This window comes from Buchnera aphidicola (Mindarus abietinus) (assembly GCF_964059085.1).
GTDB lineage: Bacteria > Pseudomonadota > Gammaproteobacteria > Enterobacterales > Enterobacteriaceae > Buchnera_A > Buchnera_A aphidicola_C.
This window is the reverse complement of the sequence record NZ_OZ060398.1, coordinates 1-57,671: the sequence shown is the minus strand read 5'-3', so window position 1 is coordinate 57,671 and position 57,671 is coordinate 1. Positions and strand designations below refer to the sequence as shown.

Sequence of the window (57,671 nt, the reverse complement as noted above, 5' to 3'; positions counted from 1 at the left end):
ATTCATGATCATTTACCAGATGATATTGTTGATTCAGATCAGATTCAAGATATCATTCAAATGATTAACGATATGGGAATACAAGTGGTGGAAAAAGCCCCAGATGCTGATGAACTTATGTTAAATGAAACACAAACAGATACTGATGAAGATGCTGTAGAAGCTGCGGCTCAAGTCTTATCTAACGTTGAATCAGAATTAGGTCGTACGACTGATCCTGTTCGCATGTATATGCGTGAAATGGGAACTGTTGAATTACTTACAAGAGAAGGTGAAATAGATATAGCTAAAAGAATCGAAGAAGGAATTAATCAGGTACAATCTTCTGTAGCCGAATATCCCGAAGCAATTACCTATTTATTAAAACAATATGAACGCGTAGAAAACAAAAAAATGAGATTGTCTGATTTAATTATAGGATTTGTAGATCCAAATATAGAAGAATATATTTCTTCTATTACTAATAGCACAGAAGAAGAATTAAAACAGCAAGAAAATAACCTAGATAAAGAAAATACAAATGAAGAAGATAACACTATAGATCCAGAAATAGCTCGAGAAAAATTTTTTGCTTTACGTAATCAATACTTAATAACTCATTATTCTATAAAATCAAAAAAAAGAAATCATAAAGATACTATTTCAGAAATAAATAATTTATCTGAAATATTTAAACAATTTAGATTAGCTCCAAAACAATTTGATTATTTAGTTAATAATATGAGAAATATGATGAATAAAGTACGTACTCAAGAACGTTTAATCATGAAATTATGTATTGAAAAATGTAAAATGCCTAAAAAAAAATTTATTAATCTTTTTGTCGGTCAAGAAACAAATATAAAATGGTTATACCAAGCAAAGAAAATGAAACAGCCGTGGTCAGAAAAACTATACAAAATAAAAGATAAAATTTTGTCTATATCAAATGTATTATTAAAAGTTGAAAAAGAAACAGGTTTAACTATAGAACAAGTAAAAGATATTAATAGAAGAATGTCCATTGGAGAAGCAAAAGCTAAGCGTGCTAAAAAAGAAATGGTAGAAGCTAATTTAAGATTAGTAATTTCAATTGCTAAAAAATATACTAATCGAGGATTACAATTCTTAGATTTAATCCAAGAAGGAAATATTGGATTAATGAAAGCAGTTGATAAATTTGAATATCGAAGAGGATATAAATTTTCAACATATGCAACATGGTGGATAAGACAAGCTATTACTCGTTCTATTGCGGACCAAGCTAGAACTATTAGAATTCCTGTTCATATGATAGAAACAATTAATAAACTTAATAGAATTTCTAGAAATATGTTGCAAGAAATGGGAAGAGAACCCACTCCTGAAGAATTATCAGAAAAAATGCTCATTCCAGAAGATAAAATAAGAAAAGTACTAAAAATAGCCAAGGAACCAATTTCCATGGAAACTCCTATAGGAGATGATGATGATTCCCATTTAGGAGATTTTATTGAAGATACTACATTAGAACTTCCCTTAGAATCTGCTACCTCTGAAAGTCTTCGTTCTGTTACACACGATATTTTAGCAGGACTTACTCCTAGAGAAGCAAAAGTATTAAGAATGCGATTTGGAATTGATATGAATACTGATCATACTTTAGAAGAAGTAGGGAAACAATTTGATGTTACAAGAGAAAGAATTCGACAAATAGAAGCTAAAGCTTTACGAAAATTAAGACATCCTAGTCGATCTGAAGTACTTAAAAGTTTTTTAGATGATTAATACTAATTAAAGTTAGTAAATAATTTAAATTAATTTAATTTAAATAAATTGTTTAAAAAAAAATAGTGTATTTATTAGACTTAGTTATCTAATTTTAAAGCAATTAATTTTAAAAAAAGTTTAATAAATACGCTGAAAAATTAACTGAATAGTTTATTTTATATGTCTAAACTATTTTTCCGGGAATGCCAACAACCGTAGTATTTGCAGGTATAGAAGATAAAACCACAGCATTAGCGCCTATTTTTGTATTAGATCCTATTTTTATATTTCCTAAAATTTTAGCTCCTGCTCCTATCATCACCCCACTTTGAACTTTCGGATGCCGATCTCCTTTTGCTGATCCTATACTTCCTAAAGTTACTGAATGTAAAATCTGAACATTATTTCCAACTCTAGCTGTTTCTCCTATCACAATTCCAGTAGCATGATCTAAAATAACACCAGCACCAATTTTTGCAGCAGGATGTATATCGACTGAAAAAACCGTAGAAACTTGATTTTGAATATAAGTTGCTAATAATTTTTGAGAAGAATTCCAGAAAAAATGAGATATTCTATATAATTGTAAAGCGTGAAATCCTTTAAAATATAGAAGAGGAATAGATAAAGAATCTACTACTGGATCAGTCAAATATGTCTCTTGAAGATCTCTAATGGCATTTTCTAAAATTGAAAAATCAGAATTGTAAACAGTATTAATAATATTTAAAATTTTTTTATTTGAAAAAAAAGAATTATTTATTTTATTAGATAAAATAGTTGATAATGCCATTTGAAATGAATTATGTTTTAATAAATAAAAATAATAAAAATCATGTAAGATAGGTTCTTTTTTAATAGCTTTAACTCCTTCATATTTTATTTTTTCCCAAATTTTATTTACTTCTTTACACAAAATATTTTTTCTCCGTAATCGAGTATATGTACAAAATTATTTTTTTTTAATATATAAAAATCTACTTATGATTCTATTAAATAAATATTTAAATTATATAATTTAAATATTTATTTTTTTATTAAAAAATATTTTTAAAAATACATTAAAAGATTATTTTAAAAATATTACTTATTTAATATTTTTTTTTCTAAAGCTATTTTTTTAGATACCTGCGAAAAAGATACCCCACCTAAAGAATTTCTTTTTTTCAATGAAGAATCTAAATTTATATTTTTATAAATATCTTGTTCAATTAACTTGCTATATTTTTTAAATTCTGTTAATTCAATTTGTTCTAAAGATAAATTTAATTTACTAGCGTACAAAATTATCTTACCTGTAAGATGATGAGCATCTCTAAAAGGAATTCCTTTTTTAACAAGATAATCAGCTAATTCAGTAGCATTAGTATAACCTTTTTTAGCTGATTTTTTACAATTTTTAAGATTCAAAGTAATATTTTTTAAAATTAAAACAGAAATTTTTAAACAATTAATCCATATGTCCATCGCTTCAAATAAACTTTTTTTATCTTCTTGCATATCTTTATTATAAGATAATGGTAAACCTTTTAATAATATCATATTACTAAGTAAATTTCCGCAAACTTTTCCACATTTAGCTCTAATTAATTCCAAAGCATCCGGATTTTTCTTTTGTGGCATTAAAGAAGAACCTGAAGTTATAGAATCGGAAAGTTCTATAAAATTAACTTCCCCGGAATTAAAAAAAATCAAATCTTCAGAAAATCTAGAAAGATGAATCATACTAATTGAAGCAACAGATAATAATTCTATGACATAATCTCTATCTGAAACACTATCTAAAGCATTTTTAGTAGCTGTTCTAAATCCTAATTGATCAGATAATTCCTCTCTATTTATGTTCCATGCTGTTCCTGCTAAAGCTCCTGAACCTAAGGGACATTCATCTAATCGATATAAAGCATCTTTTAGTCTTGATTCATCTCGTTTAAACATTTCTAAATATGCAAGACACCAATAAGCGAATGTTATAGGTTGAGCACTTTGTAAATGTGTATAACCTGGCATAATAGATCGTTGATTTTTTTCAGCTAAATCAACTAAATTTTTTTTAAAATCGTATATATTATTTAAGATTTTTTGGACTTTATATTTACACCATAATTTTAAATCCGTAGTAACTTGATCATTTCTACTTCTTCCTGTATGTAATTTCTTTCCTAATAAACCTAACGAAGAAATTAATTTTTTTTCAATCCAACTATGAATATCTTCTTCTTGACTTTCTAATATAATTTTTGAATTTATTTCCACTTCTTTTAAAATAGTATTTAATACTATTTCAATTTTTTTTTGTTCTTCTACTGTTAAAACATCGATTTTTTTTAAGGCTTTAGACCACTGAATTGACAAAAAAATATCTTGTTTAACTAATTTATAATCAACATCTAGTGATCTATTAAATGTTTTAAAAAACCCATTCGGTTCTTCAGTAAATCTTCCACCCCAAAGAGACATAATATTACCTTGTTCAATAAAAAAATTAAAAGTTTTTTAAAATATTCTATTTTTTAGTTAAACCATTTTAATCTAAAGATTTTTTATTTAAAAAAGTCTTATTTGTTGCTTTTATTTTTGAAGATAAGGAAAATAAATTTATAAATCCTTTTGCATCTGACTGATCGTATACTTCTTCTTTTCCAAATGTTGCATATTCTTGAGAATACAAGGAATTAATTGACCTTTTTTGTATTACTCTTGCTGTTCCTTTATATAACTCCAATACTACTTCTCCTGTTATATCTTTTGATAAAATATTTCCTGCTGCTTCTAAAGATTCTCTAATTGGAGTGAACCATCGACCCTCATATACCACAGAAGCCATTTCTAAAGAAAGTTTTTGCTTCCATTTAAAAGCATTGCTATCTAATACTAACTCTTCAATTGCCCTAACAGCTTGCATCATTAAAGTACCGCCTGGAGTTTCATAACAACCTCTCGATTTTATTCCCACTAATCGATTCTCAACCATATCTACTCGACCAATACCATGGCGAACTGCTATTTTATTTAATAAATTTAAACATTCCAATGGCGTTAAATTAAGATGATTAACTGATATTATGTTTCCTTCTTTTATTTTAACAAAAACTTTTTCAGGAATTTCTGGAGCTAATTTAGGACTAGTAGTCCAAATCCAACAATCTTCTTTAACCGCATTCCATGGACATTCTAAATCACCGCCTTCTGTAGAAATATGCCATATATTTTCATCCCGACTATAAATTTTCTTAATAGTTGCAGTAATAGGAATATTTCTTTCTTTTAAGTATACTAATAACTCTTCTCGAGATCTAAATTTCCATTCTCTCCAAGGAGCTATTACCTTTAAATAAGGAGCTAAAGCTGCATAAGCCATTTCAAATCTTACTTGATCATTACCCTTTCCTGTTGCTCCATGACACACAGCAAATGCTTTTAACTTAATTGCTAAATCAATTTGAGCTTTAGCTATAATAGGACGTGCCATAGCTGTTCCTAATAAATAATTCCATTCATACAAAGCTCCTATTCTTACTATTGGATAAATATACTGCTCTACGAATTCTTTTTTTAAGTCACATACATAACAATGAGTTGCTCCTGAAAGTATTGCTTTTTTTTCTATACCTATCAAATCCTTTGAAGATTGTCCTACATCTGCTACAAAAGCTATTACTTCATATCCATAATTTTCTATTATCCATGGAATAATCGCTGAAGTATCTACCCCACCCGAATATGCTAAAACAACTTTTTTAACTTTTTTTGTTTTCATAATTTTAATACCTTAATTATTAACATGGTAATACTTGAGTACCTATTGATTTTCCTTGAAACAATAACTGTAATTCCTCTTCATTTTGCCAACTTGCAATATCTACTACTTTATTTAAAGTTTTTGCCGCTTCTAAAGCAGCGTTAACTTTAACGATCATTCCATTAGTAATAATTCCTCTATTAATCAATTTATTAGCTAAACTAGCATTGATTTTAGAAATTGGTTTTCCTTTACCATCTAAAATCGAACTAACATCAGAAAGTAATATTAAATCCGCATCTAAAACTAAAGATATTGCTGTAGCAGCAATGTCAGAATTAATATTCATTAAAACTCCTTCTTCAGTAATACCTACGGAACTGATAACGGGAGTAATTCCTTGAGATAACATAAGTTTTAAAAAATTAGAAGATCGAGGTTTAGCTGTACCAACGTATCCGAGAGAAGAATTTAATTGAGTTACAGATGTGCTATTTCCATCTGTTAAACATAAACCTACAGCATCAATATTATACTTTTTAGCCCAAGCTAATAACATTTTATTAACTGTACCACTCAATACACCAACTATGATTTTAATATGTTCAATCGGGGTAATTCTTAATCCTTTTTTCTTTTTTATTGGAAGAGATAGTCTTCTCATTAAATTATCTATACTTCCCCCTCCTCCATGTACGATTATTATTTTTCTATCGTATAAATTTCGATATGATACAAAAATTTTAAATAAACGTTTCATAGCAGCATCGCTATCTAAAAGCAATCCGCCTAACTTTATTACTAAAGGATTTTTACTCATTTTTAATAACTCAACATTTTATTTAAAAATAAAAAAAGATTTTAAAAACCCCTAAAAAAATTAAATATTTTAAAAAATATTTAATCTTTAATATTGTTAATATTAGTGATTTTTTAATTTATTAAAGATAGAAGAAATAATTACAGCTATAAGTCATAATTTTTATATTTAGTCGATTTAAATTTTTCTAAAAAATGGATTAAATTAATTTTTAAATTTTCAATTAAAATAAATCGATTAAAATAAGACTCTAGTATTATAATAAATAAGTTTTTCTATATTATTTTTTTTAGAAAAAATATTGTTAATATCAATTAATTTTTTTTTAAATAGTAATATTTTTACTAAAAATTTTTTTTTAAATACTAAAATAATCAGTATTAGAGAGTATTTAAATAAAAATTTACATAGTATTTAATTATCTTTTTACTAAAAACTAATAAAAAATTATTCTTTTAATTAGCAATTAAATAGATTCTTAAATATCTTGTATTTATTTTAATTTATACCGGATTAAAAACCAGTATTAATTTTTTTAAATGATATTTGATTTACTATACAACAAATTAAATAAACGATTTCTAATCGATTTAAAGTATAAAAATGAAAATGTCTTACTCCTTCTTTAAATAATGTATAAACCATTTCTAACATTATATTTGAACCTATAATTTTACAAATGTCTATATCATTTTTAAAATTTTCAAAAGTATTTTGTATTCCTTTAGGAATAGATACTTTTCCTAATTTAGCGAAACGAAGCAATTGATCAAAATTATATATGGGTAATATTCCTGGAACTATATCTTTTTTAATTCCTATAGAAAAACATTTATCTCGAAAATGTAAATAATGATCTATTTTAAAAAAAAATTGAGTAATAGCTCTATTAGCTCCAGCATCTAACTTATTTTTCAAATTTAAAATATCCGAATGAGCACTTTTAGCTTTTGGATGAACTTCAGGATAAGCAGCTACTGAAATATCAAAATTTGCTACTTCTTTTAACAAACATACTAGATCGAAAGCTTCCATTTTAGATTTACTACTGCCTTCTAATTCGTCCCCTCTTAATGCTACAATTTGAGAAATACCATTTTCCCAATATTTTTGAGCAATTTTTTTTAATTCAACTTTGGTAAAATCAGAACACGTAAGATGAGGTGCAGAATTAATATTAGTAACTTTTTTTATTTTTTTTACTAAAGAATATGTTAAATTTTCATTTCCACTGTTTGCACCATGTGTAACTGAAAAAAAAATCGGATTAAATAATTTTAATTTTTGAATAGTATTCCATAATTTTTTTTCTGAAAAATTATCTTTAGAAGGAAATAATTCGAATGAAATTCGAATATCTTCACCTATTTTAGAAAATTTTTCAAAAAAGAAATCTTTTTTATACAAATTTGAAGTATTCATGATAGTTTCTCAAAAAATTTTACTTATACGTATACAAAATATTGTACACTTAATTATTAAAAATTTATATTTTATTAAATAAATATTCTCTTTTTATTTTTTACAAAAAAAATTTTATATAAAAAATTAAAAGAATAAACAAAAATATATCCAAAAAAAAAGTAGCTTTATTACTTATATTTATAAATTAATATTTTTTTTAAAAAAATTATTAAAATTAAAAAAAAGTTGTTTTATAAAAATTTTTCTTATAATTATTTTTTAAAAATAAAAAATATATCTTTTATTTTTTTGTCAAAAAAATTATTAATAAATTTAATTTTTTTATTGCATAAGAACAGTTCTATACGTATTATAGTAAGTATTAGCCGGCTTAGCTCAGAAGGTAGAGCGACTGACTTGTAATCAGTAGGTCACCAGTTCGATTCCGGTAGCCGGCATTAACTATTATATTAGGTGGGATTCCCGAGTGGTTAAAGGGAGCAGACTGTAAATCTGCCGTCATCGACTTCGAAGGTTCGAATCCTTCTCCCACCAAAAAAAATATATTAAATAGTATTTATTTTTTTAAATTATATAAATATTAAACTTTTAAAGGCGGACATGGTATAAAGGTTATTACCTCAGCCTTCCAAGCTGAAGATTCGGGTTCGATTCCCGATGTCCGCTCCAAAAAAAGCTGGTATGGCTCAGTTGGTAGAGCGCACCCTTGGTAAGGGTGAGGTCCCCAGTTCAATCCTGGGTATCAGCAAAAGCAAAACTATTTTAAAAAAAATATATAAATTCAAAAAAAATATTTCTGATTTTCATTTCTTATATGTCCTAAAAAAAATACTGTTAGAAAACATACCTTTTGAATTATAATTAAACCTTATAGAAAAAATATTTTTTTATAAAATATTTAAAAAAAAATAAATAAAAGAATTTTAAATTCTATCAAAAATAAAAAATTACATTCAAATTAATTTTTTATAAATTTAATTTAAATTAAATTATTTTAATATTTTAAAAAACTTTTTTGAGATGTTTTATGAAACATACTAACTGTTCTAAAAAAAAAATTGTTACGGAATATGTAAAATGCTTTACAATATTAATCTCATTATTTCTACTAATTTTAAATAATTTTTTTCTAAAAAAAACATATATATTTAAATATATAACAAACTTTTTTCTTTTATTAATAATAACAATTATATTGGTTCAATTTACAAGAAAAGGAAAAAAATTACTTTCTTTAATAAAAGAAGCTTTTATAGAAATAAAAAAAGTTGTTTATCCAACAAAAAGAGAAACTCTCTATACCACTATTGTTATAATACTAGTAACTTTTTTGACATCAATTATAGTATGGGGGTTAGATAATATCTTATTTTATATTATTTCAATAATTACAAAAATGAGAATATAAAATGGATAAAAAGAAAAATAAAAAATGGTATGTGTTACAAACATTTTCAGGATTAGAATCCAAAGTCGTAAATTCCATTAAGGAACATATTGAATTAAAAAAAATGAATAATTTATTTGATGAAATTATGGTTCCTTCAGAAGAAGTTGTTGAAATAAAAAAAGGGAAAAGAAAAAAAAGTGAATATAAATTTTTCCCTGGATATATACTTATACATATGCAAATGACCAGTTTAAGCTGGCATTTAATAAAAAATGTTCCTAAAGTTATGGGATTTGTAGGAGGTACTTCTGAAAAACCTTCTCCTATTAGTGATAAAGAAGTAAAAATTATAATTGATAAAGTTAAGAAAGTTGAAAACAAACCAAGACCTAAAACTATTTTTGATCCTGGAGAAATAGTTAGAGTTAAAAATGGGCCATTTTCAGATTTTAATGGAGTTGTAGAAACAGTAGATTATGAAAAAAATAGATTAAAAGTATCGGTATCAATTTTTGGAAGAGCAACACCAGTAGAGCTAGATTTTTCACAAGTTGAAAAAAATTAATCTCAATAGATTATTATAGTTATGCTTAATAAAATATTGATATTTTATTAACTAGAGAAAATTAAAAATGGCAAAAAAAATACAATCATACATAAAATTACAAGTATCTGCAGGAATGGCAACACCAAGTCCTCCCATTGGACCTGCATTAGGTCAAAAAGGAGTAAATATTATGGAGTTTTGTAAATTATTTAATGAGAAAACTGCTAATATAGAAAAAGGAATGCCAATACCTGTAATTGTAACAGTATATTCAGATCGATCTTTTACTTTCATTACTAAAACACCACCCGCTTCTGTCTTATTAAAAAAATTTTCTGGAATTAAATCAGGGTCAGGAAAAGCAAAAACTGAAACAGTAGGAAATATTAGTAGACTACAAATAAAAGAAATTGCGAAGATTAAAGAAATCGATATGACTGGTTCTAATATTGATAAGATAAGTAAATCAATTGAAGGTACAGCAAAATCAATGGGTCTAGTAATTACGGAGTAAGTAATACATGTTTATTAGCAAAAGAATGAAAAAAATTAAGGAAAAAATTAATAAAAAAGATATTCTTAAAGCAGATCTAGCTATTAAAAAATTAAAAAAATTATCAACAGTTAAATTTTTAGAAACTATAGATGTAGCTGTTAATTTAAATATAAATCCTAAAAAATCAGATCAAAATGTGCGAGGATCTACTATTTTACCAAATGGTATTGGAAAGTTAATTAAAGTAGCTGTATTCGCTCAAGGAGTTCATATTGAACAAGCAAAGTTAGCCGGAGCAGATTTTTTTGGTTTAGACGATTTAATTGAAAGAATAAAACTAGAAGGGGTAAACTTTGATATTGCAATTGCTTCCCCTGAAAGTATGGATAAATTAACTTCGATAGGATCGATTTTAGGCCCTAAAGGACTAATGCCTAATCCGAAATCAGGTACTATTACCGAAGATATATTTAATGCAGTAAAAAATGCTAAAAAAGGTCAAATACGATTTCGAAATGATAAAAATGGAATTATACATACCGCTATTGGAAAAGTAAATTTTTCTACAAATAATATAAAAGAAAATTTATTTAAATTTTTAGAATCATTAAAAAAATTAAAACCAAAGCAATCTAAAGGAACATTTTTTAAAAAAATCACTTTATCGAGTTCTATGGGCGGAAGTATAATGATAGATCTATCTAGCTTAAAAACTATAATTGATTAATATTAATTATTCTAATTAATACAATTAAATAACATTTTTATAATTTTTACATATAAAAAATATATAATTTTAATTAAATTAAAATGATTATTTTTAATAATTAAAATTATTTTTTATATTTTTATATAAACAAAATAAATTTTTTTTATTTATTATAAATTATACTAAAAACATAAGTATTAAAGTATAACATATTCGTTATCTTTTTAATTTAAAAAAACTCTAAATTAAATTATTTTTTGTATTAAAAATCTAGGAGTATAAAATAAATGGGATTAAACCTTCAGAAAAAAAAAACAATTGTTGCGAATATGCATAAAACTGCAAATTTAGCATTATCAGCAATAATTGCAGATTCTAGGGGAATAATTGCAAATAAAATTAATTATCTTAGAAAAAAATCAAGAAAAAATGGAATTATTTTTAATGTAGTTCGAAATAATTTATTAAAATTAGCATTTAAAGGAACCCAATTTGAATGTTTAAAAAAAAAATTATCAGGACCTATATTAATTGCTTTTTCTATGGAACATCCAGGAAGTGCTGCTAGAATTTTTAAAAAATTTTCAATGGAAAATAAAAATTTTCAAATTATTGGAGCTGCTTTAAAATCTAAATCATTATCTTCTTCAAAAATTGATCAACTCGCAGCTATGCCAACATACAAAGAAAGTATAATTTATATAATTAAAATTATGCAAGAAATAACTCTAGGTAAACTTCTTAGAACTTTGATCGCTATAAAAGACAAGTAATTTCTTTTAAAATTAATTACTTTGTAAATAAATTCAGCTAATTTTGAATATTATATAAACAGTGTCTAAATTTATTTCAGGAAAAAAACTTTCATGCCTATTACAAAAGAACAAATTATAGAAGCTATCGCTGATATGTCAGTTACTAATGTAATTGATCTTATTTCTGATATGGAAAAAAAATTTAATGTCTCTGCCGCTTCTCAAAATAACTCTGGAAATAATCAAAATACATCTAATACGGAAGAAAAAACAGAATTTAATGTTTTTTTAAAATCTATAGGAAAAAATAAAATTGCAGTTATTAAGGCTGCGCGTAGTGCTACTGGATTAGGTTTAAAAGAAGCAAAAGATCTTGTAGAATCTGCTCCTGTTGTAATTAAAGAAAATCTTAACAAAAATGATTCTTTATCTTTAAAAAAAGTTTTAGAAGATGCTGGTGCTGAAATTGAAATCAAATAAATATAAATCTTATTTTATAGTATATAAGAATACTTTTAATAAAAATTAAATCAATATTGTTAGCTGGTGAGATAATAATCACCAGCTTTTTAAAATATATTGATATTATTTATATAAAAATTCTTTCTTATAAAAATGTTATTCACCATATATATAAAATATAACAAGAAAAAAACAATAACTTTTCTCAATAAGAAAAAGCTTGACCTTTAGTTAGTTGAGGAACTCCATGGTTTACTCTTATACCGAAAAAAAAAGAATTCGAAAAGATTTTGGAAAACGTCCAAAAGTGTTAGAAATACCTTATCTTCTTTCTATACAAATAAACTCTTTTAAGAAATTTATTAAAAAAGATAAAAAGGGAATTTATGGACTAGAAGCAGCATTTCGGTCAGTTTTTCCAATCAAAGGTTATAATGGAAATGCTGAACTTCAATACGTGGGATATCGTTTAGGAAAAATTGTTTTTGATGTAAAAGAATGTCATATTCGAGGTACAACATATTCCGCTCCTCTACGAGTTAAATTACGATTAATAATCTATGAAAAAGATACTTTTAAATCGATTATAAAAGATATAAAAGAACAAGAAGTATATATGGGAGAAATTCCTTTAATGACAGATAATGGAACATTTATTATTAATGGAACAGAAAGAGTTATAGTTTCTCAACTGCATCGAAGCCCTGGAGTATTTTTCGATAGTGATAAAGGAAAAACTCATTCTTCTGGAAAAGTATTATATAACGCAAGAATTATTCCTTATAGAGGTTCTTGGTTAGATTTTGAATTTGATCCTAAAGATCATTTATTTGTTCGAATCGATAGAAGAAGAAAATTACCCGTAACAATTATATTAAAAGCTTTAAACTATACTTCTGAAGATATATTAAATATTTTTTTTAAAACTAATATATATCTTATCAAAGATAAAAAAATTGAAATGCAATTAATACCTGAAAGATTAAGAGGAGAAACAGCTTCATTTAATATAACCTGCAATAATAATATATTATATGTAGAAAAAGGAAGAAGAGTAACTGCTAATCATATAAAAAGATTAATTGATAATAAAGTTGAAAGTTTACAAGTTCCTGCTGAATATATCATAGGAAAAATTTTATCAAAAAATTATTTCAATGTTTCCACTGGTGAAATTATAGCTTTAGCTAACACAGAACTTACTTTTGAGATATTTGAAAAAATAAAACTTGCAGGTTTTAAAAAAATTGAAACATTATTTACTAATGATTTAGATCATGGTCCTTACATTTCGGAAACTTTAAAAATTGACTCTACAGTTGATAAAAATAGTGCTTTAATAGAAATTTATAGAATGATGCGTCCAGGAGAACCTCCTACAAAAGAAGCAGCAGAAACTTTATTTTCAAACTTATTTTTTTCGGAAGATAGATATGACTTATCTTCTGTTGGAAGAATGAAATTTAATTGCTCCTTATATAGAAAAGAGATATTTGGACCTAATACATTAAAAAAATCAGATATTGTAGATGTTATTAAAAAATTAATTAACATCCGAAATGGAAGAGGAGAAGTGGATGATATAGATCATTTGGGAAATAGAAGAATTCGATCTATTGGAGAAATGGCAGAAAATCAATTTAGAATAGGATTAGTTAGAGTAGAAAGAGCAGTAAAAGATAGATTGTCGCTTGGAGATTTAGAAACTTTGATGCCGCAAGATATTATCAATGCTAAACCAATTTCGGCTGCTGTAAAAGAATTCTTTGGATCAAGTCAATTATCTCAATTTATGGACCAAAACAATCCTTTATCAGAAATTACACACAAAAGAAGAATTTCTGCACTCGGAGTAGGAGGTTTAACTAGAGAAAGAGCTGGATTTGAAGTTAGAGATGTTCATCCTACTCATTATGGAAGAGTTTGTCCTATAGAAACTCCTGAAGGCCCTAATATCGGTTTAATTAACTCTTTATCTGTATATGCTCATGCTAATGAATACGGATTTTTAGAAACACCTTATCGGAAAGTTAAAAACTCTACTGTAACTAATAAAATTCAATATCTATCGGCTATTGAAGAAGGAGATTTTATTATTGCGCAGGCTAATACAAATTTAGATAAAAACGGAAATTTTTTAGAAGAATTAGTTACATGTAGAAATAAAGGAGAATCCGGTTTATTTCATAGAAATAAAGTAGACTATATGGACGTTTCTACTCAACAAATTGTTTCTGTTGGAGCATCTCTTATTCCTTTTTTAGAACACGATGATGCTAATAGAGCTCTCATGGGAGCTAACATGCAAAGACAAGCTATTCCAACATTAAAATCAGATAAACCTTTAGTAGGAACTGGGATGGAAAGAGCTGTTGCTGTAGATTCTGGAGTTACTATCGTTGCAAAAAGAGGTGGGTTAGTCGAATATGTAGATGCATCTAGAATAGTTATCAAAGTAAATGAATCGGAAACAGTCTCAGATGAAGCTGGTATAGATATATATAATCTAACTAAATACACTCGATCAAACCAAAACACTTGTATTAATCAAATACCATGTGTTCAGCCTAATGAAATTGTGAAAAAAAAAGATGTGTTAGCTGATGGTCCATCTACAGATCTTGGAGAATTAGCGTTAGGCCAAAATATGCGAGTAGCTTTTATGCCTTGGAACGGATATAATTTCGAAGACTCCATTTTAATATCAGAAAAAGTAGTTCAAGAAGATCGATTTACTACTATTCATATTCAAGAACTTTCTTGTATATCTAGAGATACTAAATTAGGAATAGAAGAAATTACTTCAGATATACCTAATGTTGGAGAATCTGCATTATCTAAATTAGACGAATCTGGAATAGTATATATTGGAGCAGAAGTAACAGATGGAGATATTTTAGTTGGAAAAGTTACACCTAAAGGGGAAACTCAACTTACACCAGAAGAAAAACTATTACGCGCTATTTTTGGAGAAAAAGCATCTGATGTAAAAGACTCTTCTTTAAGAGTTCCCAATGGAATTTCAGGAACAATTATAGATGTTCAAATTTTTACTAGAGATGGAATTAAAAAAGATAAAAGAACATTAGAAATTGAAGAAATGCATTTAAAAAATGTTAAAAAAGACTTAACTGAAGAATTTAAAATTTTTGAATTTGGATTATTTAATAGAATTAAAAATTTATTAATATCCTCTGGATTTTCAAAAGAAAGTATTAATAAATTATCCCATGAAGAATTATTAAATTTTTCTATAAAGGAAAAAAAAGAACAACTAACAAAATTATTTGATCAATATTATGAATTAAAAAGAAAATTTGAAAAAAAAATAGAAGAAAAAAGAAAAAAAATAACTCAAGGAGATGATTTAGCTCCAGGAATTTTAAAAATAGTAAAAGTATATTTAGCTGTTAAAAGACAGATACAACCTGGGGATAAAATGGCAGGAAGGCATGGAAATAAAGGTGTGATTTCAAAAATTAATCCTATAGAAGATATGCCTTATGATAAAAATGGAATTCCAGTGGATATTGTTTTAAATCCATTAGGAGTGCCTTCTAGAATGAATATAGGTCAAATTTTAGAAACCCACTTAGGAATGGCCGCTAAGGGAATAGGTGAAAAAATTAATTCTTTACTAAAAAAGAAAAAAAAAGTAGAAAAGATAAAAATTTTTTTACAAAAAGTATTTGATTTAGGAGATAATGTTAGACAAAAAGTAAATTTAGACTTATTTACAGATGAAGAAATATTTTCTTTAGCAAAAAATTTAAAAGAAGGTATGCCAATTGCTACTCCAGTATTTGATGGAGCTACTGAAACTGAAATAAAAGCATTACTATTATTAGCTGATTTACCTGCTTCAGGCCAAATTAATTTATTTGATGGAAGAACAGGAGAAAAATTTGAAAGACCGGTAACAGTCGGATATATGTATATGCTTAAATTAAATCATTTAGTTGATGATAAAATGCATGCGCGATCTACAGGATCTTATAGTTTAATTACACAACAACCATTAGGTGGAAAGGCTCAATTTGGTGGGCAACGTTTTGGAGAAATGGAAGTATGGGCGCTAGAAGCTTATGGAGCTTCTTATACTTTACAGGAAATGTTAACCGTAAAATCTGATGATGTTAATGGAAGAACTAAAATGTATAAGAATATAGTTGATGGCAATCATCAAATGGAACCTGGAATGCCGGAATCTTTTAATGTACTGTTAAAAGAGATTAGATCATTAGGAATTAATATAGAATTAGAAGAAAAATAAAATATATTAATTGCTAACACTGCAACTCTTTACCTCAACGGGAATCAATCCGTGAAAGATTTATTAAAATTTTTAAAATCACAAACTAAAACAGAAGAATTTGATGCAATAAAAATTGCTTTAGCAGCACCTGATATGATTCGTTCTTGGTCTTTTGGAGAAGTAAAAAAACCAGAAACAATAAATTATAGAACCTTTAAACCAGAAAGAGATGGTTTATTTTGTGCTAGAATATTTGGTCCTGTTAAAGATTACGAATGTCTATGTGGAAAATATAAACGATTAAAACACAGAGGTGTTATTTGTGAAAAATGTGGAGTAGAAGTTACTCAAAGTAAAGTTCGCAGAGATAGAATGGGACATATTGAATTGTCTTCTCCAACAGCTCACATTTGGTTTTTAAAATCTCTTCCTTCTAGAATTGGTCTTTTATTAGATATGCCACTAAGAGATATAGAAAGAGTTTTATACTTTGAGTCTTATGTTGTAATTGATAGTGGAATGACTAATCTCGAAAAAAAACAAATTTTAACAGAAGAGCAATATCTAGATGCTATAGAAGAATTTGGAGATGAGTTTAATGCAAAAATGGGAGCTGAAGCTATACAAGAACTTTTAATTCATATGAATTTAAAGGAAGAATGCGAAAATTTAAGACAGGAACTGCAAGATACAAATTCGGAAACCAAAAGAAAAAAAATTACAAAAAGAATTAAGTTAATAGAATCATTCATTCTATCTAACAATAAACCAGAATGGATGATTTTAACTGTTCTTCCTGTACTACCTCCTGATCTCCGCCCACTCGTTCCTTTAGATGGTGGAAGATTTGCTACTTCTGACTTAAATGATTTGTATCGTCGTGTAATTAATAGAAATAATCGATTAAAACGTCTATTAGAACTATCAGCTCCCGATATAATTGTTAGAAACGAAAAAAGAATGTTACAGGAAGCTGTAGATGCTCTATTAGATAACGGAAGAAGAGGTAGAGCTATAACGGGATCAAATAAAAGACCTCTTAAATCATTAGCTGATATGATTAAAGGGAAACAAGGTAGATTTAGACAAAACTTGCTGGGAAAAAGAGTTGATTATTCCGGAAGATCAGTTATTACTGTTGGTCCATATCTTCGTTTACATCAATGTGGCTTGCCTAAAAAAATGGCTTTAGAATTATTCAAACCATTTATTTATGGAAAATTAGAAGTCAGAGGTTTAGCAACTACAATAAAATCAGCAAAAAAAATGGTTGAACGAGAAGAGCCTATTGTATGGGATATTCTAGATGAAGTTATTAAAGAACATCCTGTTTTATTAAATCGAGCACCCACTTTACATAGATTAGGAATTCAAGCATTTGAGCCAATTTTAATTGAAGGAAAAGCTATACAACTACATCCTTTAGTCTGTGCCGCATATAATGCTGATTTTGATGGAGATCAGATGGCAGTACACGTTCCTTTAACATTGGAAGCTCAATTAGAAGCAAAAGCATTAATGATGTCCACCAACAATATTCTTTCTCCAGCAAATGGGGATCCAATTATAGTTCCTTCTCAAGATGTAGTACTAGGATTGTATTATATGACTAGAAAAACTATTAATGGAAAGGGGGAGGGAATGTTATTAAGTAACCCCAAAGAAGCAGAAAGAATCTATTATTTAGGTTTAGTTAACTTACATGCATCTGTTAAAGTAAGAATTACAGAATATAAAAAAATTGAAAATAATCAATTTATCAAAAGTAAAAAAATTATAAATACAACTATTGGAAGATCTATTTTATGGATGATAGTTCCAAAAGGTCTTTCTTTTAGTATTGTTAATAAAACATTAGGGAAAAAAAGTATTTCTGAAATGTTAAATACTTGTTATAGAATTTTAGGTATAAAAGATACTGTTAATTTTGCTGATCAAATTATGTATACTGGTTTTTCTTATGCTGCTAGATCTGGAGCATCAGTTGGAATTGATGATATGGTGATACCTGATGAAAAAATAGAAATTATTACAGAAGCAGAAAAAGAAGTTGTAGAAATACAGGATCAATTCCAATCCGGATTAGTAACTTTAGGAGAAAGATATAATAAAGTAATAGATATATGGGCTGCTGCTAATGAACGTGTTTCTAAAGCAATGATGAAAAATTTATCTACAGAATTTACAATAGATAAAAAAGGGAAAAGAAAAATACAAAAATCTTTTAATAGCATATTTATGATGGCAGATTCAGGAGCAAGAGGATCAGCAGCTCAAATTAGACAATTAGCAGGAATGAGAGGACTAATGGCAAAACCAGACGGTTCAATTATTGAAACACCAATCACTGCTAATTTCCGTGAAGGATTAAATGTATTACAATATTTTATTTCTACACATGGAGCAAGAAAGGGATTAGCAGATACTGCTTTAAAAACGGCTAATTCTGGATATTTAACTCGCCGTCTAGTTGACGTAGCTCAAGATTTAGTTGTAACACAAAACGATTGTAATACAAATAAAGGAATTATCATGACTCCTGTTATAGAAGGAGGAGATGTTAAAGAACCTTTAAGAGAACGAGTTCTAGGCAGAGTTACCGCTGAAAATGTTTTAAAACCTAATTCCATAAGTATCCTGATTCCTAGAAATACGTTATTAAACGAACAATGGTGTAATATTTTAGAAGAAAATTCTATAGACAACGTCAAGGTTAGATCAGTAGTACATTGCAATACGAGTTTTGGAGTCTGTGCAAATTGCTATGGAAGAGACCTTGCTAGGGGAAATTTAGTAAATAAAGGAGAAGCTATTGGCGTTATTGCTGCTCAGTCTATTGGAGAACCAGGTACTCAATTAACTATGCGAACCTTTCATATTGGAGGAGCTGCTTCAAGAGTTGCGGCTGAGTCCAATATTCAAGTAAAAAATGAAGGAACTATTAGACTAAATAATGCAAAATCTATTATGAATTCTAAAGGACAAATTATTATTTTATCTAGAAATGTTGAATTAAACATGATTGATTCTTTTGGACGAACAAAAGAAAGTTATAAAGTTCCCTATGGGACGATCCTTACTAAAGGAAATGGAAAAAAAGTTAAATCCGGAGAAACTGTTGCTATATGGGATCCTCATACGATTCCGGTAATTAGTGAAGTAAAAGGATTTGTTCAATTTATTGACATGATAGAAGGACAAAGTATTATTAGACAAACCGATGAATTAACCGGTCTTTCTTCTATAGTTGTATTAGATATCTCTGAAAGAATTGCTTTAGGTAAAGATTTAAGACCATCTTTAAAAATTATAGATTCATATGGAAAAGATATACTTATTCCAGGTACTGATGTTCCAGCACAATATTTTTTACCTGGAAAAGCTATTGTACAATTAGAAAATTTAACTGAAATTAGTTCTGGAGATACCTTAGCTAGAATACCTCAGGAATCTGGGGGTACAAAAGATATTACAGGAGGATTACCTAGAGTTGCTGATCTTTTTGAAGCTAGAAAACCGAAAGAACTGGCTATTCTAGCAGAAATCAGTGGATTAGTTTCTTTTGGAAAAGAAACCAAAGGAAAAAGAAGATTAATTATTAATCCTATGAACGATGAAAATTTATATGAAGAAATGATTCCCAAATGGCGTCAATTAAATGTTTTCGAAGGAGAAAGGGTGGAGAAAGGAGATGTAATATCAGATGGTCCAGAATCTCCTCATGATATTCTTAGATTAAGAGGGGTACAATCAGTTACTCGATATATTGTTAATGAAGTTCAAGATGTTTATCGTCTTCAAGGAGTGAAAATAAATGACAAACATATTGAAGTAATAATAAGACAAATGTTAAGAAAAGCCACTATTCTTAATTCTGGAAATTCGGATTTTTTAATAGGAGAACAAGTAGAATATTCAAGAATAAAAATAGCCAACGAAAAACTGATTAAAAAAGGAAAAAAACCTGCTTCTTTTTTAAGAGATTTATTAGGAATCACTAAAGCATCTTTAGCAACAGAATCATTTATTTCTGCAGCATCTTTTCAAGAAACTACTAGAGTACTAACTGAAGCAGCAGTAGCAGGAAAGAGAGATGAGTTAAGAGGGTTAAAAGAGAATGTTATTGTTGGCAGATTAATTCCAGCTGGAACTGGATATGCTTATCACCAAAATAGAAGTAATAGAAAAGAATCTTTAGAAAAAACAGATGTATCTAATCAATCAAAAATTACTGTTGAAGAAGCATCTGCAAATTTATCAGAACTTTTAAATTCTGAACTAACAGTAAATTAATATAATTCGGTTAATTTTTTATAAAATATTCAAGAATATCTTAAAAAAATAGATATTCTTGAATAAAAAAATTTTTTAAACTTAAATATTACATTTTTTCCCTAAATAGTAATCCCAATCTTTCCAGATGGGTTGTAATCCCAATTTTTTTATCATTTTTTCTATTTCTTTTGGAGTTCTAATATCTTTAACTTCAAATTGTTTTAATTTTTTTATTTTTTTATTATTTGATACTTTTGAATACCCCCCCGGATATGTTTTAGAATAAGCACTTATAGAATTAATTGCAATGGGAATAACATTATCTCTAAATATAGAATCTTCCCGTGTAGATAAAGAAAATTCTACATCTGGAAAAAATAACCTAAAAACACAAATCAATTGAAATAATTCTTGATCATTAATAAAATTTTTTGATAAAATTCCACCCATACAAGGCTGTATACGAGGAAAAGAAACTGAAAAATTGCTTCTCCAATATTTTTTTTTAAGAAATAAAAGATGCATTGCCATAAAATAGCAGTCTGCTCTCCAACTATCTGATAAACCTAATAACACTCCTATTCCTATATTATTTATCTTAGCGTCACCCACTCTTTCAAGGGCGTTTAACCTAAAAAAAAAATCTCTTTTTTTTCCTTTTAAATGGTGTTGTAAATATGATTTATAATTATATGTTTCTTGATATACAAGAACTCCATCCACACCTATTGTTTTTAATTCTTTATAGTTTTTAACAGAAAATGGTTGAAATTCTATAGTCAGAGTGCTAAATTTTTTTCTTACTATAGGTAAATTTTTTCTAAAATAATCCATTCCAACTTTCTTTTCATGTTCTCCACTAACTAATAATATTTTATCAAATCCTAATTCTTTAATTGATTTGCATTCTTCTAATATTTCTTTAGTAGTTAAAGTTTTTCTTTTAATATTATTTAAAACAGAAAAACCGCAATAAGAGCAAGCATTAGAACATAAATTTGAAATATATAAAGGTATATATAAAGAAACAATATTACCAAATCTTTGGCGTGTTAATTTTTTTGCTCTTTGTGCTATTTCTTCAATATAATAATTAGCAGAAGGAGATAATAATGACATTATAGTTTCTGAATTCACTTTCTCAGAAGATAATGCTTTTTTTATGTCTGAATTATTTTTAGATTGAATACTTTTAACAATTTTTTCCCAATTATAAGTTTTCCATTCTTGAGTAAAGTTGTTTTTCATAATTTTTTATCTCTTGTTCATCAAAAAAGATGTCAAGGGGCTGGTGGCTTCACCATACTTCTTTTTTATAGGTAATTTAGCTTTTCTAGCTAAATAACCGGCTTTTACTGAAAGACAAAAAGATTTAGCCATAGTAACAGGATTATTAGATACAGCAATTGCTGTATTAACTAAAACAGCATCTGCTCCAATTTCTATAGCTTTACTAGCATCACTAGGAGCACCAATTCCTGCATCAACTATTACAGGAACATTAGATTGTTCAATAATAATTTTTAACATATCGATAGTTTGTAATCCTTTATTACTTCCAATTGGAGCACCAATAGGCATAACTGCTGCACAACCTACTTCCTCTAATCTTTTACATAAAACCAAATCCGCACTACAATATGGCAACACTACAAAATTTTTTTTTACTAATAATTCTGCAGCTTTTAATGTTTCTATAGGATCAGGCATTAAATAATTAGTATCAGGATGAATTTCTAACTTAATCCAATTTGTATTTAGTGCTTCTCTAGCTAACATTGCTGCAAAAACAGCTTCTTCAGAACTTTTTGCTCCAGAAGTATTAGGTAAAAATTTTACATTTAATTTTTTAAGAGGATTTAAAAAATTTTCTTGTTTTTTATTAAGATCAATTCTTGCAATAGCTAATGTTATTATTTCTGTTTCAGATTTTTTAACTGATTCTAACATTATAGCTGAACTTGAAAATTTTCCCGTTCCCAATAATAGTCTCGAACGAAATTTTTCATTTGATATTTTTAACATTCTACTAACCCCCTGCAATAATATGAAAAAGAATAATTTTATCATTATTTTTTAAAGTATACTTTTTCCAATTTTTTTTAGGAATAATATTATTATTTACAGATATAGCGGAATTTTTTAAATATATTGGAAATTGTTCAATTAATTCTGAAAGAATTAATGAAGACGTAATTATCAGTTCTTTTTCATTTACTGTAATTTTCATTTTTTCCTCTGCATATTGAACAAAAAATATCTTTTTTTAAATTTATTTGATTAATAGATAAATCCAAACCATTAAATAATTGAATTTTTCCATTTATTGAAGATTTTTTATTTAAAATTAATTTTAAAGTCTCCAAAACTTGGAACAATCCTATTATTCCAGTTATAGGAGAAAATATTCCTAATGATTCACAATTATTATTTTCTTTAATATTTTCTGGCCATAAACATGAATAGCATCCAAATTTCCAAGGAGGTTTAATAACTATTAATTGTCCTTTAAATCCTATTGCTGAAGCAATTAATAAAGGTTTGTTTCCTTTTACACAAAATTTATTAATTATTCTTCTTGTTTTTAAATTATCAGTACAATCTAAAACTATATCCACCTTCTTAATAAAAGAATAAATATTTTTTTCATTAAGATATTTTGATATAGCTGTAACTTTACAATTAGGATTCATTTTTATTAAGCGTTTTTTAGCTAACTTAGATTTTAATTTTCCTAATTGATCCGAATCATATATAATTTGTCTCTGCAAGTCACTTAACTCTAAAATATCTCCATCAGAAATAAATAAAGTATTTATTCCTGAAGATAATAAATACATAGCAACAATAGATCCTAATCCTCCTAATCCTATAATTAAAACTTTACTTCTTTGGATTTTTTCTTGTCCTTCAATTCCTACTTCTTTTAACAATAAGTGTCGGCTATAACGCAAAAGGTCATTATCATTTAACATATTATTTCCAATATTTTCTAATTATTTTTAAAAATTTTAAAATACTAAATTTCCAATTTTCAGATTTTGTTATAGCACTAATTAAAGAAACACCATCTATATTAAAGTTCAAAACTAATGGCAAACGCTTTAATGTAATACCTCCAATTACAACTATAGGAATAGAATCTTTTTTTTGAACGTATTTTTTAATTATTTTCAATCCTTGAGGCATACTTTTCATTTTTTTGCTTCCAGTAGGAAAGATATGCCCAATTGCTATATAAGAAGGTCGAAGTACAATAGCTTGGTTAAATTCATTTTCATTTCTTGTGGAAATTCCAAACTTTATTTTAGAATATAAAATTAATTTAAGATCAGATTTTTTTAAATCTTCTTGACCTAAATGAATCCCATAAGCTCCATGTTTTATTGCTAATTTCCAATAATCATTAATGTATAAATTAAAGTTATTTTTTTTAGAAAATTTTATTGCTGTTATTATTATTTTTTCTACTTCAATATCAGTTTTTTTTTTAATTCTAAGTTGAATATTTTTAATATTAAATTTAGATAGTTTTTTAATCCAACTAATACTATCTACAATAGGATATAAACCTATTTTTCTTGTAATGATTGGAAAATTTTTCAAAATTTTATTCCAAAAGTTAAAAAAATATTTTTTTGTTTTATTAAAAATAAGCAATTAATTACTATCATTTTTTTTTATATTATTAGGATTGGATGAAATAGAATTTTTTCTAATTTCTTGACTAATTTTCATAGAACAAAATTTAGGCCCACACATAGAACAAAAATGCGCTGTTTTTCCTGATTTATTGGGTATACTTTCATCATGTAAGAGTCTAGCTGTATTAGGGTCGATAGACAAATTAAACTGATCTTCCCATCTAAATTCAAAACGTGCTTTAGATAAAGCATTATCTCTGATCTGAGCACCTGGATGTCCTTTTGCTAAATCAGCCGCATGCGCTGCTATTTTATAAGCAATCAAACCTGCTTTTACATCTTCTTTATTAGGTAATCCTAAATGTTCTTTAGGGGTTACATAACATAACATGGCACAACCAAACCAACCTATTAATGCTGCTCCAATCCCTGAAGTAATATGATCATATCCAGGAGCAATATCTGTTACTAATGGTCCTAATGTATAAAATGGAGCATCTTGACAGTATTTAATTTGTTTTAACATATTTTCTTTAATCATTTGCATAGGTACATGACCAGGTCCTTCTATCATTACTTGTACATTTCTTTTCCAAGCTATTTTAGTTAAATTTCCTAATTCTTTTAATTCAGAAAATTGTGCCTTATCATTTGCATCATAAATTGATCCTGGTCTTAATCCATCTCCTAAAGAAATTGAAACATCGTATTCAGAACATATTTTGCATATTTCATCAAAATGAGTAAATAAAAAATTTTCTTTTTGATGAAATAAACACCATTTAGCGATAATTGATCCTCCTCTAGAAACAATTCCTGTTAATCTATTAGATGTCATAGAAATATGATTTAATAATAATCCAGCATGAATTGTAAAGTAATCTACACCTTGTTTAGCTTGATCAATAATAGTTTCTTTAAATATATTCCATGTTAAATGCTCTGGTACTCCATTAACCCGTTCTAATGCTTCATATATTGGTACTGTTCCTATTGGAACAGGACTATTTCTTAATATATATTCTCTAATTTCTTTAATATATCTTCCTGTTGATAAATCCATAACGGTATCGGCCCCCCAAACTGTTGCCCAAACTAATTTTTCAATTTCTTCTTCTATAGAAGAGGAAATTGAAGAATTTCCGATATTAGCATTTATCTTCACTAAAAAATCTCTACCTATAATCATAGGTTCAGATTCAGGATGGTTAATATTAGCCGGAATTATTGCACGACCCAAAGCTATTTGATTACGAACAAATTCAGGTGTAATTTTTATATATTGTTGATTTTTAAAATTATTTCCAGAATGTTGTTGATTCATGCGTTTATCAATCATTTCCTGTTGATTTAAATTTTCTCTAATAGCAACAAATTCCATTTCTGAAGTGATAATTCCTTTTTTAGCATAATACATCTGAGTTAAACCAAATTTAGGTTTTACTTTTCTAAAAGTATTAGAGTTTAAAGTAGAAGAAATTTTTGTTTTTTCATTTAAACAATTACTTGTAATTTTTTTAGTATATGAAATACTATCATTTCTAAAATTAATCCATTCTTCTCTTGTTTTTTTTATTCCCTGATATATATCAATTTTTTTTGTATTATCGCCATAAGGACCAGACGTATCATAAGTTAAGATAAAATCTTTTTTTTGTTTTGATTTATCAAATTTAACTGAACTCTGATCATTAGAGTTAATAGTTAAATTAATTTTCTTCATAGGAACAGATAATTTTTTTTTATTATCAGAAATATAAACACGTTCAGAATTTGGAAAATTAATACTCTTAATCGTATTAACAAATTTTTTTGCTTCTTTTCTAGCAAGATATCGTTTTTTATTTTTAATAATGTTCATTTTTTTCTCTATTTTTTTTTAATAAAAATAATAATGCTTATATATTTTTTTACAAAATTTAATTTTTTAAAAACTTTTAAAGTCAATATAATTATACTATGATGAATTTTTGATTTTTATTTAAAATAACAAAATATTAATTTAATAAAAAAAATTCTGCTAAATTATAATAATTAATTATACAATATATTATATATTTTTACATTCTTTAAAAACATTAATAATTTGTTTCTATAAAGAAACAGATAAAGAAAAAATTTAACTTTTTAATAATTTTAATCATATTAAAAGGGTTACCTACTATCTATTATTTTTAATATAAAAATATTAGTGTAGGAATACTTTCTTTAAATTTTTTTAAATATTTCCAAATTGACTTAAAAATATATGTTTTTACATACCTCACGTTTATCTATATTTAATTAAAAATTTATTCTTTTAAAATATATAAGTATTTAAAAAGAAATATTAATATTTTTTAAATTTTTAAATAAAGTATTTAATTAAGGAAAAAAAATGAATAAAGCTCAACTAATCGATATTATTTCTGAAATTACTAATTTACCTAAAACTACTACTAAAAATTTTTTAGAAGCCACTTTATCAACTATTACAAATTCTCTTAAAAAAGGAGAAACAGTACAACTAGTTGGATTTGGAACATTTAAAGTTAATTACAGATCGGAAAGAATAGGCAGAAATCCTCAAACAGGAAAAGAAATCAAAATTTCTGCTACAAAAATACCAAGTTTTGTATCAGGTAAAAGTTTAAAAGAAGCCGTTAAATAATACTTAAAAAATTTTAAAATAAATGAGGGCATTTAGCCCTCTTATTTACATGAAAATATAAAATTATACTAAATTGAAATTTTCTGAAAATATTAAAAAGAATAAAATACTATGAAATTAAAAAATATTAAAACTGCTTTAATTAGTGTATTTGATAAATCAGGAATTGTTGAGTTTGCTAAAAAATTAATACAAAAAAACGTTAAACTATTTTCCACTGAAGGAACAGCAAATTTATTAAGAAAAAATAAAATTTCTGTTACAAATATTTCTCGTTATATTAATTTTCCAGAAATTATGGATGGTCGATTAAAAACATTACATTATCAAATTTATGCTGGTATTTTATATAGAAAAGGAATAGATGATTCTATTATTAATAAATACTCTATTATTCCTATTGATCTAGTAATAGCTAATTTTTATCCTTTTAATGAAAAAAAAAAGATAAAAAATGAAAAGATACAAGAAGTTTTAAAATATATAGACATAGGAGGACCAACCATAGTTCGTGCTGCTGCTAAAAATTATGAACGTGTTTCAATTCTTGTTGATTATAAAGATTATTCATTATTCGACGAGCATCTTGAAAAAAATACATTATCTATAAATGAAAGAATGCGATTAGCTATGAAAGCTTTTAAATATACTGCTATTTATGAAGTAGGAATATCTAATTTTTTTGAAAAAAAAGTTAATAACTTAAAAATAAAAAAAGAAAATTTTCCAGAAATATTAAATTTACAATTTTCTAAAAAAAATAATCTTTCTTATGGAGAAAATCAACATCAAAAGGGATCTTTTTATGTAGAAAAAGAAATTTCTTCTGGATCTATTGGAAATGTCAAAAAAATTCAAGGAAAAGAATTATCATTTAATAATATCTACGATGCTGATATAGCTTTAGAATGTGTAAAAGAATTTACTAAACCTACTTGTGTAATAATTAAACATGGAAATCCTTGTGCTGTAGCTAGTGGAAAAAGTTTACATCAAGCTTATATACTTGCTTATGAAAGCGATCCATCTTCTGCATTTGGAGGAATTATTGCTTTTAATAAGATTTTGGATTCTTCTACAGCTGTAGAAATATTAAATAAACAATTTGTTGAAGTTATTATTTTTCCAGATATTACTAAAAAATCATTAAAAATTTTTCAAAAAAAACCAAATATCCGATTACTTTCTGTTGGTAATTTTATAAATAAAAAAAATTCTTTAGATTTTAGGTCTGTAACGAATGGGCTTTTAATTCAAGAAAAAGATCAGTTATTAATTGATATGAATAAATGGAAAATTCCAACGAAAAGAGTTCCAAATGAAAAAGAAAAAAAAGACGCTATTTTTGCTTGGAAAATAGTTAAATTTATTAAATCAAATGGAATCGTTTATGTAAAAAATCAAGTTACTATTGGAATAGGAGCAGGACAAACAAGTCGTTTATGTTCTGTTAAAATAGCTAATATGAAATTATTAAATCAAAATAAAAAAAACTATAAAAATATAATTATGGCATCCGATGCATTTTTACCATTTTCAGATTCAGTTAAAGAAGCAAATAAATTTAATATAAAAACTATTATACAACCAGGCGGTTCTATTAGGGACGAAGAAGTCTTAAAAGAAGCTAATAAATATAAAATAGCTATGATTTTTACTAATTCTCGTCATTTCAAACATTAAAAAATAAAAATAATTATTTTTTTATCATTGTAAAAAACAAGAACTTGGATTGAAACAAGAAAAGCTTTAAAGAATATGGTGATTGCTGCTAAAAATATGCGATTACATGCATCGTAATCCTGTATAGAAAAATGGTCAAAAAGAAGGCGCTTTTTTACAAAAAAAGCGCCTTCTTTTTGACCATTTTTCTATACAGGATTACGATGCATGTAATCGCATATTTTTAGCAGCAATCACCATATTCTTTAAAGCTTTTCTTGTTTCAATCCAAGTTCTTGTTTTTAAACCACAATCAGGATTAACCCATAAATTTTGTTTTGAAATATAAGTTAATGCTTTTTTTAATAACTTCTCTATATCTTGAATTTTTGGTACATTAGGAGAGTGAATATCATATACTCCCGGACCAATCCCATTAGGATATTTAAAGTTTTTGAAAAATTCTAACAATTGCATATCGGAACGAGATGTTTCAATCGTGATAACATCAGCATCTAAACGTACAATAGCATTCATTATATCTTCAAATTCACAATAACACATATGAGTATGTATTTGAGTAGTACTCTTTACATTAACACATGTTAATTTAAAAGCATTCACTGCCCAAGAAAGATAATTTTCCCAATCTTTTTTTCTTAACGGTAAACCTTCTCTTAATGCTGGTTCATCTATTTGAATAATTTTAATACCTGCTGATTCTAAATCTGATACTTCATCTTGTAACGATAATGAAATCTGTTTAGCTATTATTTCCTTTGAAACATCTTCTCTAAGAAAAGACCAACATAAAATTGTTATTGGACCAGTTAGCATTCCTTTAACTAATTTGTTAGTTAAAGACTGAGCATATTTAGACCATTTAACAGTAATAGCTTTTGTTCGATAAATATCTCCTATAATTACAGGAGGTTTAACACAACGAGATCCATAACTTTGAACCCAACCATAATCAGTAAAAACAAAACCGTTTAAATTTTCTCCAAAATATTCCACCATATCATTACGTTCAACTTCTCCATGAACTAACACATCAATATCCAATAATTCTTGTTCTGAAATTACTTTTTTTATATTATCTTGAATATGTTTATTATAATTTTCAATAGAAACTACACCACTTTTAAAATCTCTTCTTACCTTTCTAATAGACTCAGTTTGAGGAAAAGACCCTATAGTAGTAGTAGGAAAAATTGGCAATTTCAATGCTTCTTTTTGTTTAGAGAAACGTATTGAATAAGGATGTTTTCTATCTAAATTTTGACAATTAAGTTTTTCTAATCTATCTTGAACATTTTTATTATGAACAAATTCTGAAACATTTCGTGTATGTAATAAATTACTCCATTCTTCAATACCTGTTATATCCTTATTATTTAAAGATTTAGAAAACATAGATAATTCAAAACATTTTTGTAAAGCAAAAGAAAACCAATTCTTTATTTCTTGATTTAAATTTTTTTCAAGATTTAAATCAATAGGAGAATGTAATAATGAACATGAAGATCCGACCCAAATATTTTTTCTTTTACTTAATATTGGCATAAGTTTATTAAACCAATAAACTAAATCTGTTTTCCAAATGTTACGTCCATTAACCATCCCTAAAGATAATAACCAATCTTTAGGTAATTTTGAGTTTAAAGCTAATAAATCATAATTTCCAGATAGTAAATCTATGTGTAATCCAGCAACAGGTAACTGCACTATTAAATCTAAATTAAGATTAATATCTTCAAAATAAGTTGTTAACAATAAATTTTTATAATCATCCCCTAAAAAACGGTAAGCAAATTTAAAACCTTCTTTCCATTTATTAGAAAGTTCTAATCCTAAAATTGGTTCATCTATTTGAACCCAAGAAATACCTCTATTAGATAACTCTGTCAAAACATGTTTATAAATAGGTAATATTTTATGTAATAAATCTATTCGATTAAAATAATCACCTTTAATTTTTCCTAACCACAAATATGTTAAAGGTCCTAATAAAATCGGTTTAATTTTATAGCCTAATGATAAAGCTTCATCAACTTCTTCTAATAATTGACTCCAAGAATAAGAAAATTCTTGATTTTTATAAAATTCAGGAACTATATAATGATAGTTAGTATTAAACCATTTTGTCATCTCAGAAGCAGGAACAGATTTTCCTTTTGGAGCTGAACCTCTAGCAATACGAAACATCGTATCTATATCTACAGAAGAATCAGAATTTTTATGTCGAATTGGTATATTTCCTAAAAACATACTTGTTGTTAGTACTTGATCATACCAAGAAAAATCTCCTACTGGTAAAAAATCAATTCCATATTTTTTTTGTTGTTTCCAATTTTCTTTCCGCAATTTTTTACCTACAGAAAACAACTCTTTTTTTGTTATCTTGCCAGACCAATACTCTTCCTGAGCTTTTTTTAACTCTCTTTTTGATCCAATTCTTGGAAAACCAAGTATATGATTAAATACTGTCATAAAGTAAACCTTATTAAAAATTTTAAAAAAAAATTACTTCTATAAATTTTTATTTATAAATTAATACATTTAAAATAAAATATTTATATACATATTAGTTTAAAATTGGTTATTTGAAATTTTATTAGATATTAAAAAAATTAACTAAAAAACGAGCTACTCCATCATCAAAATTATTTTTAATACATTTTAAATGAGGTAAAGATTTTTTTAAATCTTCATCCGAATTATTCATTATATAAGCTTTTCCGGAAATATCTAACATTTCTTGATCATTCAAAGAATTCCCAAAAGAAATACATTTTTTCAAATGAAATCTTAAGTAATTTGATAAAAATTTTAGAGCAAAACCTTTAGATATTTTATTAGGCATAATTTCTAAACAAAGAGGAGAAGAATAAGTTGTATTTACTTTATCTTTAAAATTATTACGAATCTCTTTTTCTAAAATTTTTATTTTTTTTTTATTCATAGAAGTAAAATATATCTTACTTACATTAGAAGAAAAAATGTTTCTATTTTTAACATCTAAAGAAATAGGTATGTTATTTATATCAATTTGATTTGTTTTAACAAGAACTCCATTGATATACCACTTATTATTTTTATATATATGCGTATAAATTTCTTTATCAAAAATTCTTATTTTTTGTAATTTTATACAAATATCTGATAAAAAATTACAACTAAAAATTAAGTTACCTAAAGAATTGTAAATTTTTGAGCCATTAGAAGTAATAGAAAAAAAATTAATTCCTAATTCTTTTTGAAACTTTAACACATCTCTATAGTGTCTTCCAGTAGCTATTACAAAACGTATACCTCTATTACTTAACTTTTTTATAACTAATTTAGTAAAATTAGATAACTGAAAATTATCATCTAGTAAAGTGCCATCTAAATCTGAAACGACTATATATTCCATAAAATAAAATCTCAAAAAAAATCAAAAATAAATAATTTTTACAAAAATTTTAAATAAAAAATTCAACCAAAATTTTATGATTCGATCGCAATCCTTAATTTTTTCATTGCATTTTTTTCTAATTGCCTAACACGTTCTGCAGAAATTCCATAATTATTTGCTATTTCTTGTAAAGTAATCTTATTATTTTCATTTAACCATCTAAGATTAATAATATGTCTACTTCTTGCGTCTAACTTTAATAAAGCATTAGTTAACTTATTTGTAGCATGTTTTTCCCAATTCGCTTCTTCTAAAAGATTAGCAAAATTAGAAGATTGATCTTTTAAATAAGTTTTAATATTAAAAAACTTTCCTTCTCCAAAAGAATCATCTTCAGATGACAAATTAAATGTCACATCCTGTGCCGACATTCTTGATTCCATCTCCTTTACATCTGAAATGCTTACTCCAAGCTCTTTAGCAACTACTTCTATTTCTTGATTATTAAACCATCCTAATCGTTGTTTACTTTTTCTAAGATTAAAAAACAACTTTCTTTGAGATTTAGTAGTAGCTACTTTTACAATTCTCCAGTTTCTTAAAACATATTCATGTATTTCAGATTTAATCCAATGAACAGCAAATGAAACTAAACGTACATTTAAATTTGGATTAAATCTACGAACAGATTTCATTAACCCTATATTGCCTTCTTGAATTAAATCCGCTTGTAACAAACCATAACCCGAATAATTTCTTGATATATGAATAACAAATCTTAAATGTGACAGAATTAACGTTCTAGCTGCTTCTAGATCTCCATGATAATATAATTTTTCAGAAAGAAATTTTTCTTCTTTACTTGACAACATAGGCCAAGAATTCACTTTTCTAATGTAAGCATCTAAATTTCCTAAAGGGGAAATAGATAGAATTTGAACCTTATTTATCATGTAAATCCAGATATAATTTTTATATTATATAAAGTTAAATTATCTAAGATAATAACATCTTACTGTAATTGCTTAAAAAAATCAAAGACTAAAATTTTTTCAATATCTTTTAAAAACTAAAAAATTTCTTTAACAAATTCTTGACTTTTAAAATAAGATAAATCTGTTATTTTTTCTCCTATACCTATATACTGAACTGGAATTTTGAAAGTACTAGCCAAGTTAAAGATAATTCCTCCTTTAGAAGTTCCATCTAGCTTTGTTAGAATAATGCTATTTAGGCCTAAATATTTATTAAAAGATTCTACCTGCTTCATGCTATTTTGACCAATAGAAGCATCAAGTACTAATATTGTTTGATTAAAAATAATATTTTCTATTTTTTTTATTACCCTTTTAATTTTTTTTAACTCTTCCATTAATGGAATTTTATTGTGCAATCTTCCTGCAGTATCGATAATTAAAATATCTATTTTATTTTTCTTTGCTAAATGAATAGCATTAAATGCTATTGAAGCTGGATCAGTTCCAATTTTTTCAGAAATTACAGGAATGGAATACTTTTTTCCTATTACTTGCAATTGTTCTATCCCTGCTGCTCTAAAAGTATCTCCTGCTACTATATTAACTGATTTTCCTATACTTTTATAAAAATATGCTAACTTTCCAACAGTAGTTGTTTTCCCTACACCATTAACTCCAACTAATAACATAACAAAAAGTTTTTTTACATTTATATTGATTGGTTTCTCTACTTCCCTTAGAATATTTAACATATTTTCTTTTAATAAACTATACAAATATTCATTTTTACTTCTTCCAAAAAAATTTACCTTTTTTTTTATCTCATCAATAATTTTATTAGTAGTTTTAATACCTACATCGGCTAATAATAATTGTTCTTCTAATTCTTCAAAATAAAAAGTATCTTTTTCTCCAAAAAAAATACTTTTTATTCCTTCTTTAAATTTTATTTTTGTTTTTATTAAACAAGTTTTAAATAACTTTAAAATAGATTGATCTGATTTTTTTTTATTTTTGATAATTAAATCATTTTGATTCTTAGTTTCTAAGAAATGATGATTTTTTTTCTTTTCTATCTTTAGATCTTTTAGGATATTTACACTCTTATTATCTATTTTTTTCTTAAACCAAGAAAAAAACCTATTTTCTTTTTTATTCGACATAAGTTAACCAATTAAAAAACTTAAAAATATTTTCTTTATATTTTTTATTATAAACAAATCTTTTTATTTATAAAATATAAATATTATCATATATTGATAGTTATAATTATATAAAACCCACAAATTATATATTCTATGAAAAAAAAAAATTATACACAAAAAAAAATTAGAATCATTGGAGGATTTTTAAAAAAAAAACTTTTACAGGTAAAAGGGAGTTTCAATAATAGACCTACTACTAATAAAAAAAGAGAAACATTATTTGAATGGTTACAAATAAAAATTAAAGATTCAAACTGCCTAGATTGTTTTGCTGGAACAGGAGCATTAGGAATAGAAGCAGTATCTAGAGGAGCAAATAAAGTTTTATTATTAGAAAACAATAAAATAGTTGTTTCTTATATTTATAAGAATATACTGAACGTACCAAATATATCGGTAATTAAAACCGATACTTTAAAATGGTTAAAAAAGAAAGGGAATTCTTACGATATAATTTTTTTAGATCCTCCTTTCCAACAAAATTTGTTGCAAAAAACAATTTTTTTATTAGAAGAAAATAACTGGACTAAATCCGATACCATTATTTACATAGAAAAATCAAAAAAATATAATTTTATAAATATTCCAAAAAGTTGGATGTTAATAAAAAGTACAAAAAGTAAAAATAATGAATATTTTCTTTATATGAAAAAATAAAAGTATTTTTTTTAAGTAAAATTGAATTTTTATTAAATAAATTTATTAATTTTTTGCAAAAAATGGTAAAATACACTCACTAAAAAATCATCTATAAAAATATCTAATATTAAAAAAAATTAGTATTTTACTCATTAACTAATTTTAAAGAAATATTACATTAAATTTCTAAATATTTTTTTCAAACAAATTGTTGAGATTTTTTATGAAAAATTATACTAATATTTTTAAAAGAATTAAAAAATTAATTCCAAATCATATCCAACCAAAATTTAAAAATGAAATAGATTTACTTAATTGGAATCAAGCACAAGGAAAAATAGATTCTGAATCAATAATTAGAAAAAATAAAGCTATGAAAATGCAAAAAATACTTGGAAGATCAGGGATAAAAGAACTATATATAAATTGTTCCTTTGAAAATTATAAAATTGAACATGAAGGACATTTAAAAGTTGTGAAAGCAACTCGAAAGTACGCTGAAGAGTTCCATTCCAGTATAGCTAGTTTTATTTTCTCGGGTAGGCCTGGTACAGGAAAAAACCATCTTGCTTCAGCAATTGGAAATTATTTAATTTTAAACGGAAACAGTGTTCTTATCGTAACGGTAGCAGATTTAATGTCAAACATAAAAAGTACATTTAATGGAAATACTAAGATGACAGAAGAACGTTTACTAAACGAACTTAGTAGTGTAGATTTACTCATGATTGATGAAATAGGAATGCAAACAGAATCTAGATATGAAAAAGTAATTATTAATCAAATTGTAGATAGAAGATCTTCTTCTAAAAAATCTACTGGTATGTTATCTAATTTAGATCATAGAGGAATGAAATCTCTATTAGGAGAAAGAGTTATTGATCGAATGAAATTAGGTAAAAGTTTATGGTTAACGTTTGAGTGGAATAGTTATAGAAAACATGTAAAAGGTAATGAATACTAATATTTACATTTTATAAAAATTATCGAATTCTTGCTACATACTCTCCTGATCTAGTATCAACTTTAATAATCTCTCCACTTTTGATAAAAAGAGGAACTTTAATAATAGCTCCAGTAATTAATTTAGCTTGTTTTGTGGCTGTACTTACACTATCCCCTTTTAAACCAGGATGTGTTTCTATTACTTTTAATTCTACAAAGTTACTTAAAGTTATTGAAATAACTTCTTTATTCCATAAAGTTGCCGTGCAAATTGCCCGTTCAACTAACCATCTTGTAGAATTTCCTATTATTTTTTTTGTTGTAAAAATTTCTTCAAATGTTTTATTATTCATAAAGAACCAAAACTTTCTATTGTTATATAAATAAGAAACAGTTACTTCGATAATATCCGCGCTTTTTAATGTATCGGTGGCCTTAAAAGTTTTGTCTATTAATTTTCCTGTTAATAATCTTCTTAATTTTACTCTAACAAAAGATTGTCCTTTCCCGGGTTTGACAAATTGGCTGCTTTCTATAATATATGGCTCTTTATCAAAAATAATTTTTAATCCTGACCGGAAGTAATTGCTATTATATGTAGTCATATTTTCCTTTTTTTAGATAATTAAAATTATGAAGAATACAACAAAAATTATTTAGTAATAAATTTTCTTACAATCATTTCTTATTTTAAAAAAAATTTAATTTATTAAAACTAATTATTTTAGATTTATTTTTCAAAAAAATAAAATATTGAATTTATTTTTTTTCATATATAGCTGCAAAATTTAATAAAAAAAAAATTTAAAAAGTTTTTTCTCCAATAAAAAATCTTTTGATAAATAAAAAATAAAGATATAAATTAGTTATTAATAAAAATTAAGTAATCAAAAATATTAAAAAAAAAATAAAATTTATACTAAATTACTAAGGGGAAAGAATTTTAAAGTTTATAAATAAATTATATTTAATTTTAAAATTAATAAAAACAAAAATTTTATTTAAAATATATAGAAACTATAATTTAGAAATAAATTAAAAAAAATTTGAGAAAAATACATAACTATTTAAAAAAAAATAGAATTTTTCTTATTAAATTAAATAATTTTAATATGCAGCATAAACAGTAACAAGAACAATTTATTTCAACCTAAATAATAAGCTATTTAACTTTAATATTATTAAAAATATTTAAATTCCTATTTATAAAACAACTTCTTATTTTTATAAAAATAAATTAATAAAATAATATTTTATAAAAAAGTAATAAATAAAATATTTTATTTTTTTACCTCTAAAACTAATTTTAAAAAAAAGTAATAAATGGAATTAAATTTCAATTAATTTAATTAAATAAGAATTAAGTTCTCCCTAAATATTAAATATTTAGGGAAAACAGAATTAATTTTTAAAAAAATTACATCATTCCACCCATTCCGCCCATTCCGCCTGCTGGTGAACCACCACCTATATCAGATTTTTCTTCTTTTGGTAAATCAGTTACCATACATTCGGTGGTAATCATTAAACCCGCTACCGAAGAAGCATATTGTAATGCAGAACGAGTAACTTTTGTTGGATCTAATATTCCAAACTGAATCATGTCTCCATATTCATCTGTCGCTGCGTTATATCCGTAATTTCCTTTTCCATCTTTAACATTGTTAGTAACAACAGATGGTTCTTCTCCTGAATTAGAAACTATTTGACGCAATGGCGCTTCCATAGCCCTTAATGCCACTCTAATTCCTACATTTTGATCTTCATTTTGACCTAGCATACCGGAGATTTTTTCTGCTACTCTTACTAAAGCTACTCCGCCACCTGCTACTACACCTTCTTCTACAGCCGCGCGAGTCGCATGTAAAGCATCTTCTACACGTGCTTTTTTCTCTTTCATTTCAACTTCTGTTGCTGCTCCTACTTTTAATACGGCAACACCACCAGAGAGTTTAGCTAATCTTTCATTTAATTTTTCTTTATCATAATCAGAAGTAGCTTCAAAAATTTCTTGTCTAATTTGCTGAATTCTATTTTTAATTGATTCTTTATTTCCAATACCACCGATAATTGTAGTAGTATCTTTACTTATAACTACTCTTTTTGCTTGTCCTAAATCTTCTAAACTTGACTTTTCTAAATCCATTGCTAATTCTTCAGAAATAACAGTTCCGCCTGTTAAGATAGCAATATCTTGTAACATTGATTTTCTTCTGTCTCCAAATCCTGGAGCTTTTACCGCTGCTATTTTAACAATTCCTCTCATGGAATTCACTACTAGCGTAGCTAATGCCTCTCCTTCTAAATCCTCAGAAATAATTAGCATTGGTTTTCCCGATTTAGCAACTGCTTCTAATAAAGGTAATAATTCTCTAATATTAGATATTTTTTTATCAGCCATTAAAATATAAGGATTATCTAATTCAACAATTCCTGTTTCAGATTTATTAATAAAATAAGGAGATAAGTATCCTCGATCAAATTGCATTCCTTTTACAACTTCTAGTTCATCTTGTAATCCTGTTCCTTCTTCTACAGTAATTACCCCATCATTACCTACTTTTTCCATTGCATCTGAAATTAATGAACCAACTTTCTCATCAGCATTAGCGGAAATTGTTCCTACTTGAGTAATTGCTTTAGCGTCAGCACAAGGAACTGACATTTTCTTTAATTCATCTACAGCACTAATTACTGCTTTATCTATTCCTCTTTTTAAATCCATAGGGTTCATTCCAGCAGCAACCGCTTTTAAACCTTCATTAACTATTGCCTGAGCCAATAAAGTTGCTGTTGTTGTCCCATCTCCTGCAGCATCGTTAGCTTTAGATGCTACTTCTTTTACCATTTGGGCACCCATATTTTCAAACTTATCTTCTAACTCAATTTCTCTAGCTACAGAAACACCGTCTTTAGTAATACTTGGTGCTCCAAAAGATTTATCTAGTACTACATTTCGACCTTTTGGTCCTAAAGTAACTTTAACTGCATCTGCTAATACATTAACTCCACGAAGCATTTTTACTCTAGCTTCATTACCAAATTTTACATCTTTAGCTGCCATTAGAAATTTCCCTTAAGTAAGTGTTTTATCAGTGAATATGTTGGTTAGTTTTACTCTTCAACAACTGCTAAAATATCACTCTCTGTTAAAATTAATAATTCTGTATTATCAATTTTTTCAGTTTTTGCTCCATATCCTTCATTAAAAATTACTACATCTCCTACCTTTACATCTAAAGGCTTTACTTTTCCATTTTCTAATACTCTTCCATTACCTACCGCCGTAATTGTTCCTCTAGTAGATTTCCCTGCTGCAGAACCAGTTAAAACAATTCCACCTGCTGACTTTAACTCGACTTCATTTCTTTTTACTATAACACGATCATGTAATGGACGAATTTTCATTTTTTTAAACTTCTCCTTTTAAAAATCCAAAAAAAATTAACTTTTTTATAAAAAGTTAAATTTTTTAACAAGTTTCCTATAACTGATATAGGGATGAATCAAGAAATTTTCAAGGGGGGATTCATTTTTATTTAAAAATATTTTTTTAAATAAAGATAAATACCCATTTATAATATTTATAAAATATTTGACATAACTATCTAAATAATGTTTAAATACTTTATAGCCCGAATAGCTCAGTCGGTAGAGCAGGGGACTGAAAATCCCCGTGTCGGTGGTTCAATTCCGCCTTCGGGCATATTAAAAATATGATTTTTTATACAAAATTTAAAAATAATAAAGATTGATGTCTTAAAAAAATTACTTACAGTATTTTAAAAAAATTATTTTCCAATACAAAAATTAGAAAATATTTTCTTTAATACATCATCAGAAGTTATATTTCCAGTGATTTTGTTTAATGTGTTTTGAACTATTTTTAAATCTTCTGCTAATAACTCAATATTTTTTTTCTTATTCCAATTTTTAATTCCCTTAGTAAATTGTTTATTAGCAAGCTTGATAGCACATAAATGACGAAAACGTGCTAAAAATTTATCTTCTATATTTCCATTAAAAATAATGTTTTCTTTTAAAACTTTCCAAATTAAGTCAATTCCAACATCTTTTTTAACTGATATTTTTATTACTAAATGTTTTTTAGAACTAAATAATTGTTGATTCTTTTTAATTAGATCAATTTTATTCAAAATAATTATAATATTTTTTAAATCATCTGATAAAGAAAAAATAAAATTTTTAAAAATTTTTTTTTGAGTTTGCATGCTCAAACTTGCGTCCATAACAAAAAATATATATTCTGATATTTTAATTTCTTCCCATGCTCTTTGAATCCCAATTTTTTCAATTTTATCTTTAGAATTATGCAATCCAGCTGTATCGATAATTTTAACATTTACTCCGTTTATTAATAAATTTTCATCAATTATATCTCTTGTGGTTCCTGAAATATTAGTTACTATGGATCGATCTTTAAGAACTAAAGTATTAAATAAACTAGATTTTCCAGCATTAGGATGCCCAACAATAACTACGCGAACCGCTTCTTTATCAGTATTATTTTCTATTGAAAATTTATTAAATTTTAAAAAATTTAAAGATATATTATTCAGCTGGTCTTCAATTGTAGAACTTAAAGTTATGTTTTCTTCTTCAGAAAAATTAATTTCAGCTTCTATATGAACACATAATTTTAATATTAAATTAATTAAATCTTGGATATAACTCGAAAAAACACCTTTTAATGAATGTAAAGACGCTTGAATAGCATATCGAGAGTTTGCATTAATTATATCTGCTATTGCTTCCGCTTGAATTAGATCAATTTTTCCATTTAAAAATGCTCTTTTTGAAAACTCACCTGGTTCTGCTATCCTTATTCCTTCTATTGAAACGATTCTTTCAATAATAGAATTTAAAATTATCTGATTACCATGACAATGTAATTCTAGTACATCTTCCCCTGTAAAAGAATTAGGACATGAAAACCATACTGCGATACCGTGATCTAAAACAATGTTTTTTTTATCAAAAAAATTTACGTAATGAGCATATCTTGGTTTTATTTTTTTTTTTAATACTTTTAAAATAACATTTTTTGTTTTATATCCTGAAACACGGATAATTCCAACAGCTGATTTTCCTTTTGGAGTAATTTGTGAAACAATTGTATCCGTTTTTAACATATAAAATATTCTCTTAAACCAGATTTAAATGAAATTTATTAAAAATAATACTTATTTTTTTTAATAAAATTCTCCTACTTATTTTTTTAAGGAACTATTTAAAATTAATTTTTGTTGAATCATTGTAATTAAATTATTAGAAATATAGTAAAGAACTAACCCTGAAGGAAACCATAAAAAAAAGAATACAAATATAAAGGGCATAAAATACATTGCTTTTTTTTGCATGGGATCTGAAATATCATTCAAAGATGTTTTTTGGGTTAAAAACATTGATAGCCCCATTAATATAGGTAAAATATAATAAGGATCGTATGAAGAAAGATCCCGAATCCATAATAAAAAAGGAGCATGTCTTAATTCTATAGAAGAAGTTAACATATAATATAAACCTAAAAAAATTGGCATTTGTAACAATACTGGTAAACATCCTCCTAAGGGATTAATTTTTTCTTTTTGATATAACATCATAATTTCTTGACTTAATTTTCTTTTATCATTACTAAATTTTTCTTTAATAAGATCAATTTTAGGTTGTATCTTTCTCATTTTAATCATAGATTTATATTGAACTCTAGTTAGAGGATACATTAATAGTTTAATAATTAATGTAATTAACATAATAGAAATCCCCCAATTTCCAACTAAACGATACAAATATCGTAATAATTGAAATAATGGATGAGAAATAAACCAAAACCAACCATAATCTATAGTTAGATCTAAGTTAGGAGCTAATAACCTCATTTTATCTTGAATTTCAGGACCAATCCATAAAATAGAACTAATTTTTTTATGAGAATTCGGATTAATATAAATTTTTTTAGATATATAAGCTATATTAACTAAATTTTTTTTTGACTTAAAAGTATAGATATAATCTATGATATTTTTTTCTTTTGGTATCCAAGCAGTGCTGAAATATTGCTGTACCATAGCTATCCAACCAGTATTAGTTTTTACCGAAAGTTGTTTATTACTTATAATATCTTCAAATTTATATTTCTTAAAATTATTTTGAAGAGAAGAATAAGCTGTTCCTCTAAAAGTATGAAGCATTAAATTCTGCTTATATTTATTTTTTTCAGTTTCTAAAACGTTTGCATTTTGTTGCAATTCATTAAGTAACTGTATTTCAATTTTTTTTTTGCTTAAATTTAAGATATCGTAATCGATATTAACATCATACTTTCCTTTTTTAAAAATAAATATCTTTCTATACAAAATATTTTTTTTTGAAAGAAACCAAATTGGAACTCTTAATTCTGTCTTATCTTTTTTTAATTTAAATAATTTTTGATCTGCTTGATATATAGGTCGTTTATTAGAGTTGAAATTATCTAATCCATCTTTTCCTATTAATCCACTTTTAGCATGGTATAAAAATGATGGTGAGGTATGTAATAGTCCAAAAGATTCTTTTGAATTTAAATCTTTTTTATAATTATTTAAATTAGCTTCAACTATATCCCCTCCTCTCATATTTATTTTTAAAGATAAAACATCTGTATTAACTGAAATATTATTAAAATCTTCATCTTTATAATTACTAAAATTAGATGTATTTACTTCCTCTTTACTTATTTCTGGTTGAATTAAAGTTTCTTTTTTATATTCTTTCCAAAGAAAAAATGAAACTATAATAAATAGAAGAATAAAAAAATTACGTTGTAGATCCATGATGTTTTTTTACTTCCTTATTATAAATTGGAATACTATCAAAACCACCAGTATGCAAAGGATGACATTTACAAATTCTTTTTATAATTAAAAAAATAGCTCTAAATAATCCAAACCGATATATCGAAAGTTTAGCATATTCAGAACATGTTGGATGAAATCGACATGATGGATAAGTTAAATAACTAATAGAATATTGATATATATACAATATATATATCAAAATTCGAGAGATTATTGATAATGACGATACCATAAATTCCTTAAAATATTATTCAATAAACTATTTTTTAAAAACATAACTTCTCTTTTTATTACAACAACAAAATCCATTTTAACTAATTTATATTGCGATAAACGAAAAGTTTCTCTAATTAATCTTTTAATTCTAATTCTTTCATGAGATAGTTTTATTTGTTTCCGTGCTATACTGATTCCTAATCTAGGAGTTACTAAAAAATTTAAAGAACTAAATATTATTACTTTTGAATTCTCAACTTTATAAAAAGGTTTACGAAAAACTTTCTCAAATTCATAGGAATTTAATAATCTCATTTTTTTATCAAATAAATGTTTAATCACTTTTTTTATGATTTAGAAGATATGGTTAAACGAACTCTTAGTTTAGAACGTCTACGTGATAAAATATGACGACCATTCTTTGTACTCATTCTAAAGCGAAAACCATGAGCTCGATTTCGTTTAAGAACAGAAGGTTGGAAAGTTCTTTTCATGATTAATCCTTATTTTTTTTAAAGTTATAAATACAAGTATATATACTATATACTGATTAAAAAATTTCATAGTAAAGAATAATAATTCTAAAATATAGAGTCAATTATCTTTTTATGAATTTTGTATTAATTAATTTTAGCAAACAAAATATTTTTTTAACATAAAAAAATAATTTACTTATAAAAAAATACATATTTTATTTTTAATAAAATAAATATAAAAAATAATCTTTATAAAAAAAAATTATTTGCTAAATCTTTTAAACAACTATTTTATAATTTTAAAAAATATTTTAATATTATCTTATATGAGAGAAGTTTATTTTATGTGTCTTTTACTCTGGAAAAAATGTCTAATTCAATTACAAGAAGAACTATCTCCTACAGAATTCAGCATGTGGATACGACCTTTAAAAGCAAAATTAAAAAATAATATATTAGAATTACATGCTCCTAATCGATTTGTACTAGACTGGGTAAAAGATAAATATTTAAAAATTTTACATCAGTTGCTAACTAATATTTGTAAAAATAACACTCCTATATTAAATTTTAAATTAACCAAAAAAAACATAACTATAGCATTAAAAAAAAAATAGATAATAAAGAAAATTTTTCTATTCATAAAAAATGGAATATTTGTTCTTCTTTTTATTCTTTTTCAAAAACATGTAAAATTAATAGTAAATATAGTTTTAAAAATTTTATAGAAGGAAAATCTAATCAATTAGCAAGGGCAGCAGCCTTTCAGATTGCTAAAAATCCAGGAAAATCATATAATCCTCTCTTTTTATATGGAAAAACAGGATTAGGAAAAACACATCTTTTACATGCCGTAGGAAATAGTATTATGAATAATTTTTATAATGCAAAAGTAATATATATGCATTCAGAATCCTTTGTGCAAAATATGGTAAAAGCGCTAAAAAATAATGAGATTGAACAATTTAAAACATATTATCGTTCTGTTAACACATTGTTAATTGATGATATACAATTTTTTGCAAATAAAGAACGTTCTCAAGAAGAACTATTTCATACTTTTAATGCTCTTTTTGATAAAAATCAACAAATAATATTAACTTCTGACCGTTATCCTAAAGAAATCATAGGAGTAGAGGATAGACTTAAATCAAGATTTAGCTGGGGTTTAACAATTTCCATTGAACCACCGGAATTAGAAACAAGAGTTGCTATCCTTATGCAAAAAGCAGAAGAAAAAAATGTTTATTTACCAAATGAAGTAGCTTTTTTTATAGCAAAAAAATTGAAATCTAATATTAGAGAATTAGAAGGTGCTTTAAATACTATTATTGCTAACGCGAAATTCAGTTGTAAAAAAATTACCATCGATTTTACAAAAGAAGCTTTACGACATGTTTTTGAATTGCAAAAAAAAGTTATAACTATCGAAAAAATTCAAAAAACAGTTGCTAAATATTATAAAATAAAAATATCTGATATATTGTCTCGAAAACGTTCTCGATCAATTACTAGACCAAGACAAATGGCAATGATGATTATTAAAAAATTAACAAATCATAGTCTTCCAGAAATTGGAGAAGCATTTGGTGGAAGAGATCATACTACTGTATTACACGCTTGTAAAAAAATATGTCAACTTCAAAAAAGTACATATTCTATACAAGAAGACTATTCTAACTTAATTAAACTATTATCTTCATAATAATTATGAAATTTTCTATATATCAAAATGATTTAATAAAACCAATACAAAAAATCAACGGAATACTAACTAAAAATTCATCTTTTCCAATTATTTCAAATGTTTTATTAAATATTAATGAGAAAAATATTCTTTCATTAACTGCAACTAATCTAGAAATTGAAATTACGATTAAAATTAAAGAAATCAAGGTTTTTGAAAGAGGAAAAATTTTAATTTCAGGAAGAAAATTATTAAATATTTGTAGAAAACTGCCTAAAAAAACATTAATAAATATTACTTTATTAAAAAAAAAATTATTTATAATTACTGAAAAGTGTTCTTTTATGTTATTGACTTCTTCAGCAAAAAATTTCCCCAAAATTTTAAATCTTAAATTTATATCAAAAATTTTAATTTCTAAAAAAATATTTAAAAAAATGTTAATTTATACCTATTTTAGTATGGGAAATCAAGATATTAGATATTATTTAAATGGAATATTATTTAAAGCTAATAAAAAAAAATGTAAAGTAGTAGCTACAGATGGATATCGTATGGCTATTGCTTCAAGTTCTCTTATACAAGAATTACCTAAATCCATGAAATTTTCAAAAATTATTCCTCGAAAAGGAATAATAGAATTAATACATTTAATTAATGATCAAGATTCAAAATTAATCATTTTTGTTGGAAAAAAAACTATTCTAATAAAATTAGAAGAAATAACATTCATAACTAAAATTATTGAAGGAAATTTTCCAAATTATAAAAATATACTACTTGAAAAACATAATAATTCGGTCAATGTTAATACAATTAAATTAAAAGAAGCGCTTTCAAGAGTCTCTATACTTTCTCACGAAAAACTTTCTAGTGTAACTTTTTATATTTCACATAAAAAAATTAAGTTAATAACTACAAACCAAAAAGATGAATCAGCAAAGGCTATAATAAATACTGATTATCAAAAAGAAAAACTAAAAATATCAATTAATATTAATTTTTTATTAGATATTTTAAATATTATAGAAAAAAAATATATTTCTCTTTTGTTTTCTAATCCTATCACCAGCCTTCAAATTAAAGAAGAAGATAAATTTTCAATTCACTATATCATTATGCCATTACGGTTATAACATTTAGATTATAAAAAAATAAAATTTATATTTTTTAAAAATATTAAATTAAATTAATTTATATTTTTATTAAAAAATCTTTAAACTAATTCAATTTATTAGGAAAATTAATGAAAAATAATTACGATTCATCAAATATTAAAATTTTAAAAGGATTAGATGCTGTAAAAAAAAGACCTGGTATGTATATAGGCAATACTGATGATGGAACAGGTTTACATCATATGGTATTTGAGGCAGTTGATAACGCTATTGATGAAGCTTTAGCAGGATATTGTAAAAAAATTATTGTTACTATTCATTCAGATAACTCGGTTTCAATTAAAGATGATGGAAGAGGCATACCTATAGATATTCATCCTGAAGAAAAAATTTCAGCAGCAGAGGTAATTATGACTATGTTACATGCTGGAGGAAAATTTGATAACTATTCTTATAAAATTTCTGGGGGACTGCATGGAGTTGGTATATCCGTAGTAAATGCATTATCAGAAAAACTAGAACTAACTATTTATAGAAACAAAAAAATTTATAAACAAACATATTCTAATGGAATACCTCAAAATAAACTAACTTCAATTGGAAAAACCAAAGATAATGGAACTTATATCAGATTTTGGCCCAGTCATAAAATATTTAGTAATATTACTAAATTTAAATATGAAATTTTATCTAAAAGACTAAAAGAACTTTCTTTTTTAAATTCAGGTATTACTATTTTTTTAAATGATAATAGAAATTCCGTTAAAGATTTATATCAATATAAAGGTGGAATAAAAGCTTTTATTAAACTTTTAAATTTTTCTAAAAAACCGATACATTCAAAAATATTTTATTTTTCTGCAGAAAAAGAAAAAATTATTGTAGAAGTTGCTCTACAATGGAATAACGAAATCAAAGAAAATATATATTGTTTTACTAATAACATTCCTCAACAAGAAGGTGGAACTCACTTAGCTGGATTTAGAGCAGCAATCACAAGAACGTTAAATTCATATATAGACAAAGAAGGATACGGAAAAAAAAATAAAGTTAATACCACTGGAGAAGATGCCAGAGAAGGATTAATGGCTATTATTTCCATTAAAGTTCCAGATCCAAAATTTTCCTCTCAAACGAAAAATAAATTAGTTTCTTCAGAAGTAAAATCAGTTGTTGAGTCATTAATGAATGAATATTTAATAGAATACTTATTAGAAAATCCAGTCGATGCAAAATCAATAGTAAATAAAATTATAGATGCTGCTAGAGCTAGAAATGCTGCTAAACGCGCAAGGGAAATGACTCGAAGAAAAGGAGCATTAGAGATTGCTGACCTACCTGGAAAATTAGCTGATTGTCAAGAAAGAGATCCTGCATTATCGGAAATTTATTTAGTAGAAGGAGATTCTGCAGGAGGTTCTGCTAAACAAGGAAGAAATCGAAAAAATCAAGCAATTTTACCTTTAAAAGGAAAAATATTAAATGTTGAAAAAGCAAGATTTGATAAAATGTTAGCTTCTCAAGAAATAGCAACTTTAATTACTGCTTTGGGTTGTGGAATAGGAAAAAATGAATATAATCCTGATAAATTAAGATATCATAGCATTATTATTATGACAGATGCTGATGTGGACGGTTCTCATATTCGTACTTTATTATTAACCTTTTTTTTTCGTCAAATGCCTGAATTAATTACTAGAGGACATTTATATATTGCTCAACCCCCTTTATACAGAATTAAACAAGGAAAAAAAGAATCTTACTTAAAAGATGAAAAAGAAATGAAAAAATACCAAATACAAACGACCTTAAAAGGTATAGAAATCTTTACTAAAGAAAAAACAACAAATAACAAAAAAAACATTTCAATTTATAAAAAAAATTTATTAGGGTTTAAAACCTTAAAAAAAATAATATCTTTATATTATAAAGCAAAAAAATCTATTAAAAATATTGAAAATGATTATCCTAAAAATTTTTTGAACGAATTAATATATCATCCTGCTTTTACTGATTTTAAAAATGAAAAAAATATTAAAAATTGGATTTTACGTATAATAAAAAAATTAAATAAAAAATTTAAAGAAACTTATTCCGTATTAAATATAAGCATTAATTCCAAAATAAAAAAATTTTTTTTATTATTACAATATGATTCAAAGGAAAAATCTATTAATTTTACTCTTAAAGAAGATTTTTTTAAAAATTATAATTATCAAAATATTAGTAATATAGGAAAAATTCTTAGTTCATTAATTATAAAAAAAGGATATATTTTAAAAGAAAAAGAAAAGTATTTCTTTTCAGAATTTGAAAAAAATTGGAAGATTTTACTTAAAAAAAATAAAAATCGTATGTTTATACAACGATATAAGGGACTAGGAGAAATGAATGCTGAACAATTATGGGAAACTACTATGAATCCTAAAACTAGAAATATGTCTAAAATTTCAATTAATAATGCAATAAATGCAAATTTAATATTTAGCACATTGATGGGAGATGCTGTTGAACCAAGAAGAGATTTTATAGAAAAAAATGCTTTATATGTAAATCATATAGATTTTTAATCTAAGTTTGTTATTTTCTAATAAAAATTATTTATTTTAAAATACGGCAGGAAAAACCTGCCGAAATATTTTTTAGTTTCTATTTTTAGGTTTTTCCATCATTTCAATTACTTTTAACTTAGCTATTTCTTCTGATAACGTTTTAATAATTTTTGATTGTTGCTCTAAAACAAGATTATCACTAATATTTTTTTGCAACTTTTTTTTATTTCTTAATATGTGTTTCCGATCTAAATCAATTACTCTAATTACCGAATCCGCTAAAATAGATATTTTGTTTGGTTGAATTTCTAAAATTCCTCCTGATATATATAAATTTTCTATTTTTTCTTTTATATCAATAATTGACAATAAACCTGGTTGTATAAAAGTTAATAATTGAGTGTGATTAGGATAAATACATAAATTTCCTTCGATTCCAGAAACTTTAACTTTTTTAATCAATCCAGAAAAAATTATTTTTTCAATATTTACAACTTCTAACTGACAATCCATAATAAAAATCCAAAGATTATTTTAAAAAAAATTATTTAAATTTTTTTGATTTTTCAATTACTTCTTCGATCGTTCCTACCATATAAAAAGCTTGTTCAGGTAAATGATCATATTTCCCATCTATTATTTCTTTAAATCCTAAAATATTTTCTTTTAAAGAAACATATTTCCCAGGAAAACCTGTAAAAATTTCAGCTACAAAAAAGGGCTGAGATAAAAATCTTTGAATTTTCCTCGCTCTTGTTACTAACAACTTATCTTCTTCTGATAACTCATCCATTCCAAGAATAGAAATAATATCTTTTAATTCTTGATATCTCTGTAACATCCTTTGAACTGAACAAGCAACATTATAATGCTCTTCTCCGACTATATTTGGATCTAATTGTCGACTAGTTGAACTTAATGGATCAACAGCAGGGTAAATTCCTAAAGAAGCAATTTGTCGACTTAGCGTAATTGTGGAGTCTAAATGTGCAAATGTAGTCGCTGGAGAAGGATCCGTTAAATCATCTGCTGGAATGTAAATTGCTTGCACCGATGTAATAGAACCTTTTTTTGTTGACGTAATTCGTTCTTGTAATTTACCCATTTCTTCAGATAAAGTTGGTTGATATCCAACTGCTGATGGTATTCTTCCTAATAAAGCAGAAACTTCTGTGCCTGCTAAGGTATATCTATAAATATTATCTATAAACAGCAATACGTCTCTTCCTTCATCTCTAAATTTTTCAGCTAATGTTAAACCTGTAAAAGCAACTCGCAATCTATTGCCTGGAGGTTCATTCATTTGCCCATAAACTAAAGAAACTTTACTTAAAACTTTAGAATCTTTCATTTCATTATAAAAATCATTACCTTCTCTAGTTCTTTCTCCTACACCAGTAAATACAGAATATCCAGAATGTTCGATAGCTATATTTCGAATTAACTCCATCATATTTACAGTCTTTCCAACACCAGCACCTCCAAATAAACCTACTTTCCCCCCTTTAGCAAAAGGGCACATTAAGTCAATTACTTTAATTCCTGTCTCTAATATTTCTTTTGAACTTAACTGTTCAATATAAGAAGGAGGGGTTCGATGAATATCCCAATATTCAATTGGATTACCTTCAATATCAATTAAAGGTCCCTGTTTATCTATGGGTTCACCTAAAACATTTAGTATCCTTCCTAATGTTGCTTTTCCAACAGGAACTTTAATATAATGATTTAAATTTTTAACAGAAGTTCCTCTTTTTAATCCATCAGAGTTTCCCATTGCTATGGTTCGAACTACTCCTCCTCCTAATTGCTGCTGAACTTCTAAAATTAATATATTATTGTTTTTTTTTACTTCTAAAGCATGATAAATTTTAGGTGTTTCATTTTGTGAAAACTCAACGTCAACGACAGCACCTATAACTTGAATAATTTTTCCGATAGTCATGATTAGATCTCTAACTTTTTTAATTTGATGTAACTGAAGAAGCACCAGAAATAATTTCAGTTAATTCCTGTGTAATGCTACTTTGACGAACTTTATTATATAATAATTGTAGTTCTTTAATAAAATCATCACTATTTTCTGTTGCTGTTTTCATTGCTAACATTCTAGCAGCTTGTTCACTAGCTATGTTTTCTACTATAGCTTGGTATACTTGAAATTCAATATATCTTTCTAATAATGTATTTAATAAAGACGTAGAATCAGGTTCGTACAAATAGTCCCATTTATTTTTTTTTTGATTATTATTTTTTTGAAAATTTAATGGTAATAACTGAGAAATAGTAGGAATTTGAAACATACTATTTTTAAATAAATTAAAAGCTAAATAAAGTTTTTCTATTTCTCCTGATTCATATTCTTCTAACATTTTTTTAATAGGCTTTATAGACCGTGTATGTATGGATTTTTCTTCTATATTCGTAGTTTTTGAAATTATTTTTTCATTAAAAAACTTAAAAAATGAAAATGCTTTAGCACCAAAAAGGCAAATTTTAGAAGAAATATTTTTATTAGAATATTCCTTCATTTGAATTAAAATTTTTTTAAATAAATTAGTATTTAAACTTCCGCATAGACCTCTATCAGTAGATATAATAATCCAACCAACATTTCTAACTTTTTTGCTATTAAAATATGAATGTTGATGTTCTAAAGAACTTTCTAAAACATTATTTATAATTTGTGATAAAGTATTTAAGTATGGACGACTAGCATACATTTTTTCTTTAGATTTTTTCATCTTAGCAAAAGAAACCATTTGCATAGCTTGAGTAATTTTTTTGGTATTCTTAACACTTTCTATTTTATAACGTATTTCATTTTTACATGCCATTTAGTAATCTCTATTAACAATAATTATTTTTATTTAAAATAAATCAGTTCTTTTACATTTATAGTTCTGAATTATATCTATAAATGTATTTTTTATTTTTTCATTATAAACACCGGTTTTGTTAATCTCGATTATTAATTTAGAATGAAAACGATTAAAATAATCTAATAAAGAATTTTCAAAGGAAGAAATGTTTTCTAAAGGAACATCATCTAAATAATGAAATTCTGCTGAAAAAATAATCAAAGACTGTTCAGCAATTGAAATCGGTTTATTTTGTTTTTGTTTTAATAATTCTGTTAATTTTTGTCCATATAACAACTGATTACGAGTAACTTCATCCAAATCAGATGAAAACTGGGAAAAAGCAGATAATTCTCTATATTGAGCTAATGCTGTTCGTATTCCAGAAGATAGTTTTTTTATAATTTTTGTTTGAGCTGAACCACCTACTCTAGAAACAGATATTCCTGGATCAACAGCAGGTCTAATACCATTATTAAATAGACTAGTTTCTAAAAAAATTTGCCCATCAGTAATAGAGATAACATTAGTAGGAACAAATGAGGAAACATCCCCTGCTTGTGTTTCAATAATAGGTAATGCTGTTAAAGAACCTGTTTTATTTTTAATTTTCCCTAAAGTCATTTTTTTTACGAAATTAATATTTACTCGAGCAGATCTTTCTAACAATCTTGAATGTAGATAAAATATATCTCCTGGAAATGCTTCTCTACCAGGAGGACGCTTTAATAATAATGAAATTTGTCGATAAGCAACCGCATGTTTTGAAAGATCATCATAAATAACTAAAGCATCTTCTCCTTTATTTCTGAAATATTCCCCCATAGTACATCCAGAATAGGGTGCTATATACTGTAAAGCAGGTGCTTCTGACGCGGAAGCTACAATAACAATAGTATTTTTTAATGCATTTTGTTCTTCTAATTTTTTTACAACATTAACTACTGTTGAAAATTTTTGACCAATGGCTACATAAATACATTTAATTCCTGAATTTTTTTGATTAATAATAGTATCGATAGCTAATGTTGTCTTTCCTGTTTGTCTATCTCCAATAATTAATTCTCTTTGTCCGCGTCCAATGGGAACCATAGTATCTATAGCTTTATATCCTGTTTGTATAGGCTGATTAACAAATTCCCGATCAATTACTCCAGGAGCACTAGCTTCTACAGGTAAAAAAGAAGAAGAAATAATTTTTCCTTTTCCATCTATAGGATCTCCTAATGCATTCACCACTCTTCCTAAAAAATTTTCTCCTACTGGAACTTCCAAAGATTTTCCTATACTTTTAACTTTCATTCCTTCAGTAATTTCTAAATAATTACCTAATACAACAGCTCCTACCTTATCCCTTTCTAAATTTAAAGCTATAGCATATTGTTGATTGGATATCTCTATCATTTCTCCTTGCATAACATTAGAAAGTCCATAAATTTGAATTATTCCATCACTTACCGTAATTATTGTTCCTTCATTCTTAGTAATATTACAAATTTTAAAGTTAGCAATTCTTGTTTTAATTAATTCACTAATCTCAGTAGAATTTAATTCCATATACTATTTTTCTCTCAAATATTAAGCATGTAAAATATTTTTTAATTGTTTTAAATGAGTAAAGATAGAACCGTCTATGACAGAATCATTAATTTTAATTATTAGACCTCCTATAATGGAAATGTCTATAATTGTATTTATAACAATTTTTTTAGAAAACTGTATTTTTAAAATATTTAAAATTTGGTTAATATGAAAATTAGATAATTTTTTTGAAGAGATAATATTAACATAAATCTTTTTTTCATATTTATTTTTATACTTTAAAAAAAAAGAAAAAATATTTTTTAAGTAAATTAAACGTTTATTAAACGCTAATAAATAAATCATTTTTTCTTCATTTTTTTTTAATCTTTTTCCATAAGCAGCAACAAATATCTTCATTATATATTTATAAGAATAGTTGCTTAAGAGAATTTTTTTAATTATTTCTAATTCCGATATTTTAGAAAAAAAAAGTAATTTTTTTTCCCAATAATCAATTTTATTTTCTTTCATAGAAAATTCAAAAATAGCCTTTGCATACGGACGAGAAATAGTATCCGCATTAATCATAAATTATTGTTCTCCCTTTAAATTTGAAATATATCTTTTAATAACATTATTACTTTCTGATTTATTAATAGATTGAATAATAATTTTTTCTGCTATAGAAATAGCTAATGTAGCTATATTATTTTTTAATTCTTCAAAAATTTTTTTTCGTTTAATTTCTATATTTGAAACTGCCGTATCAATAATTTTTTGCTTCTCTATCTCTGCTTTCTTTTTAGCAACATCTAAAATTCTTGCTTTTTCATCATATGCTTTTTTTAATATAATCTTTGCTTGTTTTTGAGCTAAAATAATTTCTTTTTTTTTATTTTTGTTAATTAAATCTAATTTTTTTTTTGCTTCTTGAGTATAAATTAAACCATTTTCAATTTCTTTTTTTCTTTCTTCGATAATTTTAATAACCGGAGGCCATATATATTTCATACAAAACCAAACAAAAAAAATAAATGAAATTATTTGACCTAAAAATGTTGCATTTAGGTTCACATTACTTTCCTTTTTATATTCTATAAAACTAACATTTTATTTATATAATAAAATATGTACTATTATGTACATATATTTATCTAAAAAAATATGAAATAGTTAAGCTACTGAAAATAATAAATATAATCCAATTCCGACAGCAATCATTGGAATTGCATCTACTAATCCCATAACAACAAAAAACTGTGTTCTTAGCAAGGGGATTAAGTCCGGTTGTCTAGCTGCTCCTTCTAAAAATTTTCCTCCAAGAATTCCGATACCTACTGCTGCTCCTATTGCTGCTAAACCCATCATTATTGCTGCAGAAAAATATAACATATCCATATTTATATGTTCCATAGTTTTTCTCCTATATATTAATACTACATTTTTAAAAGTGAAATTCTTAATGTTTTTTGAAAGCCATAGATAAGTAAACAATAGTTAAAACCATAAAAATAAAAGACTGTAACAAAATTACTAAAATATGAAAAATTGCCCATGGAACGCTTAAAAACCATTGAAACCACCAAGGAATTAATGCTGAAATTAAAATAAAAATCATTTCTCCAGCATACATATTTCCAAATAATCGCAATGCTAACGAAATAGGTTTAGAAAGTAAACTAATGCTTTCTAAAATAAAATTTAATAAAAAAAATATTGGATGCTTAAATGGTTGCATAAATAATTCTTTTGAAAAACCCATTATACCTTTATATTTTAAACTATAAAAAATTACGAGTAAAAATATTCCAATAGACATTGATAATGTTACATTAATATCTGCGGAAGGTACAATTCTACAATTAGGTAATCCTAAAAAAAATTTACTAATAAAAGGGAACAAATCTATAGGAATTAAATCCATTGCATTCATTAAAAAAATCCAAATAAAAACCGTTAAAGACAACGGCGCTACTATATTATTTTTAAAACAATAAACATCATTCACATTCTTATTAATAAAATTAATAATGAATTCAATTAATACTTGTAATTTTGTAGGCATACTCTTAATATTTTTTGTTCCATGATAAAAAACTACTAAAAAAAATAAGCCTAACAAAAAAGAGAAAATTATCGTATCAATATTTACAATCCAATATGGAGAAGGAATGTTATTTGAATCGATTAAACTAAATGTACGTATATCTATTTGTAAATGATGCAAATGATGTAAAATGTAATCCTTAGGATTAACTATTTTTTCTAAATTCATTTTTAATTGTTTGCCTTTTAGGAAAATTATTTTTCGATGTTTATAAAATATATTGCTAAAAAGTAAAATCTATATTTTTTATATACAAAAATAAATGTTTTTCTATATTTAAAAAAAAATATAAAAAAATTCAAAAAAAAATTTTGTTCTTTAAAAAATCTTTTTTTATTTTTTTATATATTATTCTTTTTTAGATATATCATTAAAATAGATATTGCTGCAGGCGTTATTCCAGAAATTCGAGATGCTTGACCTAAAGTCATTGGTTTATATCTATTTAATTTTTCAATTACTTCATTTGAAAGACTAAAAATATTTTTATAATTTAAATTTAACGGTAAAGACATAGTTTCATAATATAATTGCTTTTTAATTTCTTCTTTTTGACGCTTAATATAGCCTTCATATTTAAGTTGAATTTCAATTTGTTCTGAAGCTTTTTTATCTTTTATTCCCGGAAAAAAACATTTTAAAGAAGTTAATAACTCATAACTTATCTCTTGTCTTTTTAATAAGTCAATTCCTGTACAATTCTTTCTCAATTTCTTATTCAAAATAATTTCTAAATCATTGGATTCATTAGAATCTACATTAACAATGATTTTTTTTAAACGTTTTTTTTCAGAATTAATCAATGATAATTTTTTATTATACTCTTTCCAACGAAGATTATCGATCAATCCTAATTTTTTTCCGATATCTGTTAATCTTAGATCAGCATTGTCTTCTCTTAAAAGTAATCTGTATTCAGCACGAGATGTAAACATTCTATAAGGTTCAGTAACTCCTTTAGTACAAAGATCATCTACCAAAACTCCTAAATATGCTTGATCTCTTCGAGGAAACCAACCTTTTAAGTTAGATGTATATAAAGCCGCATTTAATCCTGCTAGTAATCCTTGAGCAGCTGCTTCTTCATAACCAGTTGTTCCATTTATTTGACCTGCAAAAAATAGACCTTTAATAACTTTACTTTCTAAAGTAAGTTTTAAATTTCTAGGATCAAAAAAATCATATTCAACGGCATATCCAGGCACTAAAATCTTTGCATTTTCTAACCCATATATTGAAGAAATAATTTTTTTCTGAATATAAAAAGGCAAACTAGTTGAAATTCCATTAGGATAAATAGTAGATCTCGATAAATCCTCGGGTTCTAAAAATATTTGATGCTTAGTTCTATGAGAAAACCTAATTACTTTATCTTCGATAGATGGACAATATTGTGGTCCAATACTTTTAATTTCTCCATTATACATCGGACTTTCTAAAATGTTCGATCGAATTATTGAATGTGTTTTTTCATTTGTATATGTAATATAACAAGATATCTGCGGAGGATGTTTAACATTTTTATTCATAAAAGAAAAAAAGGGTACAGGCTCATCTCCTTTTTGAACTAATAAATTTGAAAAATTTATTGATTTTGCATCTAAACGAGGAGGCGTACCAGTTTTTAGTCTTCCATGAAATCGAGAAAATTCTTTTAATTTATCACTTAAAAATTTAGAAGAAAAAGAATTTATTCGACCTCCTTCAGAACATTTTTTCCCTATAAAAATTCTTCCTCCTAAAAATGTTCCAGTAGTTAAAATAATAGATTTAGAATAAAAAATGTTTTCATTATTTACGTTAATTCCAATAACAGTTTCATTTTTAATTAAAATATCAGTTACTTCACCTTCTATAATAAATAATTTTTTTTGATTTTGCAAAAATTTTTTAGTTTCTAATCGATATAAATTTCGATCTACTTGAGCTCTTGACGCACGAACAGCAGGGCCTTTTTTTGAATTAAGAATTCTAAATTGTATTCCAGATCTATCAACAATTTTTGCTATTCCCCCCCCCAATGCATCTATTTCTTTAACTAAATGACCTTTTCCGATACCTCCTACAGCCGGATTACAAGATAAGAATCCTATAGTCTCTTTATTTTGTGTAACTAATAAGGTTTTTTTACCCATTCTAGCAGCTGCTGAAGACGCTTCAGTACCTGAATGCCCACCACCAATAACAATAACCTCGTATGTTTTCAACAACAACACCAAACCCTCTATATTTTATAATATTTAAAATATACCGAAAATGAAAAATTTGTTTTAAACGATAAAACATAATTATAGTAAGTAATATACAACAAAATTAATTTTAAAGATATAAAAGTATTTTTTTTTAAATTTATCAACTAAATTGTTTTACAAAATCAATAAATGCATATATAAATATATATACTTATATATATATATATAAAGATTTTTTATATTTATAAATATATATATATATATATATGATATTATTATAAAACAAAATATCTGTGGATAACTTTAATTTAACTGAACAAATCAAGGTTTTTAAGGCTTTATTAGCTGTGCATAA

The 57,671-nt window shown here is 25.6% G+C and carries 47 protein-coding genes, 5 tRNA genes and 1 pseudogene (1 of these 53 running past the window's edge); 21 read left to right on the top strand and 32 right to left on the bottom strand.

Going from position 1 to position 57,671, the window contains the following annotated elements; genetic code table 11:
- Positions 1–1,746, top strand: the 3' portion of a protein-coding gene (gene rpoD, locus AB4W62_RS00265) for an RNA polymerase sigma factor RpoD (protein ID WP_367679963.1). 78 nt of this gene lie to the left of the window's left edge; 1,746 of the gene's 1,824 nt are visible here — the last part of the coding sequence; its start codon lies beyond the left edge, outside the window; its stop codon occupies positions 1,744–1,746.
- A gap of 166 nt (positions 1,747–1,912) precedes the next feature.
- Here the strand turns inward: rpoD and cysE are convergent, their stop codons facing one another.
- The 5 genes from cysE to metF all read right to left on the bottom strand — a co-directional run bounded on the left by cysE (position 1,913) and on the right by metF (position 7,712).
- Positions 1,913–2,644: a serine O-acetyltransferase gene (gene cysE, locus AB4W62_RS00260; RefSeq protein ID WP_367679962.1), complete on the bottom strand. Its 732-nt coding sequence runs from the start codon at positions 2,642–2,644 to the stop codon at positions 1,913–1,915.
- Between the two features lie 167 nt (positions 2,645–2,811).
- Entirely contained in the window at positions 2,812–4,188 is a 1,377-nt protein-coding gene (gene argH / locus AB4W62_RS00255; protein WP_367679961.1) for an argininosuccinate lyase, read from the bottom strand.
- 67 nt (positions 4,189–4,255) lie between these two features.
- On the bottom strand, positions 4,256–5,488 hold the full coding sequence (locus tag AB4W62_RS00250) for an argininosuccinate synthase (protein WP_367679960.1): 1,233 nt from the start codon (positions 5,486–5,488) through the stop codon (positions 4,256–4,258).
- A gap of 19 nt (positions 5,489–5,507) precedes the next feature.
- The gene (gene argB / locus AB4W62_RS00245) at positions 5,508–6,290 is read right to left on the bottom strand and encodes an acetylglutamate kinase (protein ID WP_367679959.1); all 783 of its coding nucleotides are present in this window, start codon (positions 6,288–6,290) and stop codon (positions 5,508–5,510) included.
- Positions 6,291–6,803: 513 nt separating this feature from the next.
- Complete coding sequence (metF, locus tag AB4W62_RS00240) at positions 6,804–7,712, bottom strand: methylenetetrahydrofolate reductase (protein ID WP_367679958.1); 909 nt, start codon at positions 7,710–7,712, stop codon at positions 6,804–6,806.
- A 367-nt stretch (positions 7,713–8,079) separates the two neighbouring features.
- On the opposite strand from metF, the gene AB4W62_RS00235 reads away from it, so the two are divergent.
- From AB4W62_RS00235 to rpoC, 12 genes are all read left to right on the top strand, one after another.
- Positions 8,080–8,152: transfer RNA gene (locus tag AB4W62_RS00235), tRNA-Thr, on the top strand.
- 15 nt (positions 8,153–8,167) lie between these two features.
- Positions 8,168–8,249 (top strand) — tRNA-Tyr (locus AB4W62_RS00230).
- A 60-nt stretch (positions 8,250–8,309) separates the two neighbouring features.
- Positions 8,310–8,384 (top strand) — tRNA-Gly (locus AB4W62_RS00225).
- 6 nt (positions 8,385–8,390) lie between these two features.
- Positions 8,391–8,463: transfer RNA gene (locus AB4W62_RS00220), tRNA-Thr, on the top strand.
- A gap of 279 nt (positions 8,464–8,742) precedes the next feature.
- A complete protein-coding gene (secE, locus tag AB4W62_RS00215) occupies positions 8,743–9,123 on the top strand; it encodes a preprotein translocase subunit SecE (protein ID WP_367679957.1) in 381 nt (126 codons plus the stop codon).
- 1 nt (position 9,124) lies between these two features.
- Positions 9,125–9,670, top strand: coding sequence for a transcription termination/antitermination protein NusG (nusG, locus tag AB4W62_RS00210; RefSeq protein WP_367679956.1), 546 nt, complete (start codon positions 9,125–9,127; stop codon positions 9,668–9,670).
- Between the two features lie 67 nt (positions 9,671–9,737).
- The gene (gene rplK, locus AB4W62_RS00205) at positions 9,738–10,166 is read left to right on the top strand and encodes a 50S ribosomal protein L11 (RefSeq protein ID WP_367679955.1); all 429 of its coding nucleotides are present in this window, start codon (positions 9,738–9,740) and stop codon (positions 10,164–10,166) included.
- 7 nt (positions 10,167–10,173) lie between these two features.
- Entirely contained in the window at positions 10,174–10,875 is a 702-nt protein-coding gene (gene rplA, locus AB4W62_RS00200; protein WP_367679954.1) for a 50S ribosomal protein L1, read from the top strand.
- Positions 10,876–11,144: 269 nt separating this feature from the next.
- The gene (gene rplJ, locus AB4W62_RS00195; protein WP_367679953.1) at positions 11,145–11,630 is read left to right on the top strand and encodes a 50S ribosomal protein L10; all 486 of its coding nucleotides are present in this window, start codon (positions 11,145–11,147) and stop codon (positions 11,628–11,630) included.
- A 93-nt stretch (positions 11,631–11,723) separates the two neighbouring features.
- Positions 11,724–12,092, top strand: a complete 369-nt coding sequence (gene rplL, locus AB4W62_RS00190) for a 50S ribosomal protein L7/L12 (protein WP_367679952.1) — start codon at positions 11,724–11,726, stop codon at positions 12,090–12,092.
- A gap of 229 nt (positions 12,093–12,321) precedes the next feature.
- A complete protein-coding gene (rpoB, locus tag AB4W62_RS00185; RefSeq protein WP_367679951.1) occupies positions 12,322–16,347 on the top strand; it encodes a DNA-directed RNA polymerase subunit beta in 4,026 nt (1,341 codons plus the stop codon).
- Positions 16,348–16,398: 51 nt separating this feature from the next.
- The gene (gene rpoC, locus AB4W62_RS00180; protein WP_367679950.1) at positions 16,399–20,622 is read left to right on the top strand and encodes a DNA-directed RNA polymerase subunit beta'; all 4,224 of its coding nucleotides are present in this window, start codon (positions 16,399–16,401) and stop codon (positions 20,620–20,622) included.
- 81 nt (positions 20,623–20,703) lie between these two features.
- Here rpoC and thiH read toward each other — a convergent pair whose 3' ends face one another.
- Genes thiH through thiC form a run of 6 tightly spaced genes read right to left on the bottom strand, consistent with a single transcriptional unit; the run spans position 20,704 to position 26,109 of the window.
- The gene (thiH, locus tag AB4W62_RS00175; RefSeq protein ID WP_367679949.1) at positions 20,704–21,852 is read right to left on the bottom strand and encodes a 2-iminoacetate synthase ThiH; all 1,149 of its coding nucleotides are present in this window, start codon (positions 21,850–21,852) and stop codon (positions 20,704–20,706) included.
- A 6-nt stretch (positions 21,853–21,858) separates the two neighbouring features.
- The gene (locus AB4W62_RS00170) at positions 21,859–22,629 is read right to left on the bottom strand and encodes a thiazole synthase (protein WP_367679948.1); all 771 of its coding nucleotides are present in this window, start codon (positions 22,627–22,629) and stop codon (positions 21,859–21,861) included.
- Positions 22,630–22,633: 4 nt separating this feature from the next.
- The gene (gene thiS / locus AB4W62_RS00165) at positions 22,634–22,834 is read right to left on the bottom strand and encodes a sulfur carrier protein ThiS (RefSeq protein ID WP_367679947.1); all 201 of its coding nucleotides are present in this window, start codon (positions 22,832–22,834) and stop codon (positions 22,634–22,636) included.
- Positions 22,815–23,579 carry a ThiF family adenylyltransferase gene (locus AB4W62_RS00160; protein WP_367679946.1) on the bottom strand — a complete coding sequence of 255 codons (765 nt, stop codon included), beginning with the start codon at positions 23,577–23,579 and terminating at the stop codon, positions 22,815–22,817. The genes thiS and AB4W62_RS00160 overlap by 20 nt, the downstream gene beginning before the upstream one ends.
- 1 nt (position 23,580) lies before the next feature.
- Entirely contained in the window at positions 23,581–24,210 is a 630-nt protein-coding gene (gene thiE / locus AB4W62_RS00155; RefSeq protein ID WP_367679945.1) for a thiamine phosphate synthase, read from the bottom strand.
- 54 nt (positions 24,211–24,264) lie between these two features.
- Positions 24,265–26,109 (bottom strand): phosphomethylpyrimidine synthase ThiC, encoded by a 1,845-nt coding sequence (thiC, locus tag AB4W62_RS00150; protein WP_367679944.1) that lies wholly within the window; start codon positions 26,107–26,109, stop codon positions 24,265–24,267.
- Positions 26,110–26,625: 516 nt separating this feature from the next.
- On the opposite strand from thiC, the gene AB4W62_RS00145 reads away from it, so the two are divergent.
- Positions 26,626–26,898 (top strand): HU family DNA-binding protein, encoded by a 273-nt coding sequence (locus AB4W62_RS00145; protein ID WP_367679943.1) that lies wholly within the window; start codon positions 26,626–26,628, stop codon positions 26,896–26,898.
- A gap of 111 nt (positions 26,899–27,009) precedes the next feature.
- Positions 27,010–28,581, top strand: coding sequence for a bifunctional phosphoribosylaminoimidazolecarboxamide formyltransferase/IMP cyclohydrolase (gene purH / locus AB4W62_RS00140; protein ID WP_367679942.1), 1,572 nt, complete (start codon positions 27,010–27,012; stop codon positions 28,579–28,581).
- Between the two features lie 198 nt (positions 28,582–28,779).
- Here purH and metE read toward each other — a convergent pair whose 3' ends face one another.
- The 4 genes from metE to ftsY all read right to left on the bottom strand — a co-directional run bounded on the left by metE (position 28,780) and on the right by ftsY (position 34,100).
- Positions 28,780–31,053, bottom strand: coding sequence for a 5-methyltetrahydropteroyltriglutamate--homocysteine S-methyltransferase (metE, locus tag AB4W62_RS00135; RefSeq protein ID WP_367679941.1), 2,274 nt, complete (start codon positions 31,051–31,053; stop codon positions 28,780–28,782).
- Positions 31,054–31,177: 124 nt separating this feature from the next.
- Positions 31,178–31,978: a Cof-type HAD-IIB family hydrolase gene (locus tag AB4W62_RS00130; RefSeq protein ID WP_367679940.1), complete on the bottom strand. Its 801-nt coding sequence runs from the start codon at positions 31,976–31,978 to the stop codon at positions 31,178–31,180.
- 74 nt (positions 31,979–32,052) lie between these two features.
- Positions 32,053–32,913: an RNA polymerase sigma factor RpoH gene (gene rpoH / locus AB4W62_RS00125; RefSeq protein WP_367679939.1), complete on the bottom strand. Its 861-nt coding sequence runs from the start codon at positions 32,911–32,913 to the stop codon at positions 32,053–32,055.
- A gap of 116 nt (positions 32,914–33,029) precedes the next feature.
- Positions 33,030–34,100: a signal recognition particle-docking protein FtsY gene (gene ftsY / locus AB4W62_RS00120; RefSeq protein WP_367679938.1), complete on the bottom strand. Its 1,071-nt coding sequence runs from the start codon at positions 34,098–34,100 to the stop codon at positions 33,030–33,032.
- 135 nt (positions 34,101–34,235) lie between these two features.
- On the opposite strand from ftsY, the gene rsmD reads away from it, so the two are divergent.
- Together rsmD and dnaC are read left to right on the top strand one after the other, a co-directional pair.
- On the top strand, positions 34,236–34,799 hold the full coding sequence (gene rsmD, locus AB4W62_RS00115) for a 16S rRNA (guanine(966)-N(2))-methyltransferase RsmD (protein ID WP_367679937.1): 564 nt from the start codon (positions 34,236–34,238) through the stop codon (positions 34,797–34,799).
- A gap of 205 nt (positions 34,800–35,004) precedes the next feature.
- Positions 35,005–35,745: a DNA replication protein DnaC gene (gene dnaC, locus AB4W62_RS00110; RefSeq protein ID WP_367679936.1), complete on the top strand. Its 741-nt coding sequence runs from the start codon at positions 35,005–35,007 to the stop codon at positions 35,743–35,745.
- Positions 35,746–35,764: 19 nt separating this feature from the next.
- Here dnaC and efp read toward each other — a convergent pair whose 3' ends face one another.
- The 3 genes from efp to AB4W62_RS00095 form a co-directional block, all read right to left on the bottom strand.
- Positions 35,765–36,331: an elongation factor P gene (efp, locus tag AB4W62_RS00105; RefSeq protein WP_367679935.1), complete on the bottom strand. Its 567-nt coding sequence runs from the start codon at positions 36,329–36,331 to the stop codon at positions 35,765–35,767.
- Positions 36,332–37,143: 812 nt separating this feature from the next.
- Positions 37,144–38,790 carry a chaperonin GroEL gene (gene groL / locus AB4W62_RS00100; protein WP_367679934.1) on the bottom strand — a complete coding sequence of 549 codons (1,647 nt, stop codon included), beginning with the start codon at positions 38,788–38,790 and terminating at the stop codon, positions 37,144–37,146.
- A 50-nt stretch (positions 38,791–38,840) separates the two neighbouring features.
- Entirely contained in the window at positions 38,841–39,134 is a 294-nt protein-coding gene (locus AB4W62_RS00095; RefSeq protein ID WP_367679933.1) for a co-chaperone GroES, read from the bottom strand.
- 225 nt (positions 39,135–39,359) lie between these two features.
- Between AB4W62_RS00095 and AB4W62_RS00090 the strand changes: the two genes are divergently transcribed.
- A tRNA-Phe gene (locus AB4W62_RS00090) sits at positions 39,360–39,432 on the top strand.
- Positions 39,433–39,517: 85 nt separating this feature from the next.
- On the opposite strand, the gene mnmE is transcribed toward AB4W62_RS00090, so the two are convergent.
- The 5 genes from mnmE to rpmH form a co-directional block, all read right to left on the bottom strand.
- On the bottom strand, positions 39,518–40,879 hold the full coding sequence (gene mnmE, locus AB4W62_RS00085; protein ID WP_367679932.1) for a tRNA uridine-5-carboxymethylaminomethyl(34) synthesis GTPase MnmE: 1,362 nt from the start codon (positions 40,877–40,879) through the stop codon (positions 39,518–39,520).
- A gap of 78 nt (positions 40,880–40,957) precedes the next feature.
- Positions 40,958–42,559, bottom strand: coding sequence for a membrane protein insertase YidC (gene yidC, locus AB4W62_RS00080; protein ID WP_367679931.1), 1,602 nt, complete (start codon positions 42,557–42,559; stop codon positions 40,958–40,960).
- Positions 42,543–42,815 (bottom strand): membrane protein insertion efficiency factor YidD, encoded by a 273-nt coding sequence (yidD, locus tag AB4W62_RS00075; RefSeq protein WP_367679930.1) that lies wholly within the window; start codon positions 42,813–42,815, stop codon positions 42,543–42,545. Before yidD ends, yidC begins: the two co-directional genes overlap by 17 nt.
- Positions 42,794–43,114, bottom strand: a complete 321-nt coding sequence (rnpA, locus tag AB4W62_RS00070; protein ID WP_367679929.1) for a ribonuclease P protein component — start codon at positions 43,112–43,114, stop codon at positions 42,794–42,796. Before rnpA ends, yidD begins: the two co-directional genes overlap by 22 nt.
- Positions 43,115–43,146: 32 nt before the next feature.
- Positions 43,147–43,293: a 50S ribosomal protein L34 gene (gene rpmH, locus AB4W62_RS00065; RefSeq protein ID WP_367679928.1), complete on the bottom strand. Its 147-nt coding sequence runs from the start codon at positions 43,291–43,293 to the stop codon at positions 43,147–43,149.
- A 326-nt stretch (positions 43,294–43,619) separates the two neighbouring features.
- Here rpmH and dnaA point away from each other — a divergent pair.
- The 3 genes and pseudogenes from dnaA (at position 43,620) to gyrB (ending at position 48,650) form a co-directional block, all read left to right on the top strand.
- A pseudogene (gene dnaA, locus AB4W62_RS00060) lies at positions 43,620–44,980 on the top strand (chromosomal replication initiator protein DnaA).
- Between the two features lie 5 nt (positions 44,981–44,985).
- Positions 44,986–46,098, top strand: coding sequence for a DNA polymerase III subunit beta (gene dnaN, locus AB4W62_RS00055; protein WP_367679927.1), 1,113 nt, complete (start codon positions 44,986–44,988; stop codon positions 46,096–46,098).
- 110 nt (positions 46,099–46,208) lie between these two features.
- Positions 46,209–48,650, top strand: a complete 2,442-nt coding sequence (gene gyrB, locus AB4W62_RS00050; RefSeq protein ID WP_367679926.1) for a DNA topoisomerase (ATP-hydrolyzing) subunit B — start codon at positions 46,209–46,211, stop codon at positions 48,648–48,650.
- 72 nt (positions 48,651–48,722) lie between these two features.
- Here the strand turns inward: gyrB and atpC are convergent, their stop codons facing one another.
- From atpC to mnmG, 9 genes are all read right to left on the bottom strand, one after another.
- Entirely contained in the window at positions 48,723–49,145 is a 423-nt protein-coding gene (atpC, locus tag AB4W62_RS00045) for an ATP synthase F1 subunit epsilon (RefSeq protein ID WP_367679925.1), read from the bottom strand.
- Positions 49,146–49,176: 31 nt separating this feature from the next.
- Complete coding sequence (atpD, locus tag AB4W62_RS00040) at positions 49,177–50,577, bottom strand: F0F1 ATP synthase subunit beta (protein ID WP_367680149.1); 1,401 nt, start codon at positions 50,575–50,577, stop codon at positions 49,177–49,179.
- A gap of 19 nt (positions 50,578–50,596) precedes the next feature.
- Positions 50,597–51,469, bottom strand: coding sequence for a F0F1 ATP synthase subunit gamma (gene atpG, locus AB4W62_RS00035; protein ID WP_367679924.1), 873 nt, complete (start codon positions 51,467–51,469; stop codon positions 50,597–50,599).
- A gap of 33 nt (positions 51,470–51,502) precedes the next feature.
- Positions 51,503–53,050, bottom strand: coding sequence for a F0F1 ATP synthase subunit alpha (gene atpA, locus AB4W62_RS00030; RefSeq protein ID WP_367679923.1), 1,548 nt, complete (start codon positions 53,048–53,050; stop codon positions 51,503–51,505).
- Positions 53,051–53,071: 21 nt separating this feature from the next.
- Positions 53,072–53,605, bottom strand: coding sequence for a F0F1 ATP synthase subunit delta (locus AB4W62_RS00025; protein WP_367679922.1), 534 nt, complete (start codon positions 53,603–53,605; stop codon positions 53,072–53,074).
- A gap of 3 nt (positions 53,606–53,608) precedes the next feature.
- Positions 53,609–54,091, bottom strand: a complete 483-nt coding sequence (locus tag AB4W62_RS00020) for a F0F1 ATP synthase subunit B (RefSeq protein WP_367679921.1) — start codon at positions 54,089–54,091, stop codon at positions 53,609–53,611.
- Between the two features lie 99 nt (positions 54,092–54,190).
- Positions 54,191–54,430, bottom strand: a complete 240-nt coding sequence (atpE, locus tag AB4W62_RS00015) for a F0F1 ATP synthase subunit C (RefSeq protein WP_367679920.1) — start codon at positions 54,428–54,430, stop codon at positions 54,191–54,193.
- Positions 54,431–54,476: 46 nt separating this feature from the next.
- Positions 54,477–55,292, bottom strand: a complete 816-nt coding sequence (gene atpB / locus AB4W62_RS00010; protein ID WP_367679919.1) for a F0F1 ATP synthase subunit A — start codon at positions 55,290–55,292, stop codon at positions 54,477–54,479.
- A 173-nt stretch (positions 55,293–55,465) separates the two neighbouring features.
- Entirely contained in the window at positions 55,466–57,340 is a 1,875-nt protein-coding gene (gene mnmG / locus AB4W62_RS00005; protein ID WP_367679918.1) for a tRNA uridine-5-carboxymethylaminomethyl(34) synthesis enzyme MnmG, read from the bottom strand.
- Positions 57,341–57,671 lie beyond the last annotated feature (331 nt).

What these genes read in the sequence shown, in the direction of transcription:
- AB4W62_RS00250 (WP_367679960.1), bottom strand. Translation starts at nt 5,488, where the DNA reads ATGAAAACAAAAAAAGTTAAAAAAGTTGTTTTAGCATATTCGGGTGGG.
- purH (WP_367679942.1), top strand. Translation starts at nt 27,010, where the DNA reads ATGAAATTAAAAAATATTAAAACTGCTTTAATTAGTGTATTTGATAAA.
- atpA (WP_367679923.1), bottom strand. Translation starts at nt 53,050, where the DNA reads ATGGAATTAAATTCTACTGAGATTAGTGAATTAATTAAAACAAGAATT.
- rplJ (WP_367679953.1), top strand. Translation starts at nt 11,145, where the DNA reads ATGGGATTAAACCTTCAGAAAAAAAAAACAATTGTTGCGAATATGCAT.
- thiC (WP_367679944.1), bottom strand. Translation starts at nt 26,109, where the DNA reads ATGAACATTATTAAAAATAAAAAACGATATCTTGCTAGAAAAGAAGCA.
- dnaC (WP_367679936.1), top strand. Translation starts at nt 35,005, where the DNA reads ATGAAAAATTATACTAATATTTTTAAAAGAATTAAAAAATTAATTCCA.
- argB (WP_367679959.1), bottom strand. Translation starts at nt 6,290, where the DNA reads ATGAGTAAAAATCCTTTAGTAATAAAGTTAGGCGGATTGCTTTTAGAT.
- efp (WP_367679935.1), bottom strand. Translation starts at nt 36,331, where the DNA reads ATGACTACATATAATAGCAATTACTTCCGGTCAGGATTAAAAATTATT.
- AB4W62_RS00160 (WP_367679946.1), bottom strand. Translation starts at nt 23,579, where the DNA reads ATGTTAAATGATAATGACCTTTTGCGTTATAGCCGACACTTATTGTTA.
- rpmH (WP_367679928.1), bottom strand. Translation starts at nt 43,293, where the DNA reads ATGAAAAGAACTTTCCAACCTTCTGTTCTTAAACGAAATCGAGCTCAT.
- gyrB (WP_367679926.1), top strand. Translation starts at nt 46,209, where the DNA reads ATGAAAAATAATTACGATTCATCAAATATTAAAATTTTAAAAGGATTA.
- yidD (WP_367679930.1), bottom strand. Translation starts at nt 42,815, where the DNA reads ATGGTATCGTCATTATCAATAATCTCTCGAATTTTGATATATATATTG.
- thiS (WP_367679947.1), bottom strand. Translation starts at nt 22,834, where the DNA reads ATGAAAATTACAGTAAATGAAAAAGAACTGATAATTACGTCTTCATTA.
- groL (WP_367679934.1), bottom strand. Translation starts at nt 38,790, where the DNA reads ATGGCAGCTAAAGATGTAAAATTTGGTAATGAAGCTAGAGTAAAAATG.
- atpE (WP_367679920.1), bottom strand. Translation starts at nt 54,430, where the DNA reads ATGGAACATATAAATATGGATATGTTATATTTTTCTGCAGCAATAATG.
- thiH (WP_367679949.1), bottom strand. Translation starts at nt 21,852, where the DNA reads ATGAAAAACAACTTTACTCAAGAATGGAAAACTTATAATTGGGAAAAA.
- AB4W62_RS00025 (WP_367679922.1), bottom strand. Translation starts at nt 53,605, where the DNA reads ATGATTAATGCGGATACTATTTCTCGTCCGTATGCAAAGGCTATTTTT.
- rplA (WP_367679954.1), top strand. Translation starts at nt 10,174, where the DNA reads ATGTTTATTAGCAAAAGAATGAAAAAAATTAAGGAAAAAATTAATAAA.
- AB4W62_RS00130 (WP_367679940.1), bottom strand. Translation starts at nt 31,978, where the DNA reads ATGGAATATATAGTCGTTTCAGATTTAGATGGCACTTTACTAGATGAT.
- nusG (WP_367679956.1), top strand. Translation starts at nt 9,125, where the DNA reads ATGGATAAAAAGAAAAATAAAAAATGGTATGTGTTACAAACATTTTCA.
- atpD (WP_367680149.1), bottom strand. Translation starts at nt 50,577, where the DNA reads ATGACTATCGGAAAAATTATTCAAGTTATAGGTGCTGTCGTTGACGTT.
- AB4W62_RS00170 (WP_367679948.1), bottom strand. Translation starts at nt 22,629, where the DNA reads ATGTTAAAAATATCAAATGAAAAATTTCGTTCGAGACTATTATTGGGA.
- rsmD (WP_367679937.1), top strand. Translation starts at nt 34,236, where the DNA reads ATGAAAAAAAAAAATTATACACAAAAAAAAATTAGAATCATTGGAGGA.
- rplL (WP_367679952.1), top strand. Translation starts at nt 11,724, where the DNA reads ATGCCTATTACAAAAGAACAAATTATAGAAGCTATCGCTGATATGTCA.
- AB4W62_RS00095 (WP_367679933.1), bottom strand. Translation starts at nt 39,134, where the DNA reads ATGAAAATTCGTCCATTACATGATCGTGTTATAGTAAAAAGAAATGAA.
- rnpA (WP_367679929.1), bottom strand. Translation starts at nt 43,114, where the DNA reads ATGAGATTATTAAATTCCTATGAATTTGAGAAAGTTTTTCGTAAACCT.
- rpoH (WP_367679939.1), bottom strand. Translation starts at nt 32,913, where the DNA reads ATGATAAATAAGGTTCAAATTCTATCTATTTCCCCTTTAGGAAATTTA.
- atpB (WP_367679919.1), bottom strand. Translation starts at nt 55,292, where the DNA reads ATGAATTTAGAAAAAATAGTTAATCCTAAGGATTACATTTTACATCAT.
- metF (WP_367679958.1), bottom strand. Translation starts at nt 7,712, where the DNA reads ATGAATACTTCAAATTTGTATAAAAAAGATTTCTTTTTTGAAAAATTT.
- mnmE (WP_367679932.1), bottom strand. Translation starts at nt 40,879, where the DNA reads ATGTTAAAAACGGATACAATTGTTTCACAAATTACTCCAAAAGGAAAA.
- argH (WP_367679961.1), bottom strand. Translation starts at nt 4,188, where the DNA reads ATGTCTCTTTGGGGTGGAAGATTTACTGAAGAACCGAATGGGTTTTTT.
- yidC (WP_367679931.1), bottom strand. Translation starts at nt 42,559, where the DNA reads ATGGATCTACAACGTAATTTTTTTATTCTTCTATTTATTATAGTTTCA.
- rplK (WP_367679955.1), top strand. Translation starts at nt 9,738, where the DNA reads ATGGCAAAAAAAATACAATCATACATAAAATTACAAGTATCTGCAGGA.
- atpC (WP_367679925.1), bottom strand. Translation starts at nt 49,145, where the DNA reads ATGGATTGTCAGTTAGAAGTTGTAAATATTGAAAAAATAATTTTTTCT.
- atpG (WP_367679924.1), bottom strand. Translation starts at nt 51,469, where the DNA reads ATGGCATGTAAAAATGAAATACGTTATAAAATAGAAAGTGTTAAGAAT.
- metE (WP_367679941.1), bottom strand. Translation starts at nt 31,053, where the DNA reads ATGACAGTATTTAATCATATACTTGGTTTTCCAAGAATTGGATCAAAA.
- AB4W62_RS00145 (WP_367679943.1), top strand. Translation starts at nt 26,626, where the DNA reads ATGAATAAAGCTCAACTAATCGATATTATTTCTGAAATTACTAATTTA.
- dnaN (WP_367679927.1), top strand. Translation starts at nt 44,986, where the DNA reads ATGAAATTTTCTATATATCAAAATGATTTAATAAAACCAATACAAAAA.
- secE (WP_367679957.1), top strand. Translation starts at nt 8,743, where the DNA reads ATGAAACATACTAACTGTTCTAAAAAAAAAATTGTTACGGAATATGTA.
- rpoB (WP_367679951.1), top strand. Translation starts at nt 12,322, where the DNA reads ATGGTTTACTCTTATACCGAAAAAAAAAGAATTCGAAAAGATTTTGGA.
- ftsY (WP_367679938.1), bottom strand. Translation starts at nt 34,100, where the DNA reads ATGTCGAATAAAAAAGAAAATAGGTTTTTTTCTTGGTTTAAGAAAAAA.